Origin of the sequence: Streptomyces californicus (assembly GCF_000717645.1) — a bacterium.
GTDB classification, from domain to species: domain Bacteria; phylum Actinomycetota; class Actinomycetes; order Streptomycetales; family Streptomycetaceae; genus Streptomyces; species Streptomyces californicus.
Map to the genome: position 1 here is coordinate 54,630 of NZ_JNZZ01000024.1, position 42,128 is coordinate 96,757.

37 protein-coding genes (1 of these 37 only partly in view) are annotated in these 42,128 nt (G+C 72.3%); 30 read left to right on the forward strand and 7 right to left on the reverse strand.

Translation table 11 applies throughout. The features are described from left to right. The 3 genes in view from IF19_RS0127875 to IF19_RS0127885 are tightly spaced (each overlapping or abutting the next) and all read left to right on the forward strand, a layout consistent with a single transcriptional unit that may run on beyond the window. Positions 1 to 272: the end of an RNA polymerase sigma factor gene (locus IF19_RS0127875; protein ID WP_030116364.1), read on the forward strand. 316 nt of this gene lie to the left of the window's left edge; 272 of the gene's 588 nt are visible here — the last part of the coding sequence; the start codon falls outside the window, past its left edge; its stop codon occupies positions 270 to 272. Continuing rightward, on the forward strand, positions 269 to 871 hold the full coding sequence (locus IF19_RS0127880) for a hypothetical protein (protein WP_030116365.1): 603 nt from the start codon (positions 269 to 271) through the stop codon (positions 869 to 871). Before IF19_RS0127875 ends, IF19_RS0127880 begins: the two co-directional genes overlap by 4 nt. Next, positions 868 to 1,203 carry a hypothetical protein gene (locus IF19_RS0127885; RefSeq protein WP_050494003.1) on the forward strand — a complete coding sequence of 112 codons (336 nt, stop codon included), beginning with the start codon at positions 868 to 870 and terminating at the stop codon, positions 1,201 to 1,203. The genes IF19_RS0127880 and IF19_RS0127885 overlap by 4 nt, the downstream gene beginning before the upstream one ends. 305 nt (positions 1,204 to 1,508) lie before the next feature. On the opposite strand, the gene ybiA is transcribed toward IF19_RS0127885, so the two are convergent. After that, positions 1,509 to 2,069, reverse strand: a complete 561-nt coding sequence (ybiA, locus tag IF19_RS0127890; RefSeq protein WP_030116367.1) for a riboflavin biosynthesis intermediates N-glycosidase — start codon at positions 2,067 to 2,069, stop codon at positions 1,509 to 1,511. A gap of 210 nt (positions 2,070 to 2,279) precedes the next feature. Here ybiA and IF19_RS0127895 point away from each other — a divergent pair, with 210 nt between their 5' ends. The 8 genes from IF19_RS0127895 to IF19_RS0127930 all read left to right on the forward strand — a co-directional run bounded on the left by IF19_RS0127895 (position 2,280) and on the right by IF19_RS0127930 (position 12,422). Beyond that, a complete protein-coding gene (locus IF19_RS0127895; RefSeq protein ID WP_030116368.1) occupies positions 2,280 to 3,794 on the forward strand; it encodes a gamma-aminobutyraldehyde dehydrogenase in 1,515 nt (504 codons plus the stop codon). Between the two features lie 73 nt (positions 3,795 to 3,867). Further along, positions 3,868 to 5,115, forward strand: a complete 1,248-nt coding sequence (locus IF19_RS0127900) for an ABC transporter substrate-binding protein (RefSeq protein WP_030121358.1) — start codon at positions 3,868 to 3,870, stop codon at positions 5,113 to 5,115. 75 nt (positions 5,116 to 5,190) lie between these two features. Beyond that, positions 5,191 to 6,342 (forward strand): ABC transporter ATP-binding protein, encoded by a 1,152-nt coding sequence (locus IF19_RS0127905; protein ID WP_030116370.1) that lies wholly within the window; start codon positions 5,191 to 5,193, stop codon positions 6,340 to 6,342. Beyond that, complete coding sequence (locus IF19_RS0127910) at positions 6,339 to 7,268, forward strand: ABC transporter permease (RefSeq protein ID WP_030116371.1); 930 nt, start codon at positions 6,339 to 6,341, stop codon at positions 7,266 to 7,268. The genes IF19_RS0127905 and IF19_RS0127910 overlap by 4 nt, the downstream gene beginning before the upstream one ends. After that, the gene (locus IF19_RS0127915; RefSeq protein WP_030116372.1) at positions 7,268 to 8,071 is read left to right on the forward strand and encodes an ABC transporter permease; all 804 of its coding nucleotides are present in this window, start codon (positions 7,268 to 7,270) and stop codon (positions 8,069 to 8,071) included. The genes IF19_RS0127910 and IF19_RS0127915 overlap by 1 nt, the downstream gene beginning before the upstream one ends. A 23-nt stretch (positions 8,072 to 8,094) precedes the next feature. After that, positions 8,095 to 9,510, forward strand: a complete 1,416-nt coding sequence (locus IF19_RS0127920) for an NAD(P)/FAD-dependent oxidoreductase (RefSeq protein ID WP_030276864.1) — start codon at positions 8,095 to 8,097, stop codon at positions 9,508 to 9,510. Positions 9,511 to 10,031: 521 nt separating this feature from the next. Continuing rightward, entirely contained in the window at positions 10,032 to 10,505 is a 474-nt protein-coding gene (locus tag IF19_RS0127925) for a bifunctional DNA primase/polymerase (protein WP_030116374.1), read from the forward strand. 90 nt (positions 10,506 to 10,595) lie between these two features. Beyond that, the gene (locus IF19_RS0127930; RefSeq protein ID WP_030197625.1) at positions 10,596 to 12,422 is read left to right on the forward strand and encodes a chitinase; all 1,827 of its coding nucleotides are present in this window, start codon (positions 10,596 to 10,598) and stop codon (positions 12,420 to 12,422) included. Here IF19_RS0127930 and IF19_RS0127935 read toward each other — a convergent pair. Both IF19_RS0127935 and gabT read right to left on the reverse strand, forming a co-directional pair. Then, positions 12,373 to 13,221 carry a phosphatase PAP2 family protein gene (locus IF19_RS0127935; RefSeq protein WP_030116376.1) on the reverse strand — a complete coding sequence of 283 codons (849 nt, stop codon included), beginning with the start codon at positions 13,219 to 13,221 and terminating at the stop codon, positions 12,373 to 12,375. The genes IF19_RS0127930 and IF19_RS0127935 overlap by 50 nt on opposite strands. A gap of 148 nt (positions 13,222 to 13,369) precedes the next feature. Beyond that, entirely contained in the window at positions 13,370 to 14,710 is a 1,341-nt protein-coding gene (gabT, locus tag IF19_RS0127940) for a 4-aminobutyrate--2-oxoglutarate transaminase (protein ID WP_030116377.1), read from the reverse strand. Between the two features lie 232 nt (positions 14,711 to 14,942). On the opposite strand from gabT, the gene IF19_RS0127945 reads away from it, so the two are divergent. From IF19_RS0127945 to IF19_RS0127965, 5 genes are all read left to right on the forward strand, one after another. Beyond that, positions 14,943 to 17,339, forward strand: a complete 2,397-nt coding sequence (locus IF19_RS0127945; protein WP_030116378.1) for a hypothetical protein — start codon at positions 14,943 to 14,945, stop codon at positions 17,337 to 17,339. Positions 17,340 to 17,763: 424 nt separating this feature from the next. Beyond that, the gene (locus tag IF19_RS0127950; RefSeq protein WP_030276866.1) at positions 17,764 to 19,338 is read left to right on the forward strand and encodes a PucR family transcriptional regulator; all 1,575 of its coding nucleotides are present in this window, start codon (positions 17,764 to 17,766) and stop codon (positions 19,336 to 19,338) included. Between the two features lie 59 nt (positions 19,339 to 19,397). Further along, complete coding sequence (locus tag IF19_RS0127955) at positions 19,398 to 19,994, forward strand: TetR/AcrR family transcriptional regulator (protein WP_030116381.1); 597 nt, start codon at positions 19,398 to 19,400, stop codon at positions 19,992 to 19,994. 108 nt (positions 19,995 to 20,102) lie between these two features. After that, positions 20,103 to 21,326 (forward strand): MFS transporter, encoded by a 1,224-nt coding sequence (locus IF19_RS0127960; RefSeq protein WP_030311396.1) that lies wholly within the window; start codon positions 20,103 to 20,105, stop codon positions 21,324 to 21,326. A gap of 88 nt (positions 21,327 to 21,414) precedes the next feature. Then, positions 21,415 to 22,860 carry an aldehyde dehydrogenase family protein gene (locus tag IF19_RS0127965; protein ID WP_030276868.1) on the forward strand — a complete coding sequence of 482 codons (1,446 nt, stop codon included), beginning with the start codon at positions 21,415 to 21,417 and terminating at the stop codon, positions 22,858 to 22,860. Between the two features lie 179 nt (positions 22,861 to 23,039). Here the strand turns inward: IF19_RS0127965 and IF19_RS0127970 are convergent, their stop codons facing one another. After that, the gene (locus tag IF19_RS0127970; protein WP_030116386.1) at positions 23,040 to 23,339 is read right to left on the reverse strand and encodes a hypothetical protein; all 300 of its coding nucleotides are present in this window, start codon (positions 23,337 to 23,339) and stop codon (positions 23,040 to 23,042) included. Positions 23,340 to 23,494: 155 nt separating this feature from the next. On the opposite strand from IF19_RS0127970, the gene aroA reads away from it, so the two are divergent. The 7 genes from aroA to IF19_RS0128005 all read left to right on the forward strand — a co-directional run bounded on the left by aroA (position 23,495) and on the right by IF19_RS0128005 (position 32,371). Continuing rightward, positions 23,495 to 24,736 (forward strand): 3-phosphoshikimate 1-carboxyvinyltransferase, encoded by a 1,242-nt coding sequence (gene aroA, locus IF19_RS0127975; protein WP_030116387.1) that lies wholly within the window; start codon positions 23,495 to 23,497, stop codon positions 24,734 to 24,736. Between the two features lie 71 nt (positions 24,737 to 24,807). Then, positions 24,808 to 26,061 (forward strand): 1-deoxy-D-xylulose-5-phosphate reductoisomerase, encoded by a 1,254-nt coding sequence (gene dxr / locus IF19_RS0127980; protein WP_032746643.1) that lies wholly within the window; start codon positions 24,808 to 24,810, stop codon positions 26,059 to 26,061. Beyond that, positions 26,058 to 27,368, forward strand: coding sequence for a M50 family metallopeptidase (locus tag IF19_RS0127985; RefSeq protein ID WP_030116389.1), 1,311 nt, complete (start codon positions 26,058 to 26,060; stop codon positions 27,366 to 27,368). Before dxr ends, IF19_RS0127985 begins: the two co-directional genes overlap by 4 nt. A gap of 180 nt (positions 27,369 to 27,548) precedes the next feature. After that, the gene (gene ispG, locus IF19_RS0127990; protein WP_030116390.1) at positions 27,549 to 28,706 is read left to right on the forward strand and encodes a flavodoxin-dependent (E)-4-hydroxy-3-methylbut-2-enyl-diphosphate synthase; all 1,158 of its coding nucleotides are present in this window, start codon (positions 27,549 to 27,551) and stop codon (positions 28,704 to 28,706) included. 261 nt (positions 28,707 to 28,967) lie between these two features. Beyond that, positions 28,968 to 29,813, forward strand: a complete 846-nt coding sequence (locus IF19_RS0127995) for a GNAT family N-acetyltransferase (protein WP_030121364.1) — start codon at positions 28,968 to 28,970, stop codon at positions 29,811 to 29,813. Between the two features lie 219 nt (positions 29,814 to 30,032). Further along, entirely contained in the window at positions 30,033 to 30,593 is a 561-nt protein-coding gene (locus IF19_RS0128000) for a GNAT family N-acetyltransferase (protein ID WP_030116393.1), read from the forward strand. 74 nt (positions 30,594 to 30,667) lie between these two features. Further along, positions 30,668 to 32,371, forward strand: coding sequence for a proline--tRNA ligase (locus IF19_RS0128005; RefSeq protein ID WP_030116394.1), 1,704 nt, complete (start codon positions 30,668 to 30,670; stop codon positions 32,369 to 32,371). A gap of 136 nt (positions 32,372 to 32,507) precedes the next feature. Here the strand turns inward: IF19_RS0128005 and IF19_RS0128010 are convergent, their stop codons facing one another. From IF19_RS0128010 to IF19_RS0128020, 3 genes are read right to left on the reverse strand one after another with little or no spacing between them, the layout of a single operon-like run. After that, on the reverse strand, positions 32,508 to 33,491 hold the full coding sequence (locus tag IF19_RS0128010) for an aminoglycoside phosphotransferase family protein (RefSeq protein ID WP_030116395.1): 984 nt from the start codon (positions 33,489 to 33,491) through the stop codon (positions 32,508 to 32,510). Positions 33,492 to 33,521: 30 nt separating this feature from the next. After that, entirely contained in the window at positions 33,522 to 34,040 is a 519-nt protein-coding gene (locus tag IF19_RS0128015; protein ID WP_030276869.1) for a ferritin-like domain-containing protein, read from the reverse strand. Continuing rightward, positions 34,037 to 34,606, reverse strand: a complete 570-nt coding sequence (locus IF19_RS0128020) for a hypothetical protein (RefSeq protein WP_030121366.1) — start codon at positions 34,604 to 34,606, stop codon at positions 34,037 to 34,039. The genes IF19_RS0128015 and IF19_RS0128020 overlap by 4 nt, the downstream gene beginning before the upstream one ends. 175 nt (positions 34,607 to 34,781) lie before the next feature. Here IF19_RS0128020 and rimP point away from each other — a divergent pair, with 175 nt between their 5' ends. The 7 genes from rimP to truB all read left to right on the forward strand — a co-directional run bounded on the left by rimP (position 34,782) and on the right by truB (position 41,890). Next, on the forward strand, positions 34,782 to 35,285 hold the full coding sequence (gene rimP / locus IF19_RS0128025) for a ribosome maturation factor RimP (protein ID WP_030116397.1): 504 nt from the start codon (positions 34,782 to 34,784) through the stop codon (positions 35,283 to 35,285). Between the two features lie 2 nt (positions 35,286 to 35,287). Further along, on the forward strand, positions 35,288 to 36,328 hold the full coding sequence (gene nusA, locus IF19_RS0128030; RefSeq protein WP_030116398.1) for a transcription termination factor NusA: 1,041 nt from the start codon (positions 35,288 to 35,290) through the stop codon (positions 36,326 to 36,328). 113 nt (positions 36,329 to 36,441) lie between these two features. After that, positions 36,442 to 36,729 (forward strand): YlxR family protein, encoded by a 288-nt coding sequence (locus IF19_RS0128035; protein WP_170757399.1) that lies wholly within the window; start codon positions 36,442 to 36,444, stop codon positions 36,727 to 36,729. Positions 36,730 to 36,876: 147 nt separating this feature from the next. Continuing rightward, positions 36,877 to 39,975 carry a translation initiation factor IF-2 gene (infB, locus tag IF19_RS1000000136520; protein WP_030704580.1) on the forward strand — a complete coding sequence of 1,033 codons (3,099 nt, stop codon included), beginning with the start codon at positions 36,877 to 36,879 and terminating at the stop codon, positions 39,973 to 39,975. A gap of 198 nt (positions 39,976 to 40,173) precedes the next feature. Then, the gene (locus IF19_RS0128045) at positions 40,174 to 40,467 is read left to right on the forward strand and encodes a DUF503 domain-containing protein (protein WP_030116402.1); all 294 of its coding nucleotides are present in this window, start codon (positions 40,174 to 40,176) and stop codon (positions 40,465 to 40,467) included. A 53-nt stretch (positions 40,468 to 40,520) separates the two neighbouring features. After that, a complete protein-coding gene (rbfA, locus tag IF19_RS0128050) occupies positions 40,521 to 40,994 on the forward strand; it encodes a 30S ribosome-binding factor RbfA (RefSeq protein WP_030116403.1) in 474 nt (157 codons plus the stop codon). Next, a complete protein-coding gene (truB, locus tag IF19_RS0128055; protein WP_030116404.1) occupies positions 40,991 to 41,890 on the forward strand; it encodes a tRNA pseudouridine(55) synthase TruB in 900 nt (299 codons plus the stop codon). Before rbfA ends, truB begins: the two co-directional genes overlap by 4 nt. Positions 41,891 to 42,128: the final 238 nt, after the last annotated feature.

Here is a 42,128-nt window from a genome sequence, read left to right on the forward strand (position 1 = left end):
AGGCGCCGCTGAACGACCTCCCCGACCTGCCCGCCCCCGCCCATGTCACCGCCCCCGACCGCATCACCGAGGGCCGCGCCGCACTCCACGACCTGCGGGAGGCGCTCGCCACGCTCTCACCCGAGCAACGCACCTGCTGGACTCTGCGCACACTGGACGGCAGAAGCTATGCCTTCATCGCGAAGACCGTCGGCATCAGCGAACAGGCCGTACGCGCACGTGTCTTCAGAGCCCGCCGCCGACTGACCCACACCCTGGGGGCCTGGCAATGAACAACCGCCCACCCGAAACCCGTACCGACCCCGACGACGAGACGCTGCCCTGCGGCCGACTGCTCTCCCGGGTCTGGGCCGACTGGGAGGACGCGGTCCACGACGACCACACCGCGCAGTGCGCCCACTGCCGGCCGGCCGTCGCCGACCTGGAACGGCTGGAGTCCCGGGTACGGGCCCTCGACGCCGAACCCGCCCAGACGTCCTTCGACGCCGCATCCGTCGTCGACCGGGTGATGGACACGGTCCGCCTGGAGCTGCGCCCCGGCCGGCCGCTGCCGCTCGGCGACGCGGCGGAAGACCTGCGGATCATGGAGAACGCCGCCGCCCGCGTCCTGCGCCGCGCGGCCGAGGAGGTGCCCGGAGTCAGGGCCGGCTCCTGCCGCCTCACCCCGGGCGCCACCACCGTGGAGGTCGCCCTGTCCGTGCGGGCACCGCTGACCACACCCGATGTGCGGGCCGTGGCGCAGGAGGTCCGCCGCCGGGTCCACGAGGCGGCGGACCGGCGCCTCGGACTCCGCCTCGGCGCGATCGACGTACGCGTCACCGACCTCGTGGCCGAAGCGGCACCGCACCGAGAAGAGGAGTCCTCCGGATGACCTCCCCCGCGACCGACCTGCGCACGGAGCTGGCCCGCGTGGTCGAGGACGTGCCCGGTGTGGCCTTCCTCGCCCCCGGGATCCGCCGCCGGCTCCGTTCCCTGACGAGCGCGTCCACCCCGGACGGCCCCACCCCAGACATCAGCGGCATCACCGTCTCCGGACCGCTGCCGGACGGTTCCCGCACGATCGGGATCAGGCTCGTCTGCCGCGCGGACCGCCGGGTCCTCGACACCGCCCGCGCGGTGCGCGAGGCGGTGGACGCTCACCTCGGCGGCACCTGTGCGGAGAGCCCGGACCGCGTCGTGATCACCGTGACCGGGGCGGTCTGAACCTCCGGGCGGGGGGTTGTCGATGCGCGGCCTCCCGGTGCGGAGCGGCCCCGCCGTACGTTCCGGCTCCCCGCGCCCGCACCGGGGCGCGGCGCGGTCCGGCCCCGTGACAGGGCCGGGCGCCCGCCGTGCTGTGACAGGCCCGGGCACCCACCGTGCCGCAGCAGGGCCGGGTGCCCACCGCCCGTAACGGCCCGCCGCCCCGTAACGGCCCAGGCGCCCACCGTCCATAACGGCCCAGGTGCCGGCCACCCCGTAGCGGCCCGCCGCCCGTGACAGCCCGGACGCCCGCCGCCCGGCCGCACTCACCCCGTCGAGCCGTCCGACCGCAGCCTCTCCCGCGCCTCCATCAGGGCGAAGCCCAGCAGATTCAGCCCCCGCCACTCCCGCGGCCGCTCCACCCGCTCGTCGTCCGCCGCGAGCCCGACGCCCCAGATCCGGTCCAGCGGAGACGCCTCCACCAGCACCCGGTCCCCGGTGGACAGCAGGAAGCCGGCCAGCTCCGGGTCCTGCCCGAACTTGTGCAGGCTGCCCTCCACCACCAGGGCGAACCGCTCCCGTGCCCACACGTCCTCGTCGAAGCCGCGCACCAGCCGCCCCGCCTTCTTCGCCGCCGCCGGGCTCGTCGCCGACAAGGCCGCCCGCTCCGCCTCCGGATCGCCGAAGAGCCGCGCCTTGGCGGCCATCATCCAGTGCTCGGCGCTCGCATACGCCACTCCGTCCACGGTGAACGGCGACGGCCACCACTGGCTCAGACAGCTCGCCCCGATCCGGCCGTCCGGGCGCGGGCGGTGCCCCCAGAACGGCAGATACTTCACCCGCCTGCCCCGCGCCACGTCCGCCAGAAGCCCATCGATCGGTCCCATGACATGTGAGTGTGGCATCCGCCACTGACACTCCGTACGGGGATTTCCGCAACCACACGACACATGGTCGACAGATTCCGTCGCGTAACCAAAAGGCAACAACGGAATCACTTGTTGGCCGCGAACCCCTCTGTCAGGATCGGCACTCAATTCAGGAAGAAGCTACGCCGCCCCCGCCGCACAGCGGGCACCGCGGCTCAGGAGAGCGTCATGAGCAACGGCTTCCAGGTTCAGGAACGCTTCGCGGACGGTGCCCAGTACATCGGCGGCAAGCTGCTGCCCGGCACGTCCGGCCACCACCACACCATCGTCGACCCGGCGACCGGCGGGAGCGTGCTCCGCTACGAACTGGCCGGCACCGACGACGTGGACGCGGCCGTCGCGGCCGCCCGCGCCGCCTTCCCCGGCTGGTCCGGCGCGACACCAGGCGAGCGCTCCGACCTGATGCACCGCTTCGCCGCCGTCCTCGCCGAACAGGCCGACGACTTCGCGTACGCCGAATCGCTCCAGTGCGGCAAGCCGGTCAAGCTCTCCACCGAGTTCGACGTCCCCGGCACCGTCGACAACGCGGCGTTCTTCGCGGGCGCGGCCCGCCACCTGGAGGGCAAGGCCGCCGCCGAGTACGACGGCGACCACACCTCCTACGTACGCCGCGAGGCGATCGGCGTCGTCGGCTCCATCGCCCCCTGGAACTACCCGCTCCAGATGGCCGCCTGGAAGATCCTTCCGGCCGTCGCCGCGGGCAACACCATCGTCCTCAAGCCCGCCGAGCTGACCCCGCTCACCTCGCTGATGTTCGCGCAGGCGGCCACCGAGGCCGGTATCCCCGACGGCGTCATCAACATCGTCACCGGTGCGGGCAAGGACGCCGGCGAACACCTCGTCGGCCACCCCGACGTGGTGATGACCTCCTTCACCGGCTCCACCGCCGTCGGCAAGCGGGTCGCGGAGATCGCCACCGCCACCGTCAAGCGCCTCCACCTGGAGCTCGGCGGCAAGGCCCCCTTCGTGGTCTTCGACGACGCCGACCTGGAGGCCGCCGTGCACGGCGCGGTCGCCGGCTCCCTCATCAACACCGGCCAGGACTGCACCGCCGCCACCCGCGCCTACGTCCAGCGCCCCCTCTACGACGCCTTCGTCCGCGACGTCGCCGCGCTCATGGAGACCGTCCGGATCGGCGACCCGTTCGACGCCGCCACCGACCTCGGCCCCCTCATCAGCCACGCCCAGCGCGACCGCGTCGCCGCCTTCGTCGAGCGGGCCCGCGGCTACGCCCGGATCGTCACCGGCGGCGAGGCGCCCGGCGGCGACCTCGCGGACGGCGCGTACTACCGGCCGACCCTCATCGCGGACGCCGCCCAGGACAGCGAGGTCGTCCAGTCGGAGATCTTCGGCCCGGTCCTGGTCGTGCTGCCCTTCGACACCGACGACGAGGGCATCGCGCTCGCCAACGACACCCCCTACGGACTGGCCGCCTCCGCCTGGACCCGCGACCTGTACCGCGCGAACCGCGCCACCCGCGAGATCCAGGCGGGCTGCGTATGGGTCAACGACCACATCCCGATCCTCTCCGAGATGCCGCACGGCGGATACAAGGCCAGCGGTTTCGGCAAGGACATGTCGGCGTACTCCTTCGAGGAGTACACGCAGGTCAAGCACGTCATGTACGACAACACGGCGGTCGCCCGCAAGGACTGGCACCGCACGATCTTCGGGGACCGATAGCAGCTGCCGCACGATCGGGGCCCGCCCGCGACGGCGGGCCCCGGCGGCCTCCCACCCGAAAGGGCCACAGCGTATGGAACGTCATGAGACCGAGCGCCTCACCTCCGTCCAACTGGCGGCGATGAGGCGATCGTTGAGCAACGGCAGGGGCGCCCTCACCCGCCGTTCGCTGCTGCGCGCCTCCGGTATGGGCGCACTCGCCCTGGGCGGGATATCCACCCTCGGCGCGTGCGGCATCCCGCCCGCCGGACGCACCGAGGGCAGCGCCGCCTCCGACGACCACTCGGCGAAGGAGAAGGAGGTGCACTTCTCCAACTGGACCGAGTACATGGACGTCTCCGAGGACGAGAAGAGCCGCCCCACCCTCCAGGCGTTCACCGAGCGCACCGGGATCAAGGTCAAGTACACCGAGGACATCAACGACAACGTCGAGTTCTTCGGGAAGATCAAACCGCAGCTCGCCGCCGGCCAGAACACCGGACGCGACCTCATCTGCGTCACCGACTGGCTCGCCGCCCGCATCATCCGCCTCGGCTGGGCCCAGAAGCTCGACCACGCGAACCTCCCGCACGCCTTCGCGAACGTCTCCGCCCAGTTCCGCACCCCCGACTGGGACCCGGGCCGCGCCTACTCCTTCCCCTGGACCGGCATACCGGCCGTCATCGCGTACAACAAGAAGGCGACCGGCGGCCGCAAGGTCGACTCCGTCACCCAGCTGCTCGACGACCCCAAGCTCAAGGGCCGCGTCTCCTTCCTCTCGGAGATGCGCGACACCGTCGGCATGACCCTCCTCGACCAGGGCAAGGACCCGGGGAAGTTCAGCGACGCCGACTTCGACGGCGCGATCGGCCGCCTCCAGAAGGCCGTCGACAAGAAGCAGATCCGCCGCTTCACCGGCAACGACTACACCGCCGACCTCAGCAAGGGCGACATCGCCGCCTGCGTCGCCTGGGCCGGGGACATCATCCAGCTCCAGGCCGACAACCCGGACATCGAGTACGCCATCCCGGCCGCCGGCTACATCACCTCCAGCGACAACCTCCTGGTCCCCGCCCAGGCCCGGCACAAGACCAACGCCGAGAAGTTCATCGACTACTACTACGAGCCGCCGGTCGCCGCCCAGCTCGCCGCGTACATCAACTACGTCTGCCCGGTCGACGGCGTACGCGAGGAACTGGCCGAGATCGACGAGTCGATGGCCTCCAACACGCTGATCCTCCCCGACAAGGAGATGGCGGCGAAGTCCCGCTCCTTCCGCTCCCTGAGCACGAAGGAAGAGACGGCGTACGAGGAGAAGTTCGCCAAGCTCATCGGCGCCTGACCCGGCCCGGCGCGCCCCCCGGCCGGGGCCGCCCCTCCCCGTAACTCCCCCCCGAACACACTGGGACCGCGACCCATGACACAGCAGCAGACCGCGGGCGGCGATGTCCGCCTCACCGGGATCAGCAAGACCTACGGCTCCTTCACCGCCGTGCACCCGCTCGACCTGACCGTGCCGCAGGGCTCCTTCTTCGCCCTGCTCGGCGCGTCCGGCTGCGGCAAGACCACCACCCTGCGGATGATCGCCGGGCTGGAGGAGGCCACCACCGGCACGGTCTCCCTCGGCGACCGGGACATCACCGACCTGCCCCCGTACAAACGGCCCGTCAACACCGTCTTCCAGAGCTACGCGCTCTTCCCGCACCTCGACATCAGCGAGAACATCGCCTTCGGGCTGCGGCGCCGCGGCATCAAGTCGGTGAAGAAGCAGGTCGACGACATGCTGGAGCTGGTCCAGCTCGGCGACTTCGCCCGCCGCAAGCCCCACCAGCTCTCCGGCGGCCAGCAGCAGCGCGTCGCCGTCGCCCGCGCGCTCATCAACCACCCGCAGGTCCTGCTGCTCGACGAACCCCTCGGCGCGCTCGACCTCAAGCTGCGCCGCCAGATGCAGCTGGAGCTCAAGCGCATCCAGACCGAGGTCGGCATCACCTTCGTGCACGTCACCCACGACCAGGAGGAGGCCATGACCATGGCCGACACCGTCGCGGTGATGAACGGCGGCCGTGTCGAACAGCTCGGCGCCCCCGCCGACCTCTACGAGAACCCGCGCACCACCTTCGTCGCCAACTTCCTCGGCACCTCCAACCTCATCGAGGGGGACGTCGTCTCCACCGGCGACGAGCTGACGGTGGCCGCGGGCGGCGGCAGGCTCACCCTGCCCCGCGAGCGATGTTCGGGCCCCACCGCGGCCGGCGGCCGGCTCCTCCTCGGCATCCGGCCCGAGAAGATATCCCTGGCCCACGCGGACGAGGCCGACACCGTCGCCGCCGGCCGCAACCGCGTCACCGGCCGCATCACCGACTCCAGCTTCATCGGCGTCTCGACGCAGTACGTCGTCGAGAGCCCGGCCGGCAAGGCCCTCCAGGTCTACGAGCAGAACGTCGAACGCGACACGCGCCTGGTGCCCGGAGCCGAGGTCGTCCTGCACTGGAACCCGGCCCACACCTTCGGGCTCGACGCCGCCCAGGACATCGACGCGGGCGCGACCAGCGTGGAGGACGGGGAATGAGCGCCACCGAGGCGCCGCCCGCGCCCGCCGAACCCCAGGAGCCGGTGCTCCGCAAGCCCTCCACCCGCAAACGGCTCGTCCCCTACTGGCTGCTGCTCCCCGGCATCCTCTGGCTGCTCGTCTTCTTCGCCCTGCCACTCGTCTACCAGGCGTCCACCTCCGTCCAGACCGGCTCCCTGGAGCAGGGCTTCGAGGTGACCTGGCACTTCCAGACGTACGTGGACGCGCTGCGCGAGTACTACCCGCAGTTCATCCGGTCCCTGCTCTACGCGGGCACCGCCACGATCCTGTGCCTGCTGCTGGGCTACCCGCTCGCCTACCTCATCGCCTTCAAGGCGGGCCGCTGGCGCAACCTGGTGCTCGTGCTGGTCATCGCCCCGTTCTTCACCAGTTTCCTCATCCGTACGCTGGCGTGGAAGACGATCCTCGCCGACGGCGGCGCGGTCGTGGACCTGCTCAACACCCTGCACGTCCTGGACGTCACGAGCTGGCTCGGCTGGACCGAGTCGGGCCGGGTCCTCGCCACCCCGATGGCGGTCGTCTGCGGTCTCACGTACAACTTCCTGCCGTTCATGATCCTGCCGCTCTACACCTCGCTGGAACGGATCGACGGCCGGCTGCACGAGGCGGCGGGCGACCTCTACGCCACCCCCGCCACCACCTTCCGCAAGGTGACGTTCCCGCTCTCCATGCCCGGCGTCGTCTCCGGCACCCTGCTGACCTTCATCCCGGCCAGCGGCGACTACGTCAACGCCGAACTGCTCGGCTCCACCGACACCAAGATGGTCGGCTCCGTCATCCAGAGCCAGTTCCTGCGGGTCCTGGACTACCCGACGGCCGCCGCGCTCTCGTTCATCCTCATGGCGATCGTCCTGCTGGCGGTCACCGTCTACATCCGCCGCTCCGGGACGGAGGACCTGGTCTGATGCCCGTACTGCGCTGGATACGCCGGAACCTGGTCGTCATCGCGGGTCTGCTGACCCTCGCGTACATGATCCTGCCGAACATCGTCGTGATGGTGTTCTCGTTCAACAAGCCCAAGGGCCGCTTCAACTACTCCTGGCAGCAGTTCTCGCTGGAGGCGTGGAAGGACCCGTGCGGCGTCGCCGACCTGTGCGGCTCGCTCTCCCTCTCGCTCCAGATCGCCTTCTGGGCGACGCTCGGGGCGACCGCGCTCGGCACGATGATCGCCTTCGCCCTGGTCCGCTACCGCTTCCGGGCGCGCGGTGCGATCAACTCGCTGATCTTCCTGCCGATGGCCATGCCCGAGGTCGTCATGGCCGCCTCGCTGCTCACCCTCTTCCTGAACATGGGCGCTCAGCTCGGCTTCTGGACCGTGCTGATCGCGCACATCATGTTCTGCCTCAGCTTCGTGGTGACCGCCGTCAAGGCGCGCGTCATGTCGATGGACCCGAGACTGGAGGAAGCCGCCCGCGATCTGTACGCGGGCCCCGTGCAGACCTTCGTACGGGTGACCCTTCCCATCGCCGCCCCCGGCATCGCGGCGGGAGCGCTGCTCGCTTTCGCGCTCTCGTTCGACGATTTCATCATCACGAATTTCAACGCGGGCTCCACCGTCACGTTCCCCATGTTCGTCTGGGGTTCGGCACAGCGCGGCACGCCCGTGCAGATCAACGTCATCGGCACCGCCATGTTCGTGATTGCGGTACTGATGGTTCTTGTGGGTCAGCTCATCGCGAGCCGCCGCAAGAGCAACGCTCGAAACTGAAATTCCTGAAGGAGTTGGAAACCATGGCCCCAGCTGCCATGCGTACCGCTGCATCATCCCTTTCCGGCGTCAAGCCGGTCCCGTTCTGGCTCGACGATCCGGAGCGGCCCGACGCGCTCCCCGCCCTCACCGGCGACGAGCACACCGACCTGCTGGTCGTCGGCGGGGGCTACAGCGGTCTGTGGACCGCGCTCATCGCCAAGGAGCGCGATCCGGACCGGGACGTCGTCCTCATCGAGGGGCACGAGGTGGGCTGGGCCGCCTCGGGCCGCAACGGCGGTTTCTGCGCCGCCTCCCTCACCCACGGGCTGGCCAACGGCGTGGAGCGCTGGCCCGACGAGATCGCGAAGCTGGAGGAGCTGGGGGAGCGGAACCTCGACGCCATCGAGGCCGCCGTCGCCCGCTACGGCATCGACTGCGAGTTCGAGCGCACCGGTGAGATCGACGTCGCCACCGAGCCCCACCAGCTCCAGGAGCTGCGGGAATGGCACGAGGAGATCGTGAAGCTCGGCATCACGGGCGTGGACTTCCTCGACCGCGACGCGCTGCGGGCCGAGGTCGACTCGCCCACCTTCCTCGGCGGCCTCTGGGATCGGCGCGGGGTCGCGATGCTGCACCCGGCGAAGCTCGCCTGGGGTCTGAAGCGGGCCTGCCGGGAGCTGGGCGTACGGATCTACGAGCACACCCGCGGCCTGGAGCTCGCCCGCTCGGGGGAGGGGATGGCGGTCCGCACCCCGTACGGGCGCGTCTTCGCCCGCCGTGTCGCGCTCGGCACCAACATCTTCCCCTCGCTGGTCAAGCGCGTCCGGCCGTACACCGTGCCGGTCTACGACTACGCGCTGATGACCGAGCCGCTCACCCCCGCGCAGCTGGAATCGATCGGCTGGAAGGGGCGCCAGGGGCTCGGTGACAGTGCCAATCAGTTCCATTACTTCCGGCTTTCCGCGGACAACCGGATCCTGTGGGGCGGATACGACGCGATCTATCCGTACGGGGGAAAGCTGAACGCCGATCTCGACCAGCGCCCGGAGACGTTCCTGAAACTCGCGGAACAGTTCTTCACGTGTTTCCCGCAGCTTTCCGGCGTGCGTTTCTCGCATGCCTGGGGAGGGGCGATCGACACCTGTTCGCGGTTCACCGCGTTCTTCGGTACGGCCCATCAGGGTCGGGTCGCCTATGCCGCCGGATACACCGGCCTCGGCGTCGGCTCCACCCGTTTCGGGGCCGATGTGATGCTCGACCTGCTCTCCGGCGAGGAGACCGAGCGGACCCGGCTGGAGATGGTCCGCTCCAAGCCGATGCCCTTCCCTCCGGAGCCGTTCGCCTGGGCCGGCATCGAGATCACCCGGCGGTCGCTGGCCCACGCCGACGACAACGGCGGCCGCCGCAACCTGTGGCTGAAGACCATGGACAAGCTGGGCCTCGGCTTCGACAGCTGAGCGCGCTCCGACCCCGGCCCCTCCCGGCCGAACCCGGGCTCGCACGAGCCCGGGTTCGGCCTTTCCCGTGTCCGCCTCCGCGGGTCTGTCCGGGGCCGTCCTCCTCCGGCGGCTCTTCCGGGCGGTCTTCCCGCCGGGCCTTCCGGGCTTTCCGTGCCCATCTCCGGTGCTCCGTGCCCTGCCCTGCCCTGACCTGACCTGCCCTGCCCTGCCCTGCCCTGCCCTGCCCTGCCCTGACCTGACCTGGCCCGGCCCGGCCCGGCCCGATCCGATCCGATCCGAGCTGACCTGGCCGGGCCAGGCCCGGCCCGCCTGTGCCTGGATCCGACCCTCAGGCGTCCCATCCCGGCCGTTCCCTGTCCGGTCCCGACCCTCCCGTGTCCGGACCCGCCCGAATACTGTGACCCACCTCACTACCAACAAGTAACCCCGACTCGCGTCATAGTCGGCTCCGAACCCTCTCTCGTACGTAGACGCTCCGGCGGAACCCCGCCGGAGCCCGCGTTCACGGGAGGCGGACCATGACAGGGCCGGAAACGAAAGCCGCGGTCGCGTGGCTCACCTCGGCGGCGACGGACCCCGGCGCGTGCCGGTGGGAATGGGAGCGCGACCCGCGAGGGATCGTCCTCCTCCCCGCCGGCCGGCGCTGGGACGTCCTGATCCTCCCCGCGGAGCTGGGCTACCCGACGCTCGACGTGCTCACCCGCCTCGTCGACCGCCCCGGCCCGGTGCTCGCCGACTCCGCCGAGGCGCGCATGGGCTTCTTCGTCCCGCCGGGCACCGCCTCCGGTTGGCTCGGCACCGGCGTCCGGGGCTGCGGCCGCGGCACCTGGATCGTCGTCCCGTACCCGGGGCGCGCCACCGGCGGGGTGCGCTGGCTGATTCCGCCGGACGGCTCGGGGACGCTCACCGACCTCGCGCTGCTGGAACGTGCGATGCACGAGGCGGCGGGCGCGGCGGCCCAGGAAGCCCGGGTGCGGCGGCCGAAGCGCTGAGCGGGCTGCCAGAGGTCTTGACAACCTCATTGGTCTGGACCATGTTGTGCGCACGCCACACCCCGAATTTCCCCCCGCGCGGAGGCTGTTGTGGAACGCACCGGACCAACCGTCAGACTGTCCCGACTTCTGGCCGCCTGCTCGGCCGGCCTGATCGCCGCCGGGGCCTTGGTCGCCACGGCCCCGGCGGCCGGCGCCGCCGACACGGACCTGGCACGCAACGGCGGCTTCGAGGCGGGCCTGGACGGCTGGAGCTGCGCCAACGGCAGCGGGGCGGCGGTCACCACGCCCAAGCGCACCGGAACCTCCGCACTCCGGGCCACCCCGGCCGGCAGCGACCACGCCAAGTGCGCCCAGAGCGTCACCGTGAAGCCAAACTCCACGTACACGCTGAGCGCCTGGGTGCAGGGCAGCTACGTCTACCTCGGCGCGTCCGGCACCGGCACCACCGACGTCTCCACCTGGACCCAGTCGCCCGGAGCGTGGAAGCAGCTCACCACCACGTTCACGACCGGCCCGTCCACCACCTCCGTCAGCGTCTACACCCACGGCTGGTACGGCACCCCGGCCTACTACGCCGACGACGTCACCCTCATCGGCCCCGGCGGCGACCCCGTGGTGATCCCGGCCGTTCCCGCCGGCCTCAAGCAGACCGCGACCACGTCCACCTCCGTCGCGCTCTCCTGGAACGCCGTCTCCGGAGCGAGCGGCTACCACGTCTACCGGGGCGGCACGAAGGTCGCCACGGTCACCGGCCCCTCCGCCACCGTGACCGGCCTGACGCCCTCGACCGCGTACAGTTTCCAGGTCACCGCCTCCAACGCGGCCGGCGAGTCCGCGAAGTCGGCGGCGCTCGGCGTGACCACCGCCGCGGGCGGCGGGGGCGGCGGAGGCGCCGAGCTTCCGGCCCGGGCGCTCGTCGGCTACCTGCACTCCAGCTTCGCCAACGGCTCCGGCTACACGCGGATGGCGGACGTGCCCGCCTCCTGGGACGTCATCAACCTCGCCTTCGGCGAACCCACCTCCGTCACCTCCGGCGACATCCGCTTCTCGCTCTGCCCGGTCGCCGAGTGCCCGAACGTGGAGTCCGAGGCCGAGTTCAAGGCCGCGATCAAGGCCAAGCAGGCCGCGGGCAAGAAGGTGCTGATCTCGATCGGCGGCCAGAACGGCCAGGTCCAGCTCAACTCCACCGCCGCCCGCGACGCCTTCGTCACCTCGGTCTCGAAGATCATCGACACCTACGGCCTCGACGGCCTCGACATCGACTTCGAGGGCCACTCCCTCTCGCTGAACAAGGGCGACACCGACTTCCGCAACCCGACCTCGCCGGTCATCGTCAACCTGATCTCCGCGGTGAAGACCCTCAAGGCCAAGTACGGCTCCGACTTCGTCCTCACGATGGCCCCGGAAACCTTCTTCGTCCAGCTCGGCTACCAGTTCTACGGCTCGGGCCCCTGGGGCGGCCAGGACCCGCGCGCCGGGGCGTACCTCCCGGTGATCCACGCACTGCGCGACGACCTCACCCTGCTGCACGTCCAGGACTACAACTCCGGCCCGATCATGGGGCTCGACAACCAGTACCACTCGATGGGCGGCGCGGACTTCCACATCGCGATGACCGACATGCTCCTCGCCGGCTTCCCGGTGGCGGGCGACACCACCAAGGTCTTCCCGGGCCTGCGCCCCGACCAGGTCGCCATCGGTCTCCCCGCCTCCACCCAGGCGGGCAACGGCCACACCGCCCCGGCCGAGGTCAACAAGGCGCTCGACTGCCTGACCAAGAAGACGAACTGCGGCTCCTACCAGACCCGCGGCACGTGGTCGGACCTGCGCGGCCTGATGACCTGGTCCATCAACTGGGACCGCTTCAACAACTGGGAGTTCTCGAAGAACTTCGACGCCTACTTCGGCAACTGACCCACCCCAGGGGCGCCAGCACCAACGGCCCCAGGCACCAACTGGCCAGCACGTCCAGCGGCCAGTGGTAGCCGTGCAGCACCAGACCGATGCCCGTCGCCGTGGTCAGCAGGATCGCGGCGACGGGCGTCATCCACGTCCGGGGCCAGGAGGCGCCGCGCAGCCACGCCGGGCGGGGGAGCGCCAGCAGCACCAGGGCCGAGGCCCCGTACGCCACCGCGGCCGTCGCCGTATGACCCGACGGGTAGTAGTTGACCGCCTCGGTCAGCGGCCCCTGCCGGGCGGTCGCCACCTTCAGCGGGATCACCAGCGCGGGCACCGCGGCCATGGTCAGGGCCGCGCACACGGCGAGCCCCAGGGCGCGGCGCCACAGGGCGTACCCGAGCACGCAGACCAGCACGGGCAGCGCCACCGGCATTCCGCCGAGATCGGAGAAGAGCTGGGTGAGGGCGGCGGGCCCGCGCCCGAACAGCCGAGCGCCCACCCGTTCGTCCAGTCGCAGGAGCGGGCCCTCGACGGCGACCTGCCAGGTGATCAGCGCGAAGAGGACCGCGAGGAGACCGAGGACGCCGGAGACGAAGGGGGCCGGCCACCCGGGAACAGGGGGGGTTGTTCCGGGATGGCCGGCGGGATCGGTTCGCCGCGCGCCCCGGGGGGTGTGGGGCGGGCGGCCGTCCGATCGGTGAGGAGTCCCGGAGCCGTCGGCTCCGGCATGCGCGAACGCACGCCCCGGGCGGTGCTGGGGAAGCCCCGGCCCGGAGTCGGCCGAGGTTTCCCGCGGCCGAGGTGTTTCTCTCATCTGCAGAAACCGTACGGCAGTCGGGGGGCCGCCGACAGTCGCCACCGCCACCCGCCATCGGCCCCGCACACGTTCTTCACACGCCTCACCCGGATGCCGGACGGAAGGGGCGGAAGGCCGCCCTCCGCCCGTTCCCGGGTTCGAGGCATCAGAGCGTGCCGAACGCCTGCTCGATCAGGTCCAGGCCCTCGTTCAGCAGGTCCTCGCCGATCACCAGCGGCGGCAGGAAGCGCAGGACGTTGCCGTACGTGCCGCAGGTGAGGACGAGCAGCCCCTCGGCGTGGCACGCCTTCGCGAGCGCGCCCGCGGCCTCCGGGTTCGGCTCCTTCGTGCCGGACTTCACCAGCTCGATCGCGATCATCGCGCCGCGCCCGCGGATGTCGCCGATGATGTCGCCGTTCGGGAGCTTCGCCCGCATCTCGGCGAGGCGGCCCTTCATGACCTCCTCGATGCGCTTGGCCTTCCCGTTCAGGTCGAGCTCGCGCATCGTCTCGATGGCCCCGAGGGCACCGGCGCAGGCGACCGGGTTGCCCCCGTACGTACCGCCCAGGCCGCCCGCGTGCGCGGAGTCCATGATCTCGGCGCGGCCGGTGACGGCGGAGAGCGGCAGGCCGCCCGCGATGCCCTTGGCGGTGGTGATCAGGTCGGGGACGATGCCCTCGTCCTCGCAGGCGAACCACTGGCCGGTGCGGCAGAAGCCGGACTGGATCTCGTCCGCGACGAACACGATGCCGTTGTCCTTGGCGAACTGCGCGATCGCCGGGAGGAAGCCCTTGGCGGGCTCGATGAAGCCGCCCTCGCCGAGCACCGGCTCGATGATGATCGCGGCGACGTTCTCCGCGCCGATCTGCTTGGTGATCTCGTCGATGGCCTGCGCGGACGCCTCGGCGCCGGCGTTCTCCGCACCGGTCGGCCAGCGGTAGCCGTAGGCGACCGGAACGCGGTAGACCTCGGGGGCGAACGGGCCGAAGCCCTGCTTGTACGGCATGTTCTTCGCCGTCATGCCCATGGTGAGGTTGGTGCGGCCGTGGTAGCCGTGGTCGAAGACGACGACGGCGGTGCGCTTGGTGTGGGCGCGGGCGATCTTCACCGCGTTCTCGACGGCCTCGGCGCCCGAGTTGAACAGCGCGGACTTCTTCGCGTGGTCGCCCGGCGTCAGCTCGGCGAGCTGCTCGCAGACCTCGACGTACCCCTCGTACGGCGTGACCATGAAACAGGTGTGGGTGAAGTCCGCGAGCTGCGCGGAGGCCCGCCGCACGACGGCCTCGGCGGACGCGCCCACGGAGGTCACGGCGATCCCGGACCCGAAGTCGATCAGGCGGTTGCCGTCCACGTCCTCGATGATCCCGCCGCCCGCACGGGCGGTGAACACCGGCAGCGTGGAGCCCACACCTGCGGCGACGGCCGCGGTGCGCCGGGCCTGCAGCTCGACGGACTTCGGCCCGGGGATGGCGGTGACGACGCGGCGCTCCTGCGGGATTGCGGTCATGAGGGGCTCCTGGGGGTGTTTCGGACGCTCTTCTTTTCTGCAGGCTAGGGGTGGGGGAGGGGTGCGGGCATGCTCCGATCGGGAGTGGTGGGGGGTGTGTCCTTGTCCTTGACGGACAGATGGCCGGATGAGGTGGTCCGGGTACCGGGAACGACCATGAGGCGGCGGACCTGAGTACTAGATTGAGCGCTGCACCGAAATACCGCCTCGGAACTTCAGGGGAGCAGTGGCGATGGGCACCGAGGGCACGTACGACTCGCGGCGTGAGCAGGGCGGGCAGGGCGCGGGCGACACCGGTGCACGCCGACTCGGCCACCCTCATGGGAGCGGCGCCGAGAGCACCCGAGTGCCCAGGCCTGCCTCGTCCCCGCCTCCCATGCCTCCGATGCCGCCCCGGGCTCCTGCGGTCGGCTTCGACGTACGGCACTGGCTCCGGGCCCACCGTGCCGAGGCCGAGCCGGGGCTCTGGCGGTACGGTCACCGGCCCCGGGTGGTGGCGGACACCGACGAGGTTCCCACGCGTGCCCTCGTCGTGGGCGCGCTCGTATCCATCGTGTGCGGCGTACTCGTGTGGGCGATCTGGCGCACCGACTACATCGTGGTGCAGCGGCTTCCGTTGAAGCTGTTCACCCCTTCCGAATGGTGGCGCGGCGAACCCGGCCAGTCGGCGCGGACGGCCAGCGCCGTGTACAACAGCCTCTTCGCGGCCCTGTTGATCTACTTCTGCGGGCGGCTCGGCAACTGGCCGGTGCTGTACCGGAGGCTGGTCACCGACCGTCCCCAGCCGGCCAGGGCGCTCGCCGCCGCGCTCGCGGGGCTGCTGGTGGTGTGGATCGTTCTGGGTACGAGCCTGCTCCCGTTCTTCTACGCCGTCCTCCACGCACTGGTGCCGGTGTCCGTGTTTCGAGGCGATCCGGAGACGGCGGCTGTGATGGGGATGGCCGTCTACGTTCTGATCGGGGCGGCTCTGCTGTGGCCTTTCGCCCGGACGGGCGGGTGGTTGGAACTCTTCCGGAAGGCCGGCCCCGTCGCCGCCTCTCCGGAAGTCGATCCCACGCCGGGTGAGGACCCTGCGGACTGGCCCCGCCTGCGGGCAGCGGGGCAGCCCGGGGCGGCTGACCGGCTGGCAGCCGAAACGGCAGGCGGACGCGTGAGCGATGTCGACTGCGTCAGGATCGGCCACGCCTGGTCGAAGGTGGAGGGCGGTTCGCTGTCCCCCGGCGTCTTCATCGACGGTGTCATGAAGAAGGGCGCGGCGGCGTGCCTGCACCCCTCGGGTGACCGAGACCTCCCGGTTCGCACCGCCACCCACGACCTGCTGACCGCACAGGTACGCGTGGGCGCCTATGCGGAACATCCGCGCAACCCCTCCAACCGGAGGGGTGCCGGTGCGGCACTCGACCCCACGGTCCTCGGCACCTCGCTCCTGGCCGTCGGCCCCCACGGCTCCGACCGCACCCGGCGTCTGGTGCGTCCGGTGGTGGAGTCACTCTCGCTCCAGGCGCTGACCGGAAGCGCGGCCGTGGTCGTGGTGTCCGGCGAGGGCGCCGAACTGGGGCCCGAGAATTCCTATGACGTCGTGGTGAAGATCGGCTGTCCCGACTCGGTGTACGACCTCGACCTGTACGGAGGAATCACCGACCCGGACGAGGCCGCGATGCTTCTGTCGGAGGCGTTCACCGGTGACCTGCCGGACGTGGACAGCCGTCGCGCCGCTGTAACACTGGGACAGTTGATCGGGCCCTTCAACGCCGTCCACAGCCGCTTCCCCTCGCTGCCCGAACTTCGCGAACTCCTCGACGGTGGCAGTCGGGCGTTGGAGGGGCTCCGGGATGAACTGCACCCGGAGCAACACCGTTCCTACCTGCGGGAAGTCGACGCACGCGAGCGTCAGCTCGGAACGCCGGGAGACCTCAGCGGAGTGCTCGCGGACCGGATCGCCTTTCTCGACAGGCCCGTTTTCGACGCGTTCTTCGACACCCGCGGCCGGTCACGGCCTTTCTCCCTGCGAGCTCTGGAGCACCCGGTCCGGGTGCGTATCGTGCTGCCGGAGCGGAGCCATCCTGAAGCGTCGCGCATCCTCACCCGGCTGGTCTTCGCACAGTTCCTCTCCAGCGTCGCCGCGCGTCGCGACGCGTCTCTGTTCGCCGCGCTCGTACTCGACGACGCCGCGAGCGCGTTGACCACGGAATCCGTTCGGTCGGTGCAGCGGCTGCGGCAGCTGAACGCCGGCGCCGTGCTCGCGGTGCGGTCCCTGGACGATGTGGGGCCCCATCTCCACGCCGCGCTTCTCGGGGCGGTCGGCTGCCGGATGACGTTCCCCGGCATCACCACCTGGGAAGGCAAGCGGTTCGCCGAGGCGTGGGGGAAGGAGTGGGTCGAGACCCGCGAGGTCGCCCAGCACACCGTCTTCGCCGACCAGCCGTTCACCCGCGCCCTGCACGCCCTGCGGAAGCTCGTCACCGGCAAGGCGGTGACCACGGACGCGGTGACGGTACGGCAGGTGGAGCGGGAGCGGTGGTCCGCCTCGGAGCTGGCCTACAGCGTCCCGGCCGGGCATGCCGTCCTGTCCCTCACCACCGTTCAGGGCGAACACGCCCCCCCGCTCCTCGTCCACCTCGACGGCTGAGCGGGGCGGGGCGACGGGCAGCGAGGCGGGAGCCGGCGGCGGGCCCGGCGGCGGCAGGGCGGAGGGCGCGCCACCCGCTGCGGCCGAGAGTGACAGGCCAGGGCACCGGCGCCGCCGACGGGCTCGGAAGCGCCCGGTCCCATGCCCGGGCTCGGCAGCGCCCGGCCCCATGCCGGAGCCGGAGGCCCCACGCCGCAGCCGGAAGCGCCCGGCCCCACGCCCCGGCCGGAAGTGACCGGTCCCGCGGCGGGTGTGGTTCCGGGCACTCTGCCGTCCTGGCAGAATCGGAGACGGCCGTTCATACGCGACGGCGCAAACGGCACCACCGATCCGCTCGGCGATCCGGCCCGCGACCGCGCAGGAGGGCCCGCCGGACGGACCACGGGCGCCGTGCCTCGTCCCCGACCCCGAGGGTTCCCCGCCCATGCCCCCCACGCTCGCCTCGCTCGTCCAGCACCCGGCGCTCAAGCTCGTCGTCCGGGCGGGCGCGGACCGGCTCGGTACGCCCGTGCGGTGGGCCCACGCCAGCGAGCTGGCCGACCCCGTCCCGTACATGGACGGCGGCGAACTCCTCCTCGTGACCGCCACCAACCTCGACGCCGAGAACCCCGAGGCCATGCGGCGCTACGTGCGGCGGCTGGCCGGGGCCGGGGTCGCCGGGGTGGGGTTCGCGGTCGGGGTGAACTACGAGGACGTCCCGGAGGCGCTCGTCGCCGCCGCCGAGGAAGCGGGCCTCCCGCTGCTCGAAGTGCCCCGCCGCACCCCGTTCCTCGCCATCAGCAAGGCCGTCTCCGCCGCCATCGCCGCCGACCAGTACCGCGCGGTCACCGCCGGCTTCGAGGCCCAGCGCGAGCTGACGAAGGCCGCGCTCGCCGGGGACGGGCCGACCGGCCTCCTCACCCGGCTCGCCGCGCACGTCAACGGCTGGGCCGCCCTGTACGACTCCTCCGGAGCGGTGCTCGCCGCCGCCCCCGAGTGGGCCGCGCGCCGCGCCGCCGGGCTCACCCCCGACGTCGAACGCCTCCGGGGCCGCGCCGCCCCCTCCAGCATCGTCGTCGGCGACCAGGACGACCGCGTCGAGCTCCAGTCGCTCGGCACCGGCAGACGGACCCGCGGCGCGCTGGCCGTCGGCACCGGAGCCGCGCTGGGCACCGCCGAGCGGTACGCGGTCAACTCCGCCGTCGCCCTCCTCACCCTCACCACCGCACGCTCCCGCGCCCTCCACGGCGCCGAGCAGCGCCTGGGCGCCGCCGTCCTGCGCATGCTGCTCGCCGGTCAGCCCGACCACGCCCGCGCCGTCGCCGGAGACCTCTACGGCGACCTGCTCGACGCCCCGTTCCGGCTCCTCATCGCCGAGGCCGCCGCACCCAGCGGGGCCGAGGCGCTCACCGAGACGATGGAGGCCGCCGCCGCCCGCACCGGCGAGGCGCTGCTCCTCGTCCCGGAGGCCGAGCGGGTCCTCGTACTGGCCGCCGACGGGGGCGCCGCCGTCGCCGCCTGCGCAGCCTATGCCGCGGCCCAGGACGACCGCGGCCCGCGTGAGGGCGGCGCCGCCGACGGCGACGTCGTGGTGGGGCTCTCCGCCCCCTCCGGCCCGATCGCCGTCTCCGCCGCGTACAAACAGGCCGAACAGGCCCTCTCCGTCGCCCGCCGCCGCGGCAGGGCACTGGTCGAGCACGAGGAGCTGGCGACCGGATCGGTGCTGCCGCTGCTCGCCGACGACGCGGTGCGCGCCTTCGCCGACGGCCTGCTCCGCGCGCTCCACGAGCACGACGCCAAGGGCCGCGGCGACCTCGTGGCCTCCCTGCGCGCCTGGCTCTCCCGCCACGGCCAGTGGGACGCCGCGGCCGCCGACCTCGGCGTGCACCGGCACACCCTGCGCTACCGGATGCGCCGGGTGGAGGAGATCCTGGGCCGCTCACTGGACGACCCGGACGTCCGCATGGAGCTGTGGCTCGCCCTGAAGACGACCGAGGCGGCGATCTCCGCCGAGGAGTGAACGGCAGGGGCGCCCCGCCTCGTATTGCATCGGTCGGTACAGAACTCTAGAGTCCCCTCATGGCCCGACCGCGACAGTTCGACGAGGAACGGGCCCTGGACGCCGCCATGCGCACGTTCTGGGAGTACGGCTACGAGGCCGCCTCCACCCAGGACCTGTGCGACGCGACGGGGCTGGGGCGCAGCAGCATCTACAACACCTTCCGCAGCAAGCGCGAGCTGTTCGCCCGGTCGCTCGCGCGCTATCTGGACACCATGGCCGACGCCCAGGAGGCCGTGCTCGACGACGTGTCGCGCCCGCCGGGGGAGCGGGTGCGCGCCCTGCTCGACAAGATCGTGGCGGATGAGTTCGACCACCGCCCCGACGGGCGCAGCCTGGGCTGCCTGGCGGTCAACTCCACGGTCGAGCTGGCGGCCCGCGAACCGGAGGTCGCCCGGCTCCTGGACCGGGACGCCGCCCGTCGGCTGAGGAGCCTTTCCGGCGTCATCGCCGCAGGTCTGCGCGACGGCTCCATCACGTCCGGGCGGGGTCCGGACGCTCTCGCCCGATACGTCAACGCGGTGATCGGCGGCATGCGGATCGCCGCCCAGGGCGGGGCCGACCGGGCCGCCGTGCAGACCGTCGCGGACACCGCGCTGGACGCCCTGATCCGCTGAGGGCCGCTCGCGTCCCGTCCGGCCGCCCTTTCGGTACGGGGCGGGCCGCCGCATGCCGAAATTTTGAACTGTTCGATCCAAAACAACACTCCCAGGGGGGAACTCACCGTGCCGCGTGCTGTCCACGTCCTGGCCTTCGGCATCTTCGCCATGGTCACCAGTGAATTCGTCGTCGCCGGGCTGATGCCGCAGATGGCCGCGGGGCTGGGCGTCACCGTCCCGCAGGTCGGCTACCTGATCACCGTCTTCGCCCTCTCCATGGCGTTCGGCGGCCCGCCGCTCACCGTGGCCCTGCTCCGGCTGCCGCCCAAGACCGCGCTCATGACGCTCTTCCCGCTCTTTCTGGCCGGCAACGTGCTCGCCGCCACCGCGTCCGACTACCCGGCCATGGTCGTCGCCCGGGTGATCACCGGCGTCGCCTCGCAGGCGTTCTTCGGCGTCGCGATCTCGCTCGGCTCCCAGCTCACCCGCCCCGAGCGTCGCGGCCGGGCCGTGGCAGTCCTCCTCAACGGCCTGATGCTCGGCACGCTGCTCGGGCTGCCCCTGGCCACGCTGACCGGGGAGCGGTACGGCTGGCGTGCCGCGTTCTGGGCCATCTCCGCGCTGACGGTGGCCGCCGCCCTGTGCACCGCCGCCGGCGTACGCCGGGCGGACCGGCCGGAGGGCAGCGGCACCCTCCGCTCCGAGCTGACGGCCTTCCGCGCTCCCCGGCTCTGGCTCACCCTGCTGACCAGCACCATGGTCATCGGCGCGACCTTCTCCGCCTTCAGCTACCTCAACCCGATCCTCACCGAGGTCACCGGCTTCTCGCCGGGCGCCGTCCCCCTGCTGCTCCTCGCGTACGGCGCCGCCACGGTCGTCGGCAACACCGTCGTCGGCCGGCTCGCCGACCGGCACACCCTTCCCGTGCTGCTCGGCGGCCTGACCCTGAACGCGGTGTTCCTCGCCGGGTTCGCCCTGCTGGCCGGCGTGGAGACCGGGGCGGTGCTCTGCATGCTGGGCGTCGGCCTCGTCGGGGTCACCATGAACCCGGCCCTGGTCACCCGGGTCCAGCGGGTCGGCAACGCCCGGCCCCTCGTCAACACCGTGCACACTTCGTTCATCACCCTCGGGGTCGTCCTCGGCTCCGCGCTGGGCGGTCTGGGCCTCGACCGGTTCGGCCCCCGGGCCCCGCTCTGGCTGGGCGCGGCGCTCGCGGTGGCCGGCCTGCTCACCCTCGTACCGGACCTGCTCCGGCGCGGGAGGAACCCCGGAACGGCCGGGCCCGGTGCTCCTTCGGCCAAATCGGAGCAGGCGGCCCCCGTTCCGCTCCACGCCGGACAAACGACGTGAGCGCTTCGCCGCCCTACCGTGGGACGACAGCGGAAGCCCGCCGGGCGCCCGCCACCTCCGTCACGACCTCCGAAGGGCCGGAACCTCCATGACTTCGCCCCACGCCTTCTGGGTGGCCGGCCGCCGGGCCACCGGTGCCGACAGCTTCGACGTCACCAACCCGTACGACGGACGCCTCGTCGGCACCGTCAGCGTGCCGACCGACGCCCAGGTCGAGGAGGCCGTCGCCGCCGCCCACGCCGTACGCGACGAGTTCGCCGCCACCCCGGCGCACGTCCGGGCCGCCGCGCTCGACCACGTCGTACGCCGGCTGGGGGAGCGCACCGAGGAGATCGCGCAGCTCATCTCGGCGGAGAACGGCAAGCCGATCAAGTGGGCCCGCGGCGAGGTCGGCCGGGCCGTGTCCGTGTTCCGGTTCGCCGCCGAGGAGGCCCGCCGCTTCAACGGCGGCGAGGCCCAGCGGCTCGACACCGACCCCGGCGGCACCGGCCGCCTCGGGCTGACCCGGCGCTTCCCGCGCGGGGCCGTCCTCGGCATCGCACCCTTCAACTTCCCGCTGAACCTCAGCGCCCACAAGGTCGCCCCGGCCATCGCCGTCGGCGCCCCGATCATCCTCAAGCCGGCCCCCGCCACGCCCATCTCCTCGCTCATCCTGGGCGAGCTGCTGGCCGAGACCGACCTCCCGGCCGGCTCCTGGTCCGTCCTGACCGTCCCGAACGACAAGATGCCCGCCCTGGTCCAGGACGAGCGCCTGCCGGTCATCTCCTTCACCGGCTCCGGCCCGGTCGGCTACGCGATCATGGAGTCGGTGCCCCGCAAGCACTGCACGCTGGAGCTCGGCGGCAACGGCGCCGCGGTCGTCCTCGGCGACTACGCCTCCGACGAGGACCTCGACTGGGCGGCCACCCGGATCGCCACCTTCTCCAACTACCAGGGCGGCCAGTCCTGCATCTCGGTGCAGCGCGTCATCGCCGACGCCTCGGTCTACGACCGGCTCGTCCCGAAGGTCGTCGCCGCCGTCGAGGACCTGGTCACCGGCGACCCGGCCGACGCCGCCACGGATGTCGGCCCCCTGGTCAGCGAGGACGCCGCCCAGCGCGTCGAGTCCTGGGTCGACGAGGCCGTCCAGGGCGGCGCGGAGCTGCTCACCGGCGGCAAGCGCGACGGCGCCACCTACGCCCCGACCGTCCTCGCGGGCCTCCCCGACGACGTCACGCTCTCGTGCGAAGAGGTCTTCGGCCCGGTCATGTCCCTCCAGAAGGTCGACGGGGAGGCCGAGGCGTTCGCCGCGGTCAACTCCTCCAAGTACGGCCTCCAGGCGGGCGTCTTCACCCACGACCTGCAGACCGCCTTCCGCGCCCACCGCGCCCTGGAGGTCGGCGGCGTGATCATCGGCGACGTCCCCTCGTACCGCGCCGACCAGATGCCGTACGGCGGTGCCAAGCAGTCCGGCGTCGGCCGCGAGGGCGTCCGCTACGCCATGGACGACTACACCTACGAGCGCGTCCTGGTCCTCACGGGCCTCGCCCTGTAACACCCCACCGACGTCCCCCGACCGCGCCCCCGCCTGGACAGCGGGTGCGGCCGGGGGAACGAGAACGGACGGCCCGAACCCACTGTGCGGGGGTTCGGGCCGTCCGCCTGCCCTGGCGTCCCCGGGCGGCGGAACCGCCCCGCACACCGCGAGCGACCCGGCCGGCGCCGCCGTTCGGATCAGACGGCGCGGACCAGGGCCAGCACTCCGGCCACCAGGAAGCCGCAGCCGAACGCGGCCACGAACCCTCCCCAGATCCGGACGGTCCGCACATGCCCGGGAGCCTTCCGGAGGAAGTCCATCTGCGGGTGCTCGATGCCCCACCGGGTGTACCGCCGCCGCAGGGCCCACGCGCTGTCGTGCGCCGGATTCATCAGCGTCTCCACGACCCACCGCGCCGCGCCCCGGCGGTCCGTCGCCAGGACCAGCCCGCCCAGGACCGCTCCCGCACCCAGCAGCAGCGGTATCACGATGTGCACCCGGCTTCCCCCCCACGTGTCTCGCCTGCACTCTACGTATCCGTCTCCGGGGAGGCGGCCCTCCCCTCCCCGGGCCGCCCAAGGCGCGTCGACCGGGCGTCCACGCAGCGGACGCGGACCGCCCGCCCCGCCCGCCGCAGGGCAGGATGAGCACCGTGACCGTCATCGACATCCCCGGCTCCAAGTCCGTCACCGCCCGCGCGCTCTTCCTGGCGGCGGCCGCCGAAGGCACCACCACCCTGCTGCGTCCGCTGCGCTCGGACGACACCGAGGGCTTCGCCGAAGGGCTGAGGACCCTCGGGTACGAGGTCGCCCAGGAGGCCGACCGCTGGCACATCGCGGGCCGCCCGGCCGGCCCGGCCGCCGCCGACGCCGAGGTCTACTGCCGCGACGGCGCCACCACCGCCCGCTTCCTGCCCACCCTCGTCGCGGCCGCCGCCTCCGGCACGTACCGCTTCGACGCCTCCGCCCAGATGCGCCGCCGCCCGCTCGCCCCGCTCACCCGCGCCCTCACCGCCCTCGGCGTCGACCTGCGCCACGAGGAGGCCGAGGGGCACCACCCGCTCACCGTGCGCGCCGCGGGCGTCGAGGGCGGTGAACTCACCCTGGACGCGGGGGAGTCGTCCCAGTACCTCACCGCGCTCCTGATGCTCGGACCGCTCACCGCGAAGGGGCTGCGCATCGAGGTCACCGAACTGGTCTCCGCGCCGTACGTCGAGATCACCCTCGCGATGATGCGCGGCTTCGGCGTGGAGGTGCTGCGCGAGGGGAACACCTTCACCGTCCCTCCCGGCGGCTACCGGGCCACCGCCTACCCCGTCGAGCCCGACGCCTCCACCGCGAGCTACTTCTTCGCCGCGGCCGCCCTCACCGGCCACGAGGTCACCGTCCCCGGCCTCGGCATCGGCGCGCTCCAGGGCGACCTGCGCTTCGTCGACGTCCTGCGGGAGATGGGCGCCGAGGTGAGCGTCGGCGCCGACGCCACCACCGTCCGCTCCACCGGCCGGCTGCGCGGCATCACCGTCAACATGCGCGACATCTCCGACACCATGCCGACCCTCGCCGCCATCGCCCCGTACGCGGAGGGGCCCGTCGTCATCGAGGACGTCGCCAACACCCGCGTCAAGGAGTGCGACCGGCTGGAGGCGTGCGCGGCGAACCTGCGCGCCATGGGCGTCACCGTGCACACCGGGCCCGACCGGATCGAGATCCACCCCGGTACCCCGAAACCCACCGAGATCGCCACCCACGGCGACCACCGCATCGTCATGTCCTTCGCCGTCGCCGGGCTGCGCACCCCCGGTCTCACGTACGACGATCCCGGCTGCGTACGCAAGACGTTCCCGCGGTTCCACGAGGTCTTCGCGGACTTCGCATACGGCCTCGCGGCGCGCTGAACGCCATCGCGGGCGCGGCCCACCGGGACGCGCTGTCCCCGTACACAGCGGGAGCGGCAACAATGGGGGTCATGAGCGACAGCCCCGCCCCCCTCGCCGATCCGCATCTCGTCTTCGACGCCGCGGACGGCCGCCGGGATCTGGTGATCCTCGGCTCCACCGGGTCCATCGGCACCCAGGCCATCGACCTGGTCCTGCGCAACCCCGACCGCTTCCGGGTCACGGCGCTCTCGGCCGCCGGCGGCCGGGTCGCCCTCCTCGCCGAGCAGGCCCGCCGGCTCGGGGTCACCACGGTGGCCGTCGCCGCCGAGGACGCGGTCCCCGCCCTGCGCACCGCGCTGCGCGACCAGTACGGGGCCGGGGAGCCGCTCCCCGAGATCCTGGCCGGCCCCGACGCGGCCACCGCCCTCGCCGCGAGCGACTGCCACACCGTGCTCAACGGCATCACCGGCTCCATCGGGCTCGCCCCGACCCTCGCCGCGCTGAAGGCCGGCCGCACGCTCGCCCTCGCCAACAAGGAGTCGCTGATCGTCGGCGGCCCCCTGGTGAAGGCGCTCGCCGCCCCCGGGCAGATCATCCCGGTCGACTCCGAGCACGCCGCGCTCTTCCAGGCGCTCGCCGCGGGCACCCGCGCCGACGTCCGCAAGCTCGTCGTCACCGCCTCCGGCGGACCCTTCCGCGGCCGTACGCGCGAGGAGCTGGCCGACGTCACCCGCGAGCAGGCGCTCGCCCACCCGACCTGGGCGATGGGCCCGGTCATCACGATCAACTCCGCGACCCTGGTCAACAAGGGTCTCGAGGTCATCGAGGCACACCTCCTCTACGACATCCCGTTCGACCGGATCGAGGTCGTCGTCCACCCGCAGTCCTACGTCCACTCGATGGTGGAGTTCAGCGACGGCTCCACGCTCGCCCAGGCCACCCCGCCGGACATGCGCGGCCCCATCGCGATCGGCCTCGGCTGGCCCGAGCGGGTCCCGGACGCGGCCCCCGCCTTCGACTGGACGACGGCCTCCACCTGGGAGTTCTTCCCCCTGGACACCGACGCCTTCCCCTCCGTCGGCCTCGCCCGCCATGTCGGCGGACTCGGCGGCACGGCCCCGGCGGTGTTCAACGCCGCGAACGAGGAGTGCGTCGACGCGTTCCTCGCCGGACAGCTGCCGTTCAACGGAATCATGGATACGGTCACCGCTGTGGTGTCCGAACACGGCACCCCCGCCCCGGGAACCTCGCTCAGCGTCGCGGACGTCCTCGAAGCGGAAACCTGGGCCCGCGCACGGGCCCGGGAACTCTCGGCGAAAGCGACAGCGGAGGCGCGCGCATGAGTCTGACCTCGATCCTGCTGACGGTCCTGGGGATCGCCGTCTTCGTCGTGGGCCTGCTCTTCTCCATCGCCTGGCACGAGCTGGGCCACCTCTCCACGGCCAAGATGTTCGGCATCCGGGTCCCGCAGTACATGGTCGGCTTCGGCCCGACGATCTGGTCGAAGAAGAAGGGCGACACCGAGTACGGCATCAAGGCCATCCCGGCCGGCGGCTACATCCGCATGATCGGGATGTTCCCGCCCGGCCCCGACGGCCGCCTCGAAGCCCGCTCCACCTCACCGTGGCGCGGCATGATCGAGGACGCCCGCTCCGCCGCCTACGAGGAGCTGGAGCCGGGCGACGAGAAGCGCCTCTTCTACACGCGCAAGCCGTGGAAGCGCGTCATCGTCATGTTCGCCGGGCCCTTCATGAACCTGGTCCTCGCGGTCGCCATCTTCATGGGCGTCGCGATGACCTTCGGCTTCCAGACCCAGACCACCGAGGTCGGCGGCGTCCAGCAGTGCGTGATCGCGCAGAGCGAGAAGCGCGACACCTGCGAGAGCGGCGACCCCGTCTCGCCCGCCAAGGCCGCCGGGCTCCAGGAGGGCGACCGGATCGTCGCCTTCGACGGCACGAAGGTCGACGACTGGGCGACGCTCTCGGACCGCATCCGCGAGACCATCGGTCCCGCCACCATCGTCGTCGAGCGCGGCGGCGAGGAGGTCACGCTCAACGCGGTCCTGCGGGAGAACGCCGTCGCCAAGAAGGACGGCAGGGGCGAGGTCGTCCCGGACCAGTTCGTCAGGGCCGGCTACCTCGGCTTCGCCGCGCAGACCGAGATCGTGCCGCTCTCCTTCGGCGACTCCGTCGTCCGCATGGGCGACATGATCAGGAACGGCGTCGACTCGATCATCGCCCTGCCGTCCAAGATCCCGGCCCTCTGGGACGCGGCCTTCAGCGACGGCGAACGCGCCGACGACTCGCCGGTCGGCGTGGTCGGCGCGGCCCGCATCGGCGGCGAGGTGATGAACCTCGACATCCCGGCCCAGAACCAGGTCGCGATGATGCTGTTCCTGCTCGCCGGCTTCAACCTCTCGCTGTTCCTGTTCAACATGCTCCCGCTGCTCCCGCTCGACGGCGGGCACATCGCGGGCGCGCTCTGGGAATCGCTGCGGCGCAATCTGGCCAAGGTCTTCCGCCGCCCCGACCCGGGACCGTTCGACGTGGCCCGGCTGATGCCGGTCGCCTACGTGGTCGCCGGGCTCTTCATCTGCTTCACACTGCTGGTCCTGGTGGCCGACATCGTGAACCCCGTCAAGATCACCTGACGGCCCTTCCGCCCCGGGCGCCCCACGGGTGACGGCCGGACACACACACCGTGTCCGGCCGCTCACCAAGGGGTGGACATGTCGACACGGTGCGTCCGTCCCGCCGCCGGTGCCGTAACCTCGAAGGCCGGAGCCCGCCGATCTCGGGACCTCGATCCACACCTTGGGGATGCACAGCGCATGACTGCGATTTCTCTCGGAATGCCGGCCGTTCCGACCAAGCTCGCCGACCGAAGGGTCAGCCGACAGATCCAGGTCGGCACGGTCGCGGTCGGCGGCGACGCGCCCGTTTCCGTGCAGTCGATGACGACGACGCGTACGTCGGACATCGGCGACACGCTCCAGCAGATCGCCGAACTGACGGCCTCCGGCTGCCAGATCGTCCGGGTCGCCTGCCCGACCCAGGACGACGCCGACGCGCTGGCCACCATCGCCAAGAAGTCGCAGATCCCGGTGATCGCCGACATCCACTTCCAGCCGAAGTACGTCTTCGCCGCGATCGACGCGGGCTGCGCCGCCGTCCGGGTCAACCCGGGCAACATCAAGCAGTTCGACGACAAGGTCAAGGAGATCGCGAAGGCGGCCAACGAGACCCGCACCCCGATCAGGATCGGCGTCAACGCCGGCTCCCTGGACGCGCGGCTCCTCAAGAAGTACGGCAAGGCCACCCCCGAGGCCCTCGTCGAGTCCGCCCTGTGGGAGGCGTCCCTCTTCGAGGAGCACGGCTTCGGCGACATCAAGATCTCGGTCAAGCACAACGACCCGGTCGTCATGGTCAACGCCTACCGCCAGCTCGCCGCCCAGAGCGACTACCCGCTGCACCTCGGCGTCACCGAGGCCGGCCCGGCGTTCCAGGGGACCATCAAGTCCGCCGTCGCCTTCGGCGCCCTGCTCTCCGAGGGCATCGGCGACACCATCCGCGTCTCCCTCTCGGCCCCGCCCGCCGAAGAGGTCAAGGTCGGCCTCCAGATCCTTGAGGCGCTGAACCTCAAGCAGCGCCGCCTGGAGATCGTCTCCTGCCCGTCCTGCGGCCGTGCCCAGGTCGACGTCTACAAGCTCGCCGACCAGGTCAGCGCCGGCCTGGAGGGCATGGAGGTCCCGCTCCGCGTCGCGGTCATGGGCTGCGTCGTCAACGGCCCCGGCGAGGCCCGCGAGGCCGACCTCGGCGTCGCCTCCGGCAACGGCAAGGGCCAGATCTTCGTGAAGGGCGAGGTCATCAAGACCGTCCCCGAGTCGAAGATCGTCGAGACCCTCATCGAAGAGGCGATGAAGATCGCCGAGCAGATGGAGAAGGACGGCATCGCGTCCGGCGAACCCCAGGTCTCCATCGGCGCCTGACCCGCGTCTCTCCGCACCGCCTTCGCCCCGCCGGGCTCCGTGCCCGGCGGGGCGAAGGCGTCTCCGCGGCCCGTACGCACCTCCCGCCTCCCGCCTCCCGCCGCCCCGCCCCGCGCCGGCGGGGCGGCGGCATGCCCGGACGCCCCGGCCCGGCCGTGCTCCGAGGACGCCCGCGGAAGCCGGTCCCCGGACTCCGGCGGCGTTCGAGAGCCTTCTCGGTTACAGTGCGGAAATCAGCAGACCGCATGGTGAGGCCCCCTCGTGTTGACGCAGACCACCACCCGGGTCCTCGAACCCAGCGACCTCGGCGCCGCGCTCGCCATTCTGGAGAGCGAGCCCGTGGCCAACGCCTTCGTGACGTCCCGCGTGCAGGTCGCGGGGCTCGATCCCTGGCGCCTCGGCGGCGAGATGTGGGGCTGGTACGCCGACGGCATGCTCCGCTCCCTGTGCTACTCCGGCGCCAACCTCGTCCCCATCTGCGCCGGACCCGAAGCCGTCCGCGCCTTCGCCGACCGCGCCCGCCGCGCCGGCCGCCGCTGCTCCTCCATCGTCGGCCCCGCCGAACCCACCACCCAGCTGTGGCGGCTCCTCGAACCCTCCTGGGGCCCCGCCCGCGAGGTCCGCGCCAACCAGCCCCTCATGGTCACCGAGAGCCTCTCCGCCGACGTCACGCCCGACCCGCTCGTCCGCCGCATCCGCAAGGACGAGATGGAGGTCCTGATGCCGGCCTGCGTGGCGATGTTCACCGAGGAGGTCGGCATCTCCCCGCTCGCCGGCGACGGCGGACTCCTCTACCAGGCCCGCGTCGCCGAACTCATCGGCACCGGCCGCTCCTTCGCCCGCATCGACGACGGCAAGGTCGTCTTCAAGGCCGAGATCGGCGCGGCCACCCCCCAGGCATGCCAGATCCAGGGCGTCTGGGTCGCCCCCGAACATCGCGGCAAGGGCCTCTCCGAGACGGGCATGGCCGCCGTCCTGCGCTACGCCCTCGCGGACGTCGCCCCCGTGGTCAGCCTGTACGTGAACGACTACAACACCCCCGCCCGCAAGGCGTACCGGCGGGTCGGCTTCCGCGAGGTCGGCGCGTTCATGAGCGTCCTGTTCTGATCCGCTCCCGCCGCGCGGGGACATGGCCGGATCTGACCCACCGCGCCCGCACGCGCCCGCGACCCGCGGTTTCCGGACGGGTGTCCGGCGGAACAGGGCCGGGGCCGCGACCCCCGGTACGGCACTCCGCGACCCCCGGTACGGCACTCCGCGGCCCCCCGGCGTCCCGGGAAGCGACGCACGGGTCGCCGTACCCCGTCCGCCCAGTAGGGTTCCGGCATGGCAGCCCCCGGAGAAGGCCCCGCACACCCCCACGCCCGGATCGGCCCCGTCGACCTGGCCGCGCGCGTCGACGAAGCCCTGCACGTCCAGGCGGCCGCCTTCGGACTCGGCCAGGACGAGATCGCCGTACGCCGCCACATCGTCCTCAGGCACCTGGAGCACCCCGAGGCCCGCGCCCTCGGCGCGCTCGCCCCCGACGGGCGGCTCCTCGGCTTCGTCTACGGGCTGCCCAACGACCGAGTCCAGTGGTGGTCCACCGTCGTCGAGCCCTATCTGCGGGCCACCGGCTCCGAGGGCTGGCTCGACGACTCCTTCGTCATCACCGAACTCCACGTCCACCCCGACCACCAGCAGCGCGGCCTCGGACGCACCCTCATCACCGCCATCACCGACGCCGTCGACCAGCCCCGCTCGATCCTCTCCGCGATCGACAAGGACAGCCCGGCCCGCGCCCTGTACCGCTCCCTCGGCTACCGCGACCTCGCCCGCCAGGTCGTCTTCCCGAGCGCCTCGCAGCCGTACGCGGTCATGGGCGCGCCCCTCCCGCTGCTGCGGTAGGGGTTATGGATTACCGCCCGCCCGCGCCGCCCGGTTAACCTCGGGCTCACCACTTTCGCGAGCAGGAGTTCACCATGGCCCAGGTCCAGCGCATGTCCCGATTGATGATCAAGACACTGCGCGACGACCCGGCGGACGCCGAGACGCTCAGCCACAAGCTGCTGGTCCGCGCCGGGTACGTGCGCCGCAACGCGGCCGGCATCTGGTCCTGGCTGCCGCTCGGCAAGAAGGTCCTGGACAACATCTCGAACGTGGTCCGCGAGGAGATGGACGCCATCGGCGCCCAGGAGGTGCTGCTCCCCGCCCTGCTGCCCAAGGAGCCCTACGAGGCGTCCGGCCGCTGGGAGGAGTACGGCGACCTGCTCTTCCGCCTCAAGGACCGCAAGGGCGGCGACTACCTCCTCGGCCCGACCCACGAGGAGATCTTCACCCAGACCGTCAAGGACCAGTGCACGTCCTACAAGGACCTGCCGGTGATGCTCTACCAGATCCAGACGAAGTACCGCGACGAGGCCCGCCCCCGCTCCGGCGTCCTGCGCGGCCGCGAGTTCCACATGAAGGACTCGTACAGCTTCGACACCACCGACGAGGGCCTCGCGCACTCCTACGCCCTGCACCGCGCCGCCTACATCAAGATCTTCGAGCGGCTCGGCCTGGACCACCGCGTCGTCTCCGCCGTCTCCGGCGCGATGGGCGGCTCCGCCTCCGAGGAGTTCCTGGCCCCCGCCGCCGCCGGTGAGGACACCTTCGCGGACTGCCCGAACTGCGACTACGCCGCCAACACCGAGGCCGTGACCTTCGAGCTCACCCCGGTCGACGGCTCGGCGCACGGCGCGGTCGAGGAGCTGGACACCCCCGACACCCCGACCATCGAGACGCTCGCCGCGCACCTGGGCGTCCCCGCCTCCGCCACCCTGAAGAACCTGCTGGTCAAGGTGGACGGCGAGATCGTCGCCGTCGGCGTACCCGGCCACCGCGAGGTCGACCTCGGCAAGCTGGGCGAGCACCTGGCGCCCGCCGTGGTCGAGCTGGTCACCGCCGAGGACTTCGTCGGCCGCGACGACCTCGTACGCGGCTACGTCGGCCCCCAGGGACTGGAGAAGGTTCGCTACCTCGCCGACCCCCGCGTCGCCCCCGGCACCTCCTGGATCACCGGCGCCAACAAGGAGGGCAAGCACGCGGCGAGCGTCGTCGCCGGCCGCGACTTCGAGGTCGACCAGTACCTGGACGTCGTCGTCGTCGAGGAGGGCGACCCCTGCCCGAAGTGCGGCACCGGCCTCGTCCTGGACCGCGCGATCGAGATCGGCCACATCTTCCAGCTCGGCCGCAAGTACGCCGACACCTTCCAGCTCGACGTCCTCGGCCAGCAGGGCAAGCCCGTCCGCGTCACGATGGGCTCGTACGGCATCGGCGTCTCCCGCGCCGTGGCCGCCCTCACCGAGCAGACCGCCGACGACAAGGGCCTGTGCTGGCCCCGCGAGGTCGCCCCGGCCGACGTCCACGTCGTCGCCGCCGGCAAGGCCCTCCAGACCGAGCTGGCCCTGGACGTCGCGGAGAAGCTCAACGCGGCGGGCCTGCGCGTCCTGGTCGACGACCGTCCCGGCGTCTCGCCCGGCGTGAAGTTCACCGACTCCGAGCTGATCGGCGTGCCCAAGATCCTGGTGGCGGGCCGCCGCTCCGCCGACGGCGTCCTGGAGCTCAAGGACCGCCGCACCGGCGAGCGCGAGGAGCTGACCGTCGACGAGGCGATCGCCCGCCTGACGGCCGACCTGGCCTGATCACGCACACCGCCCATGAGGAGGGCCCCCACGCACGGTGCGCGGGGGCCCTCCTCGTACGGTCACCGGTCGGGGTGTGTCCGGCGGATCAGGATCGGGCAGACGGCGCGACCGGTCGAGGTCCGCCGGACACGCCCTACAGCCAGCCCGCGAACTCCAGGTTGACCTCGCCCATCTGCCGCCGCCCCTCGGCCAGCGCCCGGGTGCCCGACTCGACCGCCCGGAACAGCGTCCAGCCGTGCAGCCGCGCTTGGTCCACCTCCAGCGACTCCGCCAGCTTCTTCACCCGGCGCCGGGCCGTCACAGGGCCGCCCGAGGCGGCGATCAGATCCTCCGCACGGTCCCGCACCAGCCGCGCCAGATCGTAGGCGCGCTCGCCCACCAGAGGCTCCGGACCCACCGTCAGCCACGGCGCGCGCTCCCCGGACAGCACCTTGCTCTGCCGGAAGTTGCCGTGCAGCAGCAGGAGTTCGGACGCGCCCTCGACCAGCTCCGCACGGGCCGCGAGCGCCGCCTCCACCAGCGGCGCCAGCTCCGGATCGGCCTCGGCGGCCGCCCGCATCCCGGTGCTCTGGCGCGCGGTCCGCTCGGCCACCGTCTCGAAGCCGTGCCCGGCGGGCGGCTCCACCCACAGCCGCCGCACCGTCCCCGCCGCCTCCAGCAGGGCCTTCGCCTCCGGCAGCGAGCGCAGCGACACCTCGTGGTGCAGCCGCTCCAGCAGCAGCCCCCCGGCGGCGTCCACCGCACCCGGTTCCGACGCACCCGGCCCGGACGCATCCGGCCGCGACGCACCCGCCCCCGACGCACCCGCCTCCGAGGCGTCCAGCGTCCGCACCGCGCCCCAGCCGTTCCAGTGCTCCAGCGCCGCCCGCTCCAGATCGGGCCGGGCGGCGGGCGGGGCGATCTTCAGCGCCGCAGGGGTCCCGTCCGCCCGCCGCACCAGCACCACCAGGGAGCTGCGCCCGCCCGGAGCGGCCACCCGCTCCGCGGTCAGGCCGTCCCCGGCGGTGAGCGCCCGCTCGGTCAGCCCGGGGAGCCCGGCCAGCCAGTCGGCCGCCGCGGCGTCCCCGTACATCTCACCGAGTGCGCGCTCCAGGCGCCGCGGCGGTTCGCAACCCATACGTCGTGTGTTCCCTTTCGGTTCCTCGGATCAGCGCGACCCGTCCGCGCCCGCCGCCTCCACCGGGCCCGTCGCTGCCGGATCCGCACCGGCGGCCCGCTCGGCGAGCCCCGGAAAGGCTACGTTGCGCCCGCGCCACCGGGCCGACCGCACCGCGGCCTCCCGCAACGCGCCGGCGGCCTCCTCGCGGCGCGCCCCCTCGCAGGCCCGTACGAGATCGGCGTACGCGCCCGCGATCCGGTCCTCCAGCTCCGCTGCCAGCCGCTCGGCCGACGCGGCGTCCGCGACCGGGAACGGCAGGCCGTACGCGGCGTCCGACGCCACCGGCCGGCCGCCCAGGTCCCGGGCGGCGCGCGCCAGCGCGTCCCGCCGCGCCCGGTGCGCGTCGTACGCCGCGCGGGCCTCGGCGCGCCGCTTCCCGTCGAGGCGGCCGCCGAGCACTCCGTACCCGTACACCGCCGCGTGCTCGGCGGCCAGCGCCGACTGGACGGCGGTCAGCTCGGGGGAGCCGGCGTCCTCCTCGGACGGCCGGACGGAACGGGTCCTCATGCGGGTGTCTCCTCGGCCAGTCCGGTCAGCAGGTACGCGTGCGCCGCGGCGGCCGCCGCCACCGAGGCCAGCAGCCGGGCCAGCTCGGGGCCGGCCTCCAGCAGGGCCTCGGCGTGCGCGTCGGCCCGGCGGCGCTCGGCCGTCGCCAGCTCCTTCAGCGCGGCCTTCGGGGCGGCCGCCACCGGACCGGGGGCGGGGGACGGGGCGTCCTTCGCGGGCGCGCCGCCGTCCGTCCCGCCCTTCTTCGGGGCGTCCTTCGCGCGGGGCGGCGCCAGCGCCTTCCCGTGCTCGGCCACGGCCGCCCGCAGGGGCGCCAGCCCGGCCGCCGTCGCCGGATGCACCTCGGCCACCCGGTCGTACCGGGCGAGCAGGAGGGCGCCGTCGCGGACCGCCGTCTCCCGGAGCGTCCGCTCGGTCTTCTCCGCCGCGGCCCGTGCGCCGGAGTGCGCGGGCCCGCCGCCCCCGGTCTCCTCGCCGCCGCCCCCGCAGCCGGTCAGCACCGCGCCCAGGGCGAGGGCTCCCGTCGCGGTGAGCGCCCCCCTGCGCGTCGTCCCCGTGCGCCGCACGTTTCTCCTTCGGGCCTCGACCGGTCCTGACCGGATCTGTCCTGATGTGATCACCGCACGTGAGCGTACCCGGGCCCGGCGGGAGGCGGACGGCAACACCCCTGGCGACCGGATACCCTTTGACCTGACGCACGACGTTCCCCACAACAGCACACGCGGCCGAGGAGTCACCCGGATGAGCACCACCCAGAGCGAGAGGCTGCGCGGGCTGCTGGAACCGCTCGTCAGCGCGCAGCAGCTGGACCTCGAGGAGATCGAGGTGACCCGGGCCGGCCGCCGGGGGGTGCTGCGGATCGTCGTGGACTCCGACGAGGGCGTGGAGCTGGACGCCTGCGCGGAGCTGAGCCGCTCGATCTCCCAGAAGCTGGACGAGACCGACGCGATGGGCGAGGGCGAGTACGTCCTCGAAGTCAGCTCCCCGGGCGCGGACCGCCCGCTGACCGAGCACCGCCACTACGTACGCGCCACCGGCCGGCTGGCCAGGTTCCACCTGTCCGGCGACGGCTCCGGTGAGCTGGTCGCCCGCATCCTCGCCGTGGACGAGGACGGGCTCGACCTCGAAGTGCCCGGCGTCAAGGGCCGCAAGCCCACCGCCCGCCGCCTCGCCTTCGACGAGATCGCCAGGGCGCGCGTGGAGATCGAATTCAACCGCAAGGACAAGAAGGAAGAGGAGGCGTAGCCGTGGACATCGATGTGAAGCTTCTGAAGGGCTTGGCGCAGGACAAGGAGATCCCCTTCGACGTGCTCGTCGGGGCGATCGAGTCGGCCCTCCTCATCGCGTACCACCGCACCGACGGCAGCCACCGCCGGGCGCGCGTGAAGATCGACGAGACCGGCCACGTCACGGTGTGGGCCAAGGAGGACCCCGCCGACCTCGAAGAGGGCCAGGAGCCCGAGGAGTTCGACGACACCCCCTCCGGTTTCGGCCGCATCGCCGCGACCACCGCCAAGCAGGTCATCCTGCAGCGGCTGCGCGACGCCGAGGACGACAAGACCTTCGGGGAGTACGCGGGCCACGAGGGCGACGTCGTCACCGGCGTCGTCCAGCAGGGCAAGGACCCCAAGAACGTCCTGGTCGACATCGGCAAGCTGGAAGCCATCCTTCCGGTCCAGGAGCAGGTCCCGGGCGAGGAGTACACCCACGGCCTGCGGCTGCGCACGTACGTCGTCCGGGTCGCCAAGGGCGTCCGCGGACCGTCCGTGACCCTCTCGCGCACCCACCCGACCCTGGTGAAGAAGCTCTTCGCGCTGGAGGTCCCGGAGATCGCGGACGGCTCGGTGGTCATCGAGGCCATCGCCCGCGAGGCCGGCCACCGCACCAAGATCGCCGTACGCTCCACCCGCGCCGGTCTGAACCCCAAGGGCGCCTGCATCGGCCCGATGGGCAGCCGGGTGCGCAACGTCATGGCCGAGCTGCACGGCGAGAAGATCGACATCGTGGACTGGTCCGACGACCCGGCCGAGATGGTCGCCAACGCCCTCTCGCCCGCCCGGGTGAGCAAGGTGGAGATCGTCGACCTCGGCGCCCGCTCCGCCCGGGTCACCGTGCCGGACTACCAGCTGTCGCTGGCCATCGGCAAGGAGGGGCAGAACGCCCGCCTCGCCGCCCGGCTCACCGGCTGGCGCATCGACATCCGGCCGGACACCGAGACGGACGAGGAGCGGGAGAACGCCGACCGCGAGCGGGCCGAGCGGGCCCGGGAGCGCTCGGAAAGGCGTTGACCCGGAGCGGTCCCAGGGAATAGATCTGGAACGCACGCCGCTGAGATCACGACAACATCCGTTCGATTTTTGCCCCAAAGCGGTGAGGTCGGTACGGGGAGGTAGACTTAAACGTGTCTGGCCGGACGCAAGCCCGCGCTTGCCCCGAGCGCACCTGTGTGGGGTGCCGGGAGCGAGCGGCCAAGAGCGAGCTGCTGCGCATCGTGGTGGACGAGGGCGTCTGCGCCCCTGATCCACGCGGTACGCTGCCCGGCCGGGGTGCTTACGTGCACCCCGTCTCTGTCTGTCTCGACCTGGCGGTCCGCCGCCGGGCGTTCCCCCGGGCCTTCAAGGCCGAGGGGCCGTTCGACACCGCGGCGCTGACGCGGTTCGTGGAGCGGGCGACACCGCAGGAAACGTAAGAAATGAACGGCACGGGACCCCGTGCGGTCAGGTACCTCGCGAGTTGGAAGTAGGTCGAGATTGCGATGAGCACTCGATGAGTACGCGATGAGTACGCCCATGAAGTAGCGACGGTCCGGCGGTAACCCGGACCTAAAAGGAGCGAAGTGGCTAAGGTCCGGGTATACGAACTCGCCAAGGAGTTCGGCGTGGAGAGCAAGGTCGTCATGGCCAAGCTCCAAGAACTCGGTGAATTCGTCCGTTCGGCGTCCTCGACGATCGAGGCGCCGGTTGTACGCAAGTTGACCGACGCACTGCAGGGGCCCGGCGGCAACGCCGGCAAGCCCGCTGCCAAGCCTGGCGCGCCCCGCAAGGCGACGCCCGCGAAGCCCTCGGCGCCCTCTCCGGCCGCCGCGGCACGTCCCGCTGCCCCGAAGCCCGGCGCCCCGGCCCCCAAGCCGGCCGCCGCCGAGGCACCGAGCAGCACCCCGGCGGCGCCCGCGCCGTCGGCGGGCCCCCGTCCGGGCCCGAAGCCTGCCCCGAAGGCCCCGGTCACCCCGGTCCCGGCCGCCGAGTTCTCGGCCCCGGCACCGGAGCGTCCGGCCGCCCCGCAGCCGCAGGCCCCCCGTCCCGCCGGTGCCACCCCCGGCCCCCGTCCCACCCCGGCCCGTCCGGCTCAGGGCGGCGGCCAGCGCGACGGTGGCCAGCGCGACGGCGGTCGCGGTGGCGAGCGTGGCGGCGACCGCCCCGCGCGTCCCGCCGGCCAGGGCGCCCCGCGCCCCGGCGGCGCCCGTCCGGCCGGTCCCCGTCCGGGCAACAACCCCTTCACCTCCGGCGGTTCCACCGGCATGGCGCGCCCCTCGGCACCCCGTCCCGGCGGCGCCCCGCGCCCCGGTGGCGGCCAGGAGCGCCCCGGCGCCCCGCGCCCGCAGGGCGGCCCCGGCGGCGCCCCGCGCCCCCAGGGCGGTCAGGGTCAGGGCGGCGCCCGTCCGACCCCGGGCGGCATGCCCCGTCCGCAGGCCCCGCGTCCCGGCGGCGGCCCCGCCGGTAACCGCCCGAACCCGGGCATGATGCCGCAGCGTCCCGCTGCCGGCCCGCGCCCCGGCCCTGGTGGCCGTGGTCCCGGCGGTGGCGGTCGTCCCGGCGGCGCCGGTGGCGGTCGTCCCGGTGGCGGCGGCTTCGCCGGTCGTCCCGGTGGCGGTGGCGGCGGCTTCGCCGGCCGTCCGGCCGGTCCCGGTGGTGGCGGCGGCGGTGCCGGTCGTCCCGGTGGTGGCGGCGGCGGCTTCGGCGGTCGTCCCGGCTTCGGTGGCCGTCCCGGCGGTCCCGGTGGCCGCGGTGGCACGCAGGGCGCCTTCGGCCGTCCCGGCGGTCCCGCGCGTCGTGGCCGCAAGTCGAAGCGGCAGAGGCGCCAGGAGTACGAGGCCATGCAGGCCCCGTCGGTCGGCGGCGTCATGCTGCCCCGCGGAAACGGACAGTCCGTCCGCCTGTCGCGCGGCGCCTCGCTCACCGACTTCGCGGAGAAGATCAACGCCAACCCGGCGTCGCTCGTCGCCGTGATGATGAACCTCGGCGAGATGGTCACGGCCACCCAGTCCGTCTCCGACGACACGCTGCGTCTCCTCGCCGAGGAGATGAACTACGTGCTGGAGATCGTCAGCCCGGAGGAGGAGGACCGCGAGCTGCTCGAGTCCTTCGACATCGAGTTCGGCGAGGACGAGGGCGGCGAAGAGGCCCTGGTCTCCCGTCCGCCGGTCGTGACCGTCATGGGTCACGTCGACCACGGTAAGACCCGCCTCCTCGACGCGATCCGCAAGACCAACGTGGTCGCGGGCGAGGCCGGTGGCATCACCCAGCACATCGGTGCCTACCAGGTCACGACGGACGTCAACGACGAAGAGCGCAAGATCACCTTCATCGACACCCCGGGTCACGAGGCGTTCACCGCCATGCGTGCCCGTGGTGCGAAGTCGACCGACATCGCGATCCTCGTGGTGGCGGCCAACGACGGTGTGATGCCCCAGACGATCGAGGCGCTGAACCACGCCAAGGCGGCCGAGGTGCCGATCGTGGTCGCGGTCAACAAGATCGACGTCGAGGGCGCCGACCCGACCAAGGTGCGCGGTCAGCTCACCGAGTTCGGTCTGGTGGCCGAGGAGTACGGCGGCGACACCATGTTCGTCGACATCTCCGCCAAGCAGGGCCTCAACATCGAGGCGCTCCTGGAGGCCGTCGTCCTCACCGCCGACGCCTCGCTCGACCTGCGGGCCAACCCCGACCAGGACGCGCAGGGCATCGCCATCGAGTCCCACCTCGACCGTGGTCGCGGTGCCGTCTCGACGGTCCTGGTTCAGCGCGGAACGCTGCGCATCGGCGACACGATGGTCGTGGGCGACGCCTACGGCCGGGTGCGCGCCATGCTCGACGACACCGGTCAGAACGTGCAGGAAGCGGGTCCCTCGACCCCCGTCCTGGTGCTCGGTCTCACCAACGTCCCGGGTGCCGGCGACAACTTCCTGGTCGTCGACGAGGACCGTACGGCCCGTCAGATCGCCGAGAAGCGCGCCGCCCGTGAGCGCAACGCCAACTTCGCCCGCAAGGGCGTCCGGTTCTCCCTGGAGAACCTGGACGAGGCGCTCAAGGCCGGTCTGGTCCAGGAACTCAACCTCATCATCAAGGGCGACGCGTCCGGTTCGGTGGAGGCTCTCGAGTCCTCGCTGCTCCAGCTCGACGTCGGCGAAGAGGTCGACATCCGGATCCTGCACCGCGGTGTGGGTGCGGTCACCGAGTCGGACATCAACCTGGCGACGGGTTCCGACGCCATCGTGATCGGCTTCAACGTGCGCGCCGCGGGGCGTGCCGAGCAGATGGCCGAGCGCGAGGGCGTGGACGTCCGGTACTACTCGGTCATCTACCAGGCGATCGAAGAGATCGAAGCGGCCCTCAAGGGCATGCTCAAGCCGGAGTACGAAGAGGTCGAGCTCGGCACGGCGGAGATCCGCGAGATCTTCCGCTCGTCCAAGCTGGGCAACATCGCCGGTGTGCTGGTCCGCTCCGGCGAGGTCAAGCGCAACACCAAGGCGCGCCTGCTGCGCGATGGCAAGGTCATCGCGGAGAACCTCACCATCTCCGGTCTGCGCCGCTTCAAGGACGACGTCACCGAGATCCGCGAAGGCTTCGAGGGCGGTATCAACCTCGGAAACTTCAACGACATCAAGATCGACGACGTCATCGCGACGTACGAGATGCGCGAGAAGCCGCGAGGCTGATCCACCTCGGATCCGCGAGGATCCGCAGGGAAGTCGGAAGGGTGCCGGGAGTCCGCTCCCGGCCCCCTCCACCACGGTCGGAGCCGGTCGACGGGTCGTATTTCCGTCGATCGGCTCCGGCCGTTCCGGTACGGTTCTGGTGTCCCCGGCAAGCTCTGGCGGGGCACGAACCCGAACCGGCGGGACATCCGGACACACATGTATGTGGGGACCCTGTCCTTCGATCTGCTCCTCGGCGACGTACGGTCGTTGAAGGAGAAGCGTTCCGTCGTCCGCCCGATCGTCGCCGAGCTCCAGCGGAAATTCGCGGTGAGTGCGGCCGAGACCGGCGGGCAGAATCTCCACCGCAGGGCCGAGATCGGCCTTGCCGTGGTCTCCGGTGACACCGGACACCTCACGGACGTGCTCGACCGCTGCGAGCGGCTGGTCGCGGCCCGCCCCGAGGTGGAGCTGCTGTCGGTGAGACGGCGGCTGCACAGTGAAGAAGACTGACACGTGACGAAGACTGACAGTCGAGCGAAACCAGAAGGAAGAGTGACGGACCGGTGACCGACAACGCGCGGGCCCGCAAGCTGGCCGATCGCATCCAGGTCGTGGTCGCGGAGACCCTGGACCGGCGAATCAAGGATCCGCGGCTGGGCTTCGTGACGATCACGGACGCCCGGGTCACGGGTGACCTGCGGGAGGCCACGGTCTTCTACACGGTCTACGGCGACGACGAGGAGCGCGCCGCCTCCGCCGCGGCGCTGGAGAGCGCCAAGGGCGTCCTCCGCTCCGAGGTCGGACGGCAGACCGGGGTCCGGTTCACGCCGACCCTGGCCTTCGTGCCGGACGCCCTCCCGGACAACGCCCGCACCATCGAGGACCTCCTCGACAAGGCGCGGGCCAAGGACGCGGAGGTGCGCGAGGTGTCCACGGGCGCCACGTACGCCGGCGAGGCCGACCCGTACCGCAAGCCCGAGGACGAGGACGAGTCCGACGGCCCCGCCGAGAAGAACGAGGGCCCGACCTCCGCATGACCGAGCAGACCACCACGCCGGACGGCCTTGTCATCGTCGACAAGCCGTCCGGCTTCACTTCGCACGACGTCGTCGCCAAGATGCGCGGCATCGCCCGCACGCGACGCGTCGGCCACGCCGGCACGCTGGACCCGATGGCGACCGGGGTCCTCGTGCTCGGCGTCCAGCGGGCCACGAAGCTCCTGGGCCACCTCGCCCTGACCGAGAAGGAGTACCTCGGTACGATCCGGCTCGGCCAGGACACCGTCACCGACGACGCCGAGGGCGAGATCACCTCGTCCGCCGACGCCTCCGGCGTGACCCGGGAGGGCATCGACGCCGGGGTGGCCGCGCTGACCGGCGCGATCATGCAGGTCCCGTCCAAGGTCAGCGCCATCAAGATCGACGGCAAGCGGTCCTACGCCCGGGTGCGCGGCGGCGAGGAGTTCGAGATCCCGGCCCGCCCGGTGACCGTCTCCTCCTTCCGGGTCTACGACGTCCGCGAGGCCGTCGCCGAGGACGGCACCCCCGTGCTCGACCTGGTCGTCTCCGTCGTCTGCTCCTCGGGGACGTACATCCGGGCCCTCGCCCGCGACCTCGGCGCCGGACTGGGCGTCGGCGGCCACCTGACCGCGCTGCGCCGCACCCGGGTCGGCCCGTACGGCCTCGACGCGGCCCGGACGCTCGACCAGCACCAGGAGGAGCTGACCGTCATGCCGGTCGCCGAGGCGGCGGACGCGGCCTTCCCCCGCTGGGACGTGGACGAGAAGCGCGCCAAGCTGCTCCTGAACGGCGTACGGCTGGACATGCCCGCGTACCCGCCGGGGCCGGTCGCGGTCTACGGGCCGGACGGGGCGTTCCTCGTGCTCGTCGAGGAGGAGAAGGGCAAGGCCAAGAGCCTCGCCGTCTTCGCCTGAGCAGCGGGCCGGCCCGGCGGCCCCCGAGCGCGGGCGGGGCCGCCCGAGCGCGGGCGCCCTGCGGACCCGGGCCGGGGTGTCTCGACACCTCCGCCCGGTCCGGGTGTCCATGGGGCCCGGTAGGGCCCGGCAGTCTGCGACGCCCACCCGACCACGGGCGCCTGCGGACTCGCCACGGGCCCGGGCGCCTGCGACGCCCCTCCGGCCCCCGGCCCCGCAGCCCCCGGCCCCGTAGCCC

Excerpts from the sequence above, each read along its gene's own strand:
- rimP (WP_030116397.1), top strand. The coding sequence starts at position 34,782 with ATGAGCACCACCCAGAGCGAGAGGCTGCGCGGGCTGCTGGAACCGCTC.
- IF19_RS0127925 (WP_030116374.1), top strand. The coding sequence starts at position 10,032 with ATGACAGGGCCGGAAACGAAAGCCGCGGTCGCGTGGCTCACCTCGGCG.
- ybiA (WP_030116367.1), bottom strand. The coding sequence starts at position 2,069 with ATGGGACCGATCGATGGGCTTCTGGCGGACGTGGCGCGGGGCAGGCGG.
- gabT (WP_030116377.1), bottom strand. The coding sequence starts at position 14,710 with ATGACCGCAATCCCGCAGGAGCGCCGCGTCGTCACCGCCATCCCCGGG.
- IF19_RS0127880 (WP_030116365.1), top strand. The coding sequence starts at position 269 with ATGAACAACCGCCCACCCGAAACCCGTACCGACCCCGACGACGAGACG.
- IF19_RS0128010 (WP_030116395.1), bottom strand. The coding sequence starts at position 33,491 with ATGGGTTGCGAACCGCCGCGGCGCCTGGAGCGCGCACTCGGTGAGATG.
- IF19_RS0127915 (WP_030116372.1), top strand. The coding sequence starts at position 7,268 with ATGCCCGTACTGCGCTGGATACGCCGGAACCTGGTCGTCATCGCGGGT.
- IF19_RS0127935 (WP_030116376.1), bottom strand. The coding sequence starts at position 13,221 with ATGAGAGAAACACCTCGGCCGCGGGAAACCTCGGCCGACTCCGGGCCG.
- dxr (WP_032746643.1), top strand. The coding sequence starts at position 24,808 with ATGAGCGACAGCCCCGCCCCCCTCGCCGATCCGCATCTCGTCTTCGAC.
- IF19_RS0127920 (WP_030276864.1), top strand. The coding sequence starts at position 8,095 with ATGGCCCCAGCTGCCATGCGTACCGCTGCATCATCCCTTTCCGGCGTC.
- IF19_RS0127900 (WP_030121358.1), top strand. The coding sequence starts at position 3,868 with ATGGAACGTCATGAGACCGAGCGCCTCACCTCCGTCCAACTGGCGGCG.
- IF19_RS0127905 (WP_030116370.1), top strand. The coding sequence starts at position 5,191 with ATGACACAGCAGCAGACCGCGGGCGGCGATGTCCGCCTCACCGGGATC.
- IF19_RS0128000 (WP_030116393.1), top strand. The coding sequence starts at position 30,033 with ATGGCAGCCCCCGGAGAAGGCCCCGCACACCCCCACGCCCGGATCGGC.
- truB (WP_030116404.1), top strand. The coding sequence starts at position 40,991 with ATGACCGAGCAGACCACCACGCCGGACGGCCTTGTCATCGTCGACAAG.
- IF19_RS0128045 (WP_030116402.1), top strand. The coding sequence starts at position 40,174 with ATGTATGTGGGGACCCTGTCCTTCGATCTGCTCCTCGGCGACGTACGG.
- IF19_RS0127910 (WP_030116371.1), top strand. The coding sequence starts at position 6,339 with ATGAGCGCCACCGAGGCGCCGCCCGCGCCCGCCGAACCCCAGGAGCCG.
- IF19_RS0127955 (WP_030116381.1), top strand. The coding sequence starts at position 19,398 with ATGGCCCGACCGCGACAGTTCGACGAGGAACGGGCCCTGGACGCCGCC.
- IF19_RS0128015 (WP_030276869.1), bottom strand. The coding sequence starts at position 34,040 with ATGAGGACCCGTTCCGTCCGGCCGTCCGAGGAGGACGCCGGCTCCCCC.
- IF19_RS0127985 (WP_030116389.1), top strand. The coding sequence starts at position 26,058 with ATGAGTCTGACCTCGATCCTGCTGACGGTCCTGGGGATCGCCGTCTTC.
- IF19_RS0127945 (WP_030116378.1), top strand. The coding sequence starts at position 14,943 with ATGGGCACCGAGGGCACGTACGACTCGCGGCGTGAGCAGGGCGGGCAG.
- IF19_RS0128005 (WP_030116394.1), top strand. The coding sequence starts at position 30,668 with ATGGCCCAGGTCCAGCGCATGTCCCGATTGATGATCAAGACACTGCGC.
- ispG (WP_030116390.1), top strand. The coding sequence starts at position 27,549 with ATGACTGCGATTTCTCTCGGAATGCCGGCCGTTCCGACCAAGCTCGCC.
- IF19_RS0127895 (WP_030116368.1), top strand. The coding sequence starts at position 2,280 with ATGAGCAACGGCTTCCAGGTTCAGGAACGCTTCGCGGACGGTGCCCAG.
- IF19_RS0127950 (WP_030276866.1), top strand. The coding sequence starts at position 17,764 with ATGCCCCCCACGCTCGCCTCGCTCGTCCAGCACCCGGCGCTCAAGCTC.
- IF19_RS0127965 (WP_030276868.1), top strand. The coding sequence starts at position 21,415 with ATGACTTCGCCCCACGCCTTCTGGGTGGCCGGCCGCCGGGCCACCGGT.
- IF19_RS0127885 (WP_050494003.1), top strand. The coding sequence starts at position 868 with ATGACCTCCCCCGCGACCGACCTGCGCACGGAGCTGGCCCGCGTGGTC.